Here is a 56,929-nt window from a genome sequence, read left to right as displayed (position 1 = left end):
CTGTCTTTATCAGTGCATGGGCAGCGTATGGCCTTTCCCGGTTTGAGTTTAAAGGAAAAGGATTCTTTTTGGTGCTATGTCTTGGCGGATTGATGCTGACGCCGCAGGTCAGTCTTGTGCCGCTTTATTCTATTATTCAGTCGCTTGGCCTGTACAATACGTATTGGGCGTTAATCCTGCCGTATGCGGCTTATCGGATCCCATTCACCATCATTTTGATCCGCTCTTATTTTCTTTCTATTTCAAAAGAATTGGAGGAGGCGGCCTATTTGGATGGGTGTACAAGTTTTGGAGTATTTTTCAGAATTTTCTTACCAATGAGCGTGCCGATTTTGGTGACATCCGGCATTTTGACGGCTTACCATACATGGAATGAGTTTATGTTTGCGATTATTTTCATAGATGATGAGAATTTGCGGACCATTCCAGCCGGGCTGATGCAGTTCAGAGACGCGCTGCAGACAGACTGGGGCGTCCTGCTGGCGGGGTTAACGATTTCAGCCGCGCCGATTATTATTCTATTTTTATTGATGCAGAAATATTTTGTCCGCGGGATTGCAAGCGGCAGTGTAAAAGGATAAAGGAGGAAGCGCTATGAAATTGATTGCGGTTGGAGATAATGTTGTAGATTATTACCAGGATCAAGAAACATTCTACCCGGGAGGAAATGCCTTAAACGTTGCTGTGCTTGCCAAGCGGCTCGGGCATGAGTCTTCCTATATCGGAATCGTCGGCAATGACGAAGCCGCGGCGCATCTGTTGAACGTTCTCAAGCTGGAGCAGGTCAATGCAGATTATATCCGCCAAGCGCACGGAGAAAACGGGATGGCGATTGTCACCCTTGATGAACAGGGGGACCGCATTTTTGTCAGATCAAATAAAGGCGGCATTCAGTCCCGGCTTCGCCTCGCGTTTCAGGAGAAAGATGTATCTTTTATCAGCGGGCATGATCTGCTGCATACGAGCGTGTACAGCAGGCTTGAGAACGATCTTCCGCAGCTGTGCGGGCTGGTCCCTGTCTCATTTGATTTTTCAACCAATCGGGAGGATGATTATTTGAGGAGGGTCTGTCCTTATGTGACGTATGCGTTTTTTTCAGGAAGCGATTTGAGTGAGTCGGAATGCGGTGAGCTTGCCAAAACAGCTCATGGGTACGGAGCCAAAATGGTTTGTATGACCCGAGGGGGCCAAGGAGCAATCCTATCTGCGGGTGATCGAGTCTATCATCAGCCGATTGTGGAAACTGATATAATAGATACACTTGGAGCGGGAGATTCTTTTATAGCAGGCTTTTTGACTGCCTTTTGCGTGAAGCAGGATATAACGTATGCTTTGCGCCAGGCTGCTGAAAAGGCTGCGAAAACATGCGGTGTGTACGGAGCTTTCGGCTATGGCTATCCTTATCGCTTGGAGGACGGGGGAAGCAGTGAAAAAACGAGAATACTATAAGCAGTGTCTCGTTTTTTATGCCTGTTATGTGTAGGGACTGTTGATGGTAAAAGTGACACGGTTTGTGTGCATCAAAAACAATGAGCAATAGATTGGCTGGTCGTTTGATGTAAAAGCCGTTTTATCAATTTCAAACAGCGCATCCCCGATATCACAATCCAGGTATTTGCTTTCCTCCAGTTGGGCATATACAACGTTTAATAGCTTCGTATTGTGCGTGGGTACAACTTTGTATTGCTGTTTCAAAATATCATGCATGGATACGCCGTCAGCAATAAAGGTATCAATGCCGGGAAACAAATCAAGCGGATAATGCGTCACTTCAAAGGTGAGAGGCTGATCATCATTATATAAAATCCGTTTTAATTCAACCACAGGGCTCTCGGGTTGGATTTGAAGCTTTTCGGCGATGGGTTTTGACGCTGGAATGATGTCATGGGACAGCACATGATGCTTCGGTTTTTTGCCGGTTGATTCCATAAATTCCGAGTAGCCGTTTACAGCGATCAGCTCTCGTTTTAATTTAGGGCTTTTAACGAACGTTCCCTTTCCCTGCTGCCTGATCAGATAGCCTTCTTCGACTAAATCGAGAATGGCTTTCCTGACGGTGATGCGGCTGACGTTATACTTGGTGCAAAGCTCGTTTTCGGTAGGCAGCTTGGCAGTTGGGGAATACACGCCCTTTTTGATGTCATCAGTGATGATTTGTTTTAGCTGAATGTATAAAGGTGTAGAACTTCCGTTGTTTAACAAAGGGTAGCCTCCTTTTAACCTATTATTTATATTATAATGTATTATGACGTTATAATACAAATTTACATTTTTTATTTTAGAAATATAGCAAAAATGGGAATCGATTACTCTAAAAATAACAGAAAGACCAAGTTGTTTCCAGTGACGAAATAACGGGTCAAAAGATAGGGGGACTTTTCTGATGGCTTCATTAACATTTGAACACGTCAAAAAATCATATCACTCACAATTAACCGTGAAGGACTTTGATTTAGATGTAAAGGATAAGGAGCTTTTGGTGCTGGTGGGGCCGTCAGGATGCGGAAAATCAACAACGCTGCGGATGGTGGCTGGATTAGAAAGCATTTCTGAAGGAAATCTTCTTATTGATGGGGAGCGGGTCAATGATCTTCCGCCGAAAGAACGTGATATTGCGATGGTATTCCAGAACTATGCGCTTTATCCGCATATGACGGTTTTTGATAATATGGCGTTTGGATTAAAGCTCAGAAAGATGGCGAAACAGGAAATTGCCGAGCGGGTTCATGCGGCAGCTAGAATTTTAGAAATTGAACATTTGCTGAAGAGAAAACCGAAGGCGCTCTCCGGCGGGCAGCGGCAAAGGGTGGCGCTTGGCAGGTCGATTGTGAGGGAGCCGAAGGTCTTTTTAATGGACGAGCCGCTTTCTAATCTGGATGCAAAACTAAGAGTGACGATGCGGACAGAAATCAGCAAGCTGCACCAGCGATTAGAGGCAACGATCATTTATGTCACGCATGACCAGACCGAAGCAATGACAATGGGAGATCGGATTGTCGTCATGAATGAAGGGGAAATTCAGCAAGTGGCGAAACCTCATGACATTTATCATTACCCGGCCAATTTGTTTGTCGCAGGCTTCATTGGCTCTCCTGGGATGAACTTTTTGAAAGGCATCATAGAACAGCATCATGGCGAGCTGTTTTTCACAAATTCTTCGATCCGGCTTCATATTCCTGAAGAAAAAGCAAAGCGGCTGAAGGAAAAGGGATATGCCGGAGAACAGATGATTGCCGGTGTACGGCCGGAGCACATCACACAAATGACAGGAAATGACCAGTTGTTTGATTCAGTGTTTCAAGCGAACGTGGAAGTGAATGAAAATTTGGGCTCGGAGCTCATAGTGCATGTTATGGCTGGGGACGAGCGGCTCAAGGTCCGCCTGGACGGAAACACGCGAATCGATGCAGGCGATTCAATCCAGCTCTCAGTGAAAATGGACCACGTCGTCTTTTTCGATGCGGAAACGGAAGAGGCTGTGTATTAGAAAAAGGTGCTCCTCAAAAGGAGCACCTTTTTCTTACGGCCAAATCTCATCCGCCCATTCAGGGTGGTCGATAAATGGATTGCGGTTGTGCTGATATTTTTCATAAATGATTTCATTTCTTTTCCGCTCGCGGTCGTCAACCGGATCCTGCTTATTCCATTCGAGCAGGACAGATTGTTTGCCATGATAAGGAGCTGAGCCGTTGCCTGTCTTATCATTAAGCTCAAGATCAGGATAGCCGTCATCACCCTCGTAACGGACAGCCATGTAAAACAGCATGCGGGCAACATCGCCTTTCACATCATCGCGGGGCTCCCATGAATCGCCGTCATAATAATTTCCGGGTGCCTTCGCATATTCAGTACCGCCATTGTCAAAATCCATATTTCCTCTGGCGCTGTTAACTTGAACATCAGCCGGGCGCAAATGATGAATATCAGTACCAGGTCCCTTGCTCGTACCAAAATCGCCATGGGATTTCGCCCAGACATGCTCGCGGTTCCAATCGCCGACATTGCCGCCGTTCAGGTTTTTGGAACGCGATTCATTCGTATAGAGCAGGATGACGTTATTCGGATTTCTTGGGTCTTCATCCGTTTCTTTCAGCGCGTTCCACACTTCGCTGTAGGACAGCATCGTGTGTCCGCTGATAATACGGTGCAGGGTGCTTTTTAGCGAGTCTCCTGTTTTACCTTCAGCCCCTTCATAATAGGTATCTGTGTCAGCATAGGGTGCAGCGGGGGCGGCTAATGAGAGAAGGCTTCCCGTTCCTGAAGGGGAAGACGCCAATCGGTCATTAAGGCTTAATGTGGTTTGCGCGCTTGCTGAAGCTGCTGGCGCAAGCCATCCGGAAATCAGTAATACACAGACGAGCGGCAGAAACCATGCTTTTTTTGTCATCACTTGCCCTCCTTTTATCAGATCATGTCTATTATCTAAAATTGAAATAAAGGATAGAAGTGTCATTTTGTATATTTTTCATTAAAATTGTAAATTAGTCCCTTTGGAGGAGGCGGAAATCTCCTGTTTCCATATCTTTAGGTCCTGTTTTTGCGGGCTGCCGGCATTTCTGTTTTCATCCGTTCCGCGAACATCGCCTCTCCAGCTTAGCTTGTTCATATGAAAGGCATTTTGACCCTCTCTTTCGCTCTTGCTGGCTCTCTTCCTTACCGTGTTTTCTTTTGACCTTTACATCAAAATAGTTGTGACATGTAGGGTGTATCTGGTTGCTGGATGGATACTGTGGCTAAAAAATAAACGTTTTTTTGGTTAATCTGTCAATGAACTATCATGTTGCTCCTTCTATAATGAAGTCACCATAGCGGCCAGAGGGGGGAGTACATGGAAAAGCAGAAGCTTTCAGTAAAAAACAGCATCACAGATTATATTGAATGGCTCGCCCAATACGGTGCGTCTGCGGATGGCGGCGTAACGAGGCTTTTATACACAAAAGAGTGGATGGACGCACAGCTTGCTGTGAAAACGGAAATGTCTTCTTTCGGGCTTGAAACAAGATTCGACGATGTCGGCAATGTGTTTGGAAGGCTTTCGGGCACCCAGTCTCCGGATGAAGTCATTGTAACCGGTTCACATATCGATACTGTCATCAATGGAGGAAAATACGACGGCGCCTATGGCGTTCTGGCGGCAATGCTCGCGTTAAAGCAGCTCAAGGAAACATACGGAGCGCCAAAAAAAACGCTCGAGGCGGTCTCCTTATGTGAGGAGGAAGGCAGCCGTTTTCCAATGACCTATTGGGGGTCGGGGAATATGACGGGTGTTTTTTCAGAACAAGATGCAAAAGAGCCAAGAGACGAGTCGGGAGTCTCCCTCCAAACAGCGATGCATGAGAGCGGTTTTGGCAAAGGTGTGTTTCAGTCAGCATATAGGACAGATATCAGCGCGTTTGTTGAGCTGCATATTGAACAGGGGAAGACGTTGGAAATGTCAGGCCGGGATCTCGGCATCGTGACAAGTATTGCGGGGCAGAGACGATATCTCGTCACGCTCGAAGGAGAATGCAATCACGCAGGAACCACCTCCATGAAATGGCGCAAGGACCCGCTCGCAGCCAGCAGCCGTATCATTCATGAGCTGCTGCTGCGGTCGGATGAGCTGCCGGATGAGCTCCGTCTGACATGCGGAAAAATAACGGCAGAGCCCAATGTAGCCAATGTCATACCGGGCCGCGTCCAGTTTTCAATCGATATTCGCCATCAGCATCAGCATGTGCTGGAACAGTTTCATCAAGACATGGTTGCTTTGATCAACGGCATTTGCCTACAAAAAGGAATTCGCGCTGTGATTGATGAATATATGCGGATAGAGCCTGTGCCGATGGACGAAAGGCTGAAGGCTGCGGCTTTTGAAACAGCATTAGAAAACAGCTTCAACTGTGAGGAAATGGTGAGCGGAGCAGGGCATGACGCGCAAATGATCGGAAGGCGCTATCCTGCTTGTATGCTGTTTGTGCCGAGCCGAGGCGGCATCAGCCACTCACCGAAGGAATATACGTCAGCCAGACAGCTTGAGATCGGCATCCGCGCACTGACTGATTTATTATACAAACTGGCTTACTGATAAAGGAGGAATGGCTGTGTCAGGCAGAAGAGAATTATGCACCCCGTTAAGAACGATTATGACGCCGGGGCCTGTTGAGGTTGATCCGCGTGTATTAAGAGTAATGAGCACCCCGGTTGTCGGCCAATTTGATCCGGCGTTTACAGGTATTATGAATGAAACGATGGAGATGCTTCGGGAGCTGTTCCAAACAAAAAACCGCTGGGCATACCCGATTGACGGCACTTCACGGGCGGGAATTGAAGCAGTGCTGGCTAGTGTGATAGAGCCGGAAGATGATGTGCTCATTCCCATTTACGGCCGTTTCGGTTATTTGCTGACTGAAATCGCCGAGCGATATGGGGCAAATGTTCATATGTTTGAGTGCGAATGGGGAACGGTTTTTGACCCGAAGGACATCATACGGGAGATAAAAAAAGTGAAGCCGAAAATTGTGGCCATGGTGCATGGAGAAACATCGACAGGACGGATTCACCCGCTGAAAGCCATCGGCGAAGCCTGCCGCACCGAGGATGCATTGTTTATCGTCGATGCAGTCGCAACGATTGGGGGCTGCGAGGTTAAAGTCGATGAATGGAAGATTGACGCTGCCATCGGCGGAACGCAAAAATGTTTGTCTGTGCCTTCAGGAATGGCGCCGATTACATATAATGAGCGGGTGGCGGACGTGATTGCAGCTCGCAAAAAGGTGGAACGCGGGATTGCGACACAAGCTGACAGGGCAGCACTTTCGGGAAATCGGCCAATTACAAGCAACTACTTTGATTTGAGCCAGCTTGAGGATTATTGGAGCGAAAGACGGCTCAATCATCATACAGAAGCGACGACGATGCTGTACGCCTTACGTGAGGGAGTCAGACTGGTGCTTGAAGAAGGTCTTGAGACGCGTTTCGAGCGGCATCGGCACCATGAAGCCGCATTAGCAGCAGGGATAAAGGCAATGGGGCTAAGATTGTTTGGAGATGACAGCTGCAAAATGCCTGTTGTCACCTGTGTCGAAATTCCCGGCGGCATTGACGGCGAGTCTGTCCGTGACATGCTGCTGGCACAATTCGGCATTGAAATCGCCAGCTCATTCGGCCCGCTTGCAGGGAAGATCTGGAGGATCGGCACGATGGGGTACAGCTGCAGAAAAGAAAACGTGCTATTCGTGCTTGCCGGGTTAGAGGCTGTGCTTCTCAGACATAACGCAGGAATCGAAGCAGGAAAAGCGCTCCAAGCAGCGCTGGATGTGTATGAAAACGCTGGCCGCCAGGCAGCGGTGTAAAGAAAAGCTTGCGGAACTCCGCAAGCTTTTTAACGATATGATTTCGTGTTTTCTCCAATCTGATTTTCTTCGTTTGACTCTTTTTACAAATCCTCTTTCTATGTGTTTCATTTTCTGACAAATCATGAGTCATTTTTTCTTCCATCGTCTATTCTTTATACAAGTTACCTATAAAATCACGCTGAACTAGTTGTTTCTCACGGCAATTTTCGAGAGGAGGATGCGGCATTGGGGAATTTTCACACGATGTTAGATGCGCTCCTGGAAGACCAGGAGGAGGCTGTACTGGCGACAATTGTTCAAGTTGAAGGCTCCGCGTATCGAAAAGCAGGCGCCTCTATGCTCTTTAAGAAAAAAGGCAGACGGATTGGCTTGCTGAGCGGCGGGTGTGTGGAAGAAGATGTATTCCAAAGAATCAGTGCGCTGGGCGATCAGCTCACATCAACGCTGATTCCCTACGACATGCGGTCGGAGGACGATCTTTCTTGGGGCATGGGAGCCGGGTGCAATGGCATTATTCATGTTCATGCAGAGCGAATCACTCAGGAAAAAAGGCGGCACTATGAGAAAGTGAGGGACTGCCTTCATTCAGGCAAAGCTGTCACTTCCGTTATAAAGATTGAATCCTCCCATTATTTATTTCTGACGGAGAACGGACATTTTGGGAACTGGCCGGACGCGCCTCTGCAAGCTATTCAACGTACTGTTTCAACGCTTCATTTACCGCATTTCGATCAAACCACTAACATGTTTATTCAGCGAATTGAACCGAAGCCGCGTCTCATTCTGTTTGGGGCGGGACCGGATAATGTACCGCTGGCCAATTTGGCGGCTGACACAGGGTTTTCTGTTATCGTGACGGATTGGCGGCCCGCTTATTGTACATCCTCTCTTTTTCCAAAAGCGGATCAGCTGATCACCGCTTTTCCGGAACAAATGCTTAGCGAATTTCAATTTTTTCCGCATGATGCAGCTGTTGTGGCAACCCATCATTATCAGCACGATCAAACGATCATCAACTTCTTATTTTCTCAAAACCTCCATTATATTGGACTGTTGGGTTCGGCAAACCGCACGAAACGGCTGCTGAACGGAAAACATCCCCCATCTCACTTTTACAGTCCGGTCGGGCTGAAAATCGGTGCGGAAGGTCCCGAGGAAATTGCGGTAAGTGTAGTTGCAGAAATTATTCAAACAAGAAAACGGCTGGCGGTTGTATGAGAAACCCCTATCTGATCGGCGTGTTTCTCGCTGCCGGCAAAAGCAGAAGAATGGGTCAAAACAAGCTGGCTTTGCCGCTAAAAGGAGAAAACATAGGCTCACTTTCCTTGAAAACTGCTCTGTCGTCCCGCCTTGATCACGTGCTGGTCGTCGAGCGGACAGAACATGCCTCCCTTGAGTGGATAGGAGCGCCGTATCACGCTCCGCCTTTTCAAAAACGCTGGAGCCTGCACGTTTGCCAAGACGCAGAAAAGGGTCAGGGGCATTCAGTCAGCAGCGGGGTGAGAAAAGCAGAAAGCATGGGGGCGGACGGCGTTGTCATTTTGTTAGCCGACCAGCCTCAGCTTTCCGTCGATCATCTCAATGCCCTTGTGGCTCTGGCTCCTGAGTCATTTGCCGTGTCATCGTTTTTAGGGGCGTTCACCCCGCCAATCTACTTCTCGTCGACATGTTTTCCTTATGTAAAGGGATTAACAGGAGATGAAGGGGCTCGCAGGCTCCTGAAAAGCGGACAGCTTGGAGCAGGAGCGGTTTTGGAGGCAAAGGATAGCGGTGAGTTGGACGATATTGATACACCCGAGGAATATGACATGGTAAGGAGGGCGATGGCTTGAACGGCCAAGTGACAAAAGCAAGGATGAATATTCAATTATGGAGACCGACAGCGCTTGATGAGGCCTATTCGCTTTTAGAGAAGCTTGCTCCGGATGTGTGTGCCGCATCGGGAAGCACGCTGCTTCAGCTTCAGTGGGACAAAGGAACTCTGCCGAAACAGCACCTTGTCAGCCTTGAAGGGATTGACGAGATGCGAGGGATCAGCGCCAGTGACACCCACGTGTCGATCGGGGCGCTCACATCACTGAATGAATGCAGAAAGAACCCTTTGATCAAGAGAGCGCTTGGCTGTTTCAGTGACGCTGCTTCCGCTGTCGCTGCACCGGGGATTCGCAGCCATGCCACGATTGGCGGCAACATAGCGAGTAAAATCGGTGATTTCATTCCGCTTCTGCTTGTGCTTGGTGCTGAGCTTATCGTATATCAAAAGGAGCTAATCAGGCTGCCGCTTGGCGCTTGGCTCAGTGAGGAAGACTTTAGAACGGCTATCGTCACGCGTGTCATCATTCCGCGGGCGGAGGGAGAGCGTGTATTTTATCACAAGCTTGGAAGGCGCCAGGCTTTTACAGGAGCGGTTGCTGTTGCAGCTGGACGTTTTTTGAAAGACGGCGGCATTCGCCTCGCCGCTGGCCATGCCGATATCACTCCTAGGAGATTATTGGACAGCGAAGCGAAATGGATGGCACCAGGAGGGGACTCGCATGATCTGTACAAAACACTTATCCATGAGCTGCCGTTTTCCTCAGATGCTTTTATGTCAGCGGCATACAGAAAAAAAGCCGCTGCCAACGTCATCATGGCAGAGCTGATGGCTGAGGGAGGGGAATAAATGATCATCAACAAACCGTCAAGAGTCAGGCCGGATGGAAGGGGTAAGGTCACAGGGGAATTGAAATATATGACCGATCTCAGCTTTCCAGGAATGCTGTATGGCAAGGTGCTGAGAAGTGCTTATCCTCATGCAGAGATTGTGTCGATTTGCACCATAAAAGCTGAGAAAATGGAAGGCGTACAAGCCGTCGTCACACATAAAGACGTTCCCGGCTTAAACCGATTTGGCATTGTCATCCCTGATCAGCCGGTTTTATGTGAGGACAGGGTGCGGTATGTCGGGGATGCGATCGCCGCAGTTGCTGCGGAAACGGAAGAAATCGCGGAAGCGGCGCTGGAGCTGATTCGAGTTGAGTATAAAGAGCTGGAAGTCATGGATTCACCAGAAAAAGCGCTTCGGCCAAATGCGCAAAGACTGCATGAGGACGGGAATATCCTGCACCGCGCGTTTTTTTCAAACGGCGATGTGGAAGAAGGGTTTCAAGCATCTGACACAGTCCTTGAAGAAACCTATGAGCTGCCGCGGCAGATGCATACGTATATGGAAACGGAGGGAGGCGTAGCCGTTCCAGAAGACGACGGGGGTTTTACGATGTATGCAGGAACCCAGCACGGCTATAAAGACCGTTTCCAGCTTGCCCGTATTTTTGATATTCCTGAAGAGAAGATCAGAATTGTGTCAAGTCCGATGGGCGGCTCGTTCGGAGGGAAGGATGAGCTGAATATTCAGCCGTATGCCGCGCTTTTGTCACTGAAAAGCGGACGTCCTGTCAAAATCCATCAGACACGAAAGGAATCTGTACGTTCTGGCATTAAGCGCCATCCGATGAAGATTACGATAAAAACGGGTGCGGATCATTCGGGAAATCTATTGGCGCATGACGTGAAAATTGTGGCGGACACAGGCGCATATGCTACGCTCGGACCGGCTGTTCTTGATTTTTCTGTCGAGCATGCCGCGGGGCCGTACCGTATTCCGAATATCCGGACTGAAGGAATATCAGTATTTACGAACAACGGGGTGGCGGGAGAATTTCGTGGCTTTGGCGGCAACCAAATCACATTTGCACTCGAAACCCATCTCGATCGTCTCAGCGGCATGCTCGGCATCGACCCGCTCGAGCTGAGAAGAAAAAATATCAGAAAACCGCATGACTTGGGGCCGCTTGAGCATCGAATTGCACCAACTGACGGAGCGGCACAGGTGTTGAATGCCATATCTAAATCTCCCATTCTTACAAGAACCAGCCGGAACTGTGGGTATCTGCAAAGAGGCACGGGAGCGGCAATTACAATGCACGGCGGCGGGCTGGGGTATGGCCGAATGGATGCGGCAGGAGGCCGTTTGTCCCTTTCGAGTGAAGGCAAAATCACAGCATCGTTCGGATTTGAAGAATGCGGACAGGGGATTCTAGCAGCGATTGAACAGATTGTCATGGAGGAGCTAGGTTGTGCCGCAGAAGATATTTCCATTGTTATTGGGGATACCGCAAAAGTGCCGAAGTCAGGCTCCTCCACAGCATCCCGCGGCACAAGCATGGTGTGGCACGCGATCCAGCGTTTGAAGAAGCCGTTTCTAGCTCAGTTGAAAAAACGGGCGGCAGAATGGAGCGGCTGTTCAGCGGAAAATCTTATTCCCGGCGCTGCAGGCTTGCGTGACAAAAACACAAAGGCGCTCGTGGTGACGTATAAGGAGCTGGCTGAAAAAGGCCCTTTGGCAGAGGAAACGGCATTTGACTTTCCAACAACGCCTGATCCTGTGGTGGGCGGCCATTTCCTCTACTCATTTGGAGCGGCTGCCGTTGAGGTGGAGGTAGATCTGTTAACAGGCGATGTCAAATTGATAGATTGTGAGCACGCTATTGCGGCAGGTCCGGTTGTCAGTCCGCAGGGATATCGAGGTCAAATTGAAGGCGGCGCTGCCATGGCACTCGGCTACACACTGATGGAGGAAGCGAAAATGACGGACGGCCGTTATGCCGCAGAAAATCTAGATCACTATTTGATCCCTGGAGTCAAAGACGTTCCTGACATGAAGGTGATCGCAATAGAAGAACTAATGAAGGGTGATGCATATGGACCGCGCGGTGTTGGCGAAATTGGAACGATCGCCATCACTCCGGCGATTGTAAAGGCAGTACATGATGCGGTCGGATGCTGGATAAACAAGCTGCCAATTTCAAGAGAAGAGCTGCTTGAAGCGATAGACAGAAAGGGGCTGAAGCAATGGACGTAAAAGAGGCCGGGCCATTTCCTGTAAAAAAGGAACAGTTCCGGATGACCGTGAATGGGCAGGAGTGGGAGGTTGCTGCCGTTCCTACGACACATCTGAGTGACCTGCTTAGAAAGGAATTTCAGCTGACCGGGACAAAGGTGTCCTGCGGAATCGGCCGCTGCGGAGCCTGCTCTATTTTAATCGACGGAAAACTGGCCAATGCGTGTATGACCATGGCTTACCAAGTGGACGGCCATTCCATTACAACAATCGAGGGCGTACAAAAAGAGGAACTGGATATCTGCCAAACCGCTTTTCTGGAAGAAGGAGGCTTCCAATGCGGCTACTGTACCCCAGGAATGATAATTGCGCTTAAAGCACTGTTTCGGGAAACCCCTCAACCTTCTGACAAAGATATAGAAGAAGGGCTGGCGGGGAATTTGTGCCGGTGTACCGGGTATGGCGGGATTATGCGTTCAGCTTGCAGGATTAGAAGAGAGTTGAACGGGGGTAGTCTGGAGTCCGGCTTTTAAGAGCCGGACTTTTTTAGCCTCAGTCAGACAGCGCGATCAAGACGCAGAAGCGTTGTGGGAAAACATCACGATAAATCTCGTAGAACTTGACAGCTTCTGGATTAGAAAATGATTAGTGAATCCATAGCAAAGACGCCATAAAAACTTCTTATGGCGTCTGTCGGACAGGGAGGTGTTGGATACGGCGGAGGCAAGGAAAGTTAAACTTAATAATTAAAGATAGCTGCTCCAACAATGATCAACAAAATGAATAGCACAACGATCAAAGCGAAGGAGCTCCCGAAACCGTTTGAGTAACCAGAGTTTCCACTGTATCCACCAGAATTGTAGAATCCCATAATGTCACCTCCTTTAGTGGAGATAGTATAAGATATGCCAACGATTATTTTCGACATAGATTTAAGTCTAAAAAAGAAAAAATGAATATTTTGTCTAAAGGTGTAAGAGAGGACGCGTTATCAAAACTATTAAAAACGCAGCAATTGTCTTCAGAGTATTTTTTCGAGAAAAAACGCGGTCTGTTTATAGGATTGGAGAAGGGAGCTCGGCTGCTAAGAGCTGACTTATTAGTTTGAAACCTCGATTTATAAATGAAAGGACTACAGGATATTTTTGTCGTAGGCAATTATCCTGAAAAATATAGGTGAATGTTTATTCTAGCTGTTGTTTCACTAAGCGTGGGATTACTGCAAGTACTGTCCTAGGATCAAAAGTTTATTGAAGTGCAAATAGAAGCCCGCCGGTGAGGCGGGCTTCCTTCTTAACTCCCCCTATACACCTGATAACCAAACGGCGACAGCAAGAGCGGGATATGATAATGTGCATCTGGATCTGCAAGCTGAAAACGGACGGTGACGATGGTTAAAAACGGCTGGTCGATCGTATTCACGTTTTTATTCGCAAAATAGTCTCCTGCATGAAATTCCATCACATACTCTCCGGACACCAGCTCTTCACCAGCCAGCAGAGGGACATTGGCTCTGCCGTCATTGTTAGTGTAAACCTCTTTCATAATACTTTCGCCCAGCCGCTTCAATTCAATTTTTACGTTCGCCGCTGGTTTGCCGCTGGTTAAATCTAAAATATGGGTTGTCAGTTTTCCCATCAGGCTTTCAGGCTCCGACATTTTTCAGCGGCTTTCTGTTTTTCTTTCTCGGCGTCTTCTCTTGTCACGGTAAAATGTTGGAAACCGTATGGCGGGCGCGGTTCGGTGTAGACTTTTCCTTGTGAGCCCGGGATTTCTTCGACAACCGTATCCCACGTGTGATTTTGAGATTGGAAGCTGACATCAGTGAGCTGCGGGAACCTCGCTAATATTCTGCAGCCGATATGATAGATTAGGTTTTGGATTGAAGGGGTTTCGAGCTCGTGAAAAACGGTGCTCGCCAAGTCGCGGACTTGTTCAGCCGCAACGTAGCGTGCTGGATCAGAAGCGTATGCGTCATTGGTATTTTCATATTGCCAGCTGATGTTTAAATAGACAAACAGCGGGCGGTTGCCGTCTTCGGGGAGAGTCGTATATTCGTCCCGAATGAAGCCGACGAAGGAGTTGCCGCTCACCTTGACGAGCTGAAGATCCATGATTTCGCTGTATTGCTCTGTAATCGTTATGGTATTCCCGCTTCGTTCTGCTTTCAGCACAGAGCGGCTTCGTTCATTACGCGATCTTCTGAAGACGAGGCGGCTTGTGCTGAGCTCTTTCTCCTCGTATGCAGGCATTGCTTCAAACGGAATGTCTTCGCCAGTCAGAGTGATCGTGTCCATATGAGAATAGGTATCTAAAAATCGGTGAGCTACATAGTGTAGGAACCCCTCGGTTGTCGTTCCTTCATAGGATGCGAGATGGCGCTGGATAAAGTTTTTCATTGAATCCGTTGCCACGACGAGAGTGTTGTCTCCGTCTGTAAATGATGGCAGGAAGGCTTCTCCGCCAATTTCGCATGTCACATCTACGCCGATAACGGTATTGCTTCTCCCGGCAAAAGATGATTCTGGGATTTGCTTCACTCCAGTGAGCGGTTTTAAATACGTTCGGTATGCAAATACATTTCCTTTGCCATAAGACATGGTTCTTTTCATTTGCGTCTCTCCTTTTTCAGTGATGATGTCAGCCAGACGAAAGCGGGCGATTCGGTAAATTTCTATAAGGGCCTGCTGGAACTCCGTTTCTCGTTCGCTCTCAAGCCTTGCCAGCAGGGCTTGGTGAATGTCCTGTTTCGTCTTTCCCTTCACCGCTAAAATAAAAGGAAAGCCGAAGCGATCATAATAGTGTTCATTCAGCATGAGAAACTCCTCGTATTCCTGCTGTTCTAATTTGCTGAGCCCCGCGTTCTGCTGCTCTCTTACCGAGTCACTGCTCATTGTTTTCTTTGTTCCAAGCCGAGGGTGCTTTTTGATTAAATCAAGCTGTGTCTCGCGGTCCGCGGCTTTTACAATGCCAGTCATTTTGCGGTGAAGATCAGAAAGGGACGAAAACGGCCGTAGTGCTGCGGATCTCTCCGCAATCCATGAAGAGTGTTCAAAAATAGAGCCAAGTGTGTCTGTCAGTGTTTGTGTGTCCATTTGGTTCAGGTCATCCATTGTGAACATTGGCATCTTCCTTTACGTTTTTATGTCTGCGCTATTCGGCTGTTTGGTTTGAAAAAAAGCGTGCAGTGCAATGGCCGTCAAACTGCCGATCACAATTCCGCTTCCTGCCAAGACAGAGGCCGCGCCCGAAAGAGATGAAAACAACGCGGGAACTGTTGTAGCGCCAAGCCCCAAGCTGACGGAAGAGGCGATAATCAGCAGGTTGCCTTGCGAATCAAGGTCAACGCTGGATAGCATTTTGATCCCGTAAGAAATGACCATGCCGAACATGACGATCATTGCGCCGCCGAGAACTGGATTAGGGATTACTGTTGTCAGTGCTGCGGCTTTTGGAACAAGCCCGATCGCCATCAGCATGATTCCTGTAATGGCGATGACGTTGACACTTTTCATCTTTGAGAGCTGAACGATGCCGACATTCTGCGAGAAAGCTGTATAGGGAAACGCGTTAAATAAGCCGCCCAGCAAAATCGCAAGGCCTTCTGCCCGGTAGCCCTTTTCCAGATCCTTCTCCGACAGTCTGCGGTTTGTGATATCCGCAAGCGCAAAGTAAACACCTGTCGATTCAACGAGGCTGACAATCGCAACGAGAAGCATCGTGACAACAGCCGGCAGCTCAAAGGTTGGCGGTCCGAAATAAAACAGAGACGGGACATGAAGCCAAGACGCCTCCAAGACCTCAGAAAAATCGACCTTTCCCATGAAATATGCAGCCGCTGTTCCTGCGATAAGACCGAGTAAAATCGCTATGGAGCGGATAAAGCCGTTAAAAAAATAAAACAGCAATAAGATAAAAGCTGTGACGCCAAACCCGAGGAGCACGTTGTCGAGTGAGCCGAATTCTTTGCTTCCTTCACCTCCGGCCAGGTTATTCATTGCCGTTGGAATCAGGCTGATGCCGATGATCATGACGACTGATCCGGTTACGACAGGCGGAAAAAAACGGACAAGCTTCCCGAAGAAGCCCGCGGCTAAGACGACAATCAGTCCTGCGGCGATAATGGCACCATATATCGCTGGGACACCGTAAGTGCTTCCGATGGAAATCATCGGGCCGACTGCGGTAAACGTGCATCCGAGCACAACGGGCAGGCCGATGCCGAAATATCGGTTTCTCCAGAGCTGCAAAAGAGTTGCCGCCCCGCACATAAACAAATCAATCGCGATTAAATACGTCAGCTGCCCGGCATTCAGCCCGATCGCCGCTCCGACGATCAGCGGAACGAGAATGGCTCCCGCATACATGGCAAGCATGTGCTGAAGCCCCAGCATCATCAGCTGTAAGGCATTGTGCTGTTCCTTCATCTTTTTTACACCTCTTTTTCTAATACGAGTGTATGTTCTAATACCGGAAGTTCTGTTTTCTGAGCTGTTTTGTCTTTTTTGCCGCGCAAGCTGAAAAATAGATTCAAAAAGATAGCGGTCAGGCTGCCAGTGATGGTGCCGTCACTGACCAGAATTCTAATCGGAGCGGGGAATTCAGCAAAAATCCTGGGGGCCGTGCTGGCGCCGATGCCGAGTGCGATTGAGCATGCGATGGTTAGGAGGTGGTATTGATTTTTGAGATCCGCTGTGCTGAGCATTTTGACGCCGGAGGCAATCACCATGCCGAACATGACGACGGTCGCGCCGCCAAGTACAGCAGCAGGAACGGCAGATGCAAGGGCGGCAATCTTCGGAATCAGTCCGAGACAGACAAGGATACAGCCTGCGGTAACGACGATGTTTCTTGTTTTCACTTTGGTCAGCTGCAATAAGCCGGCGTTTTGCGCAAAGGTATTATAAGGAAAGGCATTGAACAGCCCGCCGATGAGAATGGCGATTCCTTCCGCTCGATAGCCTTTGACGAGATCTTTTTCAGTTAAAGGTCTGCCGCATATCTTTCCGATTGCGTAAAAAACGCCGGTTGATTCCACAATAATGACGATTCCGACGATCAGCATCGTTAAGATCGGACCGATTTCAAACGCAGGGGCTCCGAAGTAAAAAGGCTTCGGGGTTTGGAAGAACGGTGCTTCTGTAACAGAAGAAAAGCTGACTTTGCCCATGATCGCTGCTGCCGCTGTTCCGGCGGCGATGCCGATCAGAACGGACAGTGTTCGGGCAAATCCTTTGAGAAAGCGGTTGAGGACTAAGATCAGAACAAGGACACCGACAGAGAGAAGAAGGTTTTCGAGCGAACCGTACTCGGGGTTGGCGTTGCCGTTTATTTTTTCGCCGCCAGCCATATTTTTCACACCTGTCGGAACAAGTGAAAGGCCGATCAAGGTCACAACGGTACCTGTTACGACAGGAGGAAATAACACAGTCAGCTTGCCGAAAAAACGCGCAAACAAAAAGATGAACACACCGGCCGCGATGATGGAACCGTAAATCGCGTGAATGCCGTAATTGCTGCCGATTGCAATCATCGGGGTGACGGCCACAAATGAACTGCCAAGCATGACGGGAAGCCCGATGCCGATGTATGCTCCGCGCAAGGTTTGCAAAAGCGTCGCCACGCCGCATGTTAACAGGTCAATCGCCAATAGGTAGGACAGCTGTTCAGTTGTTACATTCAGCGCCCTGCCGACAAGCAGGGGCACCAAAATCGCACCTGCATACATGGCGAGCACATGCTGCAGGCTAAGTGTAAACACCTTAAACGATCTTTTTTTCACCATAGTCCCTCCCTGTATGTGAACTTTAGTAACATGATATCGTGCCGGCCGAGGGGTGTCATTGGATACAGTAGCTGAAAAAGGCAGGTGTGATTGCTGAAAGTGACGAAAAATGATTCATTTTGTAAGAAAATGTGACAAACTTTAGCTGATCAGCCGCTGCATACGTAAGGCAAGCCGCAAACGCATCGTTGTTTCAGGATCTTTTAAGCTTTTACCCAGAAGCTCTTCGCATTTTTCAAGGCGGTATATGACCGTATTGCGATGAACGTACAGACGCTTTGCCGTCTCTGAAATTTGGCAGTGTGTCTCTAAATAGACGGAAAGCGTATGAAGCAGGCTTTGATCCTCCTGCTGTTTTTCAGCGAGGCTCTGAAGCGTGGAGTTGTAAAATTTCTTCAAATCCTCAACCGGGAGCAAGCGCAGAAGCTCAGGCACATCTTTGGCGTGATACACCTGGATAAATGCGGTGCTTCTCGACAAATGCCCCGATTGCAGAGCATCAGAAGCTTCTGTGAAAGCGTCGGGAACATCAATGAGCTTTTGGCAGATATTGCTGATGCCAAAGGACACGGTTCGTTTAAATTGAGCGCTGACCTGTGTTTGAAACTGTTCTAAAAAGCTGATCACCGAGGCGTGCATTTCACTCCAGCTGTCTGTCGCCTCGATTAGAATAATGCCGACATTTCCTTTCATAAAGAAGTGAGGCGGAAACGGGAAGGCTGATAATTCACCTTCAAGAAATTCGAATACGCTGTCGGAAGCGAGCTGATTTTCTGTAAAGCTGATTGATTCGTCATTGCGATCGAGTTTGCCGGCAATGCACATGTATTTTTGATCCCAGCGCAGCTTGAATTCTTTCGCCCGGTTTTTGATTTCGTCATCTGAAGAAAAGGACCGCTCAATAAAATTGTTGAAAAACTCATTGCGAGCCCGCCGGCTGAACTGCTTCAGCGCATTTTCCTTCAGCAGTTCAAAGGAAATGACGTTGGCCGCTTGTTCAATCGTGAGGATCAATCCTTTATCGCCGGCCTGCACCATGTCCGGTATCAGTAGGTAGCCGCAGTTTTTTTCGTGATTATAAATAGGCAGGACAGAATATGTTTTCTGATCTGAGATTGTAGAGAAACAAGTGAAAAATGGCCCGGATACGGTATTCAGGGTGCCTTTCAGCTTTTCGGTCTCAACTGAAATCTGATGAGACGCAGACAGCATTTTGGCATGCTGGTCAAGCAGCAGCACGGGAAGCTGAAGGAGGTCTGACACCTTTTTGAGGAGGGATTGCAGCCCCTTGCCGCTCATAATGTGGTTTGTGAATTTTTTGTGCGCGTAAATGGCTTGCTGCAGCTCGTTAGAACGCATATCGAGAATGTGGCTGAGTGTGGCATTTACAATATCGCCGAGGCGGATGTGTTCTGGAAGTTCAATGATCGGAAACGCATATGAATCGGCCAGTTCGATGATTTCCTTCGGGATATCTTCCAGATAGCGCTTTGTTTTAATGCCGAGGCCCGCGCAGCCGCGTTTTGCCATTTGCCGAATCAGTTCAGATAATTGATGCGGGTGATCCTTCAGGTGATAGGCGGTGGTGACGAGCAATTCATTCTTATGCAAAAAGTCTGCGATATCCGGAGCGTCCATCATATTGACATGCTGAACCTCTCTTTCCCCTCCTGCTTTTCCAGCGATTAAATTGGCGTTTTCAAAAGCCGGTATTTTCATCACATCAAAAATATTCATAGCGCATTCTCCTTTTCTATAAAAACATTGGTTAAGGTGAATAATTTTCAATAGGAATTCTAGCGGTTTTGCTGATGTAATACGATCATAGTAGCAGTAAACTGTGGAAAATAGAACTGGTTGTGTTACATAAACTGACATGAAAAATCGTCATCCTGACATGGGGGGATCAATATGGCTTACGATATGGTGATAAAAGGTGCGAAGGCAGTTACGCCAGATGGAATTATAGAAGCTGAGATTGCAGTTCAAAACGGTGTCATTGCCGAGATAGGTTCTGACATTGAAGCAAGCGGGACGGAAATCATCCAGGCAGACGGGAAATACGTGTTTCCTGGTGTGATAGATTGCCATGTTCATTTTAATGAACCGGGCAGGGAGGATTGGGAGGGGTTTGAAACAGGTTCTCAAATGATGGCCGCAGGCGGTTGCACTACCTATTTTGATATGCCGCTCAACTGTATTCCATCAACCGTGACGGCAGAGCATCTTCTCGCAAAAGCTGAGCTAGGCAGGCAAAAATCTGCCGTGGATTTTGCGCTATGGGGCGGCCTTGTGCCAGGCCATATCGAGGACATCCGTCCGATGGCTGAAGCGGGAGCGATCGGGTTTAAAGCGTTTTTATCAAAGTCAGGCACTGATGAGTTCCGCTCTGTTGATGAACGGACATTGCTCAAAGGCATGGCAGAAATCGCGGCTGCAGGAAAAATCCTCGCTCTCCACGCGGAAAGCGATGCGATCACAAGCTACTTGCAGATGGTTTTGGCCAATAAAGGAAAGGTGGATGCGGATGCGTACGCCGCCTCCCGCCCGGAGGAAGCAGAAGTTGAAGCGGTGTATCGCACGATTCAGTATGCAAAGGTGACAGGCTGTCCGGTTCATTTTGTCCATATCAGCACGGCGAAAGCGGTCCGGCTGATCAGAGAGGCAAAACAGGAAGGTCTTGATGTTTCGGTTGAAACATGTCCGCATTATGTCTTGTTCAGCCATGACGATTTACGGCAAAGGGGCTCTGTCGCAAAATGCGCGCCTCCGCTCCGGTTACGGCAATCAAAAGAGACGCTGATCGAGATGCTCATTGCCGGGGACATTGACATGGTATCCTCAGACCATTCCCCCTGCCGTCCATCCTTGAAGCGGGAGGATAACATGTTTTTATCATGGGGCGGAATCAGCGGCGGGCAGTTCACTTTATTAGGAATGCTGGAACTGGCGCTTGAGCATCAGATTCCGTTTGAAACCATCGCAGAATGGACAGCGGCGGCCCCTGCAAAACGATTCGGCCTTCAGAAAAAAGGGCGGCTTGAGGCGGGGTGTGATGCAGATTTCGTGCTCGTCAGCATGGAGCCGTACACTGTTACAAGAGAATCGATGTTTGCAAAGCATAAAAAAAGCATTTACGAAGGACATACATTTCCCTGCAGCATTTGGGCCACTTACAGCAAAGGCCGATGCGTGTACAATGATGGGGAAAAGGTCACTGAAATTGACGGAGCTCTGGTCGTTCCTTCGTAAGCCCGGCGGATTTTACCGCCGGGTTTTTTGATTTCCTCCGTTCTAGTTTTTAAAATCTCATCAACGTGGTATCTTTTTTTAAAGGAGGCGGAGGCAATGGAGCATGTCAAATACATACTTAAGCAATCCTGGTCGCGCCATTCGAGCTCTAAATGGACGGAAGAATGCCCGTCATGCGGCCAATGCGGCGTGACGGCATTGGTGATTCAAGACCATTTCGGCGGCACGATTTTCAAAACAAGAGTCGATGAGAGCTGGCATTTTTATAACAGCATCAATGGTGTGGTGTACGATTTTACGAGTGAGCAGTTTCAGGCGCCTATTGAATATCAGCACATTCCTTCCTCAAGAGAAGAGGCGTTTTTAGATACGAATGAGGAACAATATCAGCATTTGCGTGAGGCATTTTCCCGCCATATGAACAGCATTTCCGAGGAAACCTGAAAACACGTGTGATAAACTGGAAGAGAGGTGAATGAGTGTGATTTATATCGGACTGACGGGATGGGGGGATCATGACAGCATCTATCCGCCGAAAACGGCCAGCCAGAAAAAATTGCAGGCCTATTCCTCCCATTTTCCGATCGTGGAATTAGACGCGAGCTTTTACGCGATTCAGCCGGCGCGCAATAATGAAAAGTGGGTGAAGGAAACGCCCGAAACCTTCCAATTTATCGTGAAAGCATATCAGGGCATGACAGGGCATCAGCGCGGCGAAATTCCCTTTGACTCAAAAGAGGAGATGTTTGATGCGTTTAAGGTGTCTTTAACGCCATATTTACATAGCAATAAGCTCGCCATGGTGCTGTTTCAATTTCCGCCGTGGTTTGACTGCAAGAAGGAGAATGTCGCCTATTTGAGATGGTGTAAGCACCAAATGGGAGATATTCCTTGCGCGCTTGAATTCAGAAACCGTTCCTGGTTCTCGCCGCCATTTTATGAGCAGACGCTTTCATTTATGAAAGCGGAAGGCTGGATTCACAGTGTCTGTGATGAACCGCAAATCGGAGAAGGCAGCGTTCCGACCGTGTTGCGCGCGACCGATGAAAACAAAACGCTCGTCAGGTTTCACGGACGCAACAAGCAGGGCTGGATGAAGCCTGATGGCGGGAAAAACTGGCGGGAGGTCAGGTACTTATACCGCTACAACCAACAGGAGCTGGAGGATTGGAAAAAGCACCTGAATGAATTGCAGCAGCAATGTAAGGATGTTTTTGTTCTGTTCAACAACAATTCCGGCGGTGACGCTGCGGATAATGGCAAGCAGATGCTTGAACTGCTTGATATCGAGTACAGCGGACTTGCTCCGAGACAGCTCGATTTATTTTAGAAAAGAGGTTTTTATTGATGTCGTTTGTGATTTTGGTCGTACTGGGATTAATCGCAGGTACGGTAGGAAGTCTGATCGGGCTTGGCGGCGGAATTGTCATTGTGCCGTCTCTGATGTTTTTAAGCACAGTGACGCAGCTGTTTCAGGATGTGACGCCGCAGGTTGCGATTGGAACTTCGCTTTTGGTCATTATTTTTACGGGCCTTTCTTCAACTTTGGCTTATATTAAATATAAAACAGTTGATTATAAGAGCGGACTCATTTTCTTTATCGGTTCGGGTCCCGGCAGCATGATCGGGGCTTACGTGTCAAAGCTGTTCAATTCAAACTCGTTTTCCGTTTGGTTTGGCATTTTTATGATTCTGATTTCATTATCCTTAATGCTGAAAGCGAAAGCCCGGCCAATCAACAAAGCGCACAAAGGAATTATCCGGACATTTCAGGATGATGCCGGTGAGCCTTATACGTACTCATATCAGGCCTCTGTCGGTATTGCCATTGCCTTTGTTGTCGGTTTTTTAGGCGGACTTTTCGGTATAGGCGGCGGATCACTGATGGTTCCGGCGATGATGCTGTTATTTCTGTTTCCGCCGAAGGTTGCGGTGGCAACGTCCATGTTTATTATTTTCCTGTCTTCTATGACAGGGTCTGTTTCACATATGATTTCCGGGCACGTCAATTGGCTGTACGCCCTCGCGCTTGTGCCCGGCGCTTGGTTCGGCGGAAAGCTTGGCGCCGCCATCAACAGAAAAATGCAGACGAAAACGATCGTTATGATCATGCGGATCGTATTGATTTTGATCGGCTGCCAGCTCATTTATGAAGGCATTTTCAGCTGAACGATTAGGGAGAGATATTATGAAGGAGAAGCTCCGCTTATATCATACAAATGATTTGCACAGCCATTTTGAAAACTGGCCGAAAATTGTAGATTATATCGAGCAGAAAAGAAAAGAGCATCAGTCAGACGGCGAAGAGACGCTCGTTTTTGATATTGGCGATCATCTTGATCGTTTTCAATTCGTGACAGAGGCAACATTCGGAAAAGCGAATGTCGATCTCTTAAACCGCCTTCACATTGATGGAGCGGCGATCGGAAATAACGAAGGGATTACGCTTCCGCATGAAGAGCTTGCTGCCTTATATGATCATGCTGAATTTCCTGTCATCGTCTCTAATCTGTTTGATAAAAATGGAAACCGTCCGTCCTGGGCGGTGCCTTACCATATCAAATCATTGAAAAACGATATGTCCATCGCTTTCTTAGGTGTAACTGTGCCGTATTATCCTGTATATGACAAGCTGGGATGGACAGTAACGGATGCCCTTGAAAGCATAAAGGAAACCATTCTGGAAGTGAAAGGGCAGGCTGATATTATCGTTCTGCTGTCACATTTAGGCATTCTTGATGATCAGGCAGTGGCTGAAGCGGTGCCTGAGATTGATGTAATCCTCGAATCACATACCCATCATTTGCTTGAAGATGGACAAGTGGTGAATGGGGTACTGCTGGCCAGCGCCGAGAAATACGGGCATTATGTCGGCTGTGTAGAAATCACGGTGGACAGCGTACAGCGAAGCATCATCAGCAAAACGGCTTCTGTGCAGAACATGGCGGAATGGACAGGAGAATCCGCAGAAACAAAAGCGTTTCTCAATGAAAAAGAACGTGAAGCCGAGGAGAAGCTGTCCGATGCCGTTGCAGAGCTTGCACAAGATGCTGAGGTGAAGTGGTTTGAAGAATCAGAGCTGCCTTTGCTTTTGGCATACGCCTTAAAGGAATGGTGCGAGACGGACATCAGTATGGTCAATTCAGGTGTCATTCTCGGTCCGCTTAAAGCAGGTCCTGTGACAAAGCTGGATCTGCACCGAATCTGTCCGCATCCGATCAACCCGGTGGCTGTCCGCCTGACGGGAGAAGAACTGAAGGAAACCATTGTCCATGCCGCTTCCGAACAAATGGAGCAGCTCCGGATCAAAGGACTCGGCTTCCGCGGAGAAGTGATGGGGAAAATGGTGTATGCCGGCGTTGAGGTAGAAACGAAACGGCTCGATGACGGGATCACCCATGTCACCCGCATCACGCTGAACGGGGAAGATATTGAAAAACATAAACAATACTCTGTTGCGGTGCTTGATATGTTCACGCTCGGCAAACTGTTTCCGTTGATTCGCGACGCTGCAGAAAAAGAATATTTTATGCCGGAATTTTTGCGGGATCTGCTTGCTTGGAAGCTTGCGCAATAAGGCAGTCAGCCCACAACAAGCTGTGCCCTTCATCATAAAGTGATGAATGAAGGGAGTGGTTGACGTGGTAAACCTGACACCGATCATGATAGAAGGACAGCCTTTTACAGCTGTGACAGTGAAACTTCCAAAAACGAATTTTATGGCCGTCGCCAATGATCACGGATACATTATGTGCGGCGCGCTTGATGTGGCGCTGCTGAATGAAAAATTAAAGGAGCGCGGCATCGTGGCGGGGCGGGCAGTTGGTGTCCGCACCATTGACCAGCTGTTAGACGCACCTTTAGAATCCGTCACGTACGCTGCGGAAGATCTTGGCATCAAAGTCGGCATGAGCGGCAGAGAAGCGCTTTTAAAAATGGTGAAATAAAATAAATTGGCCCCGGCTATTACTATGTCCCCTCTTACAAGCATACATTGTGATATGTAAGGGGGGATTTTCTTGCCAAGATATCGCGGCCCTTTTCGCAAGAGAGGACCTTTGCCTTTCCGTTACGTGATGCTCCTGTCAGTTGTCTTTTTTATCCTGTCAACAACGGTCAGCCTTTGGATGATCAATGGCTCGATCAAACCTGTTTTAATGGACATCGGCGAGATGGAAACGAAGCGTATAGCGACAGAGGTGATCCAGGATTCGATTGAGGACTATATGTCTGACAGTGAAAATATGAAAGATATGTTTCAAATGAATTCTGATGAAAACGGAAACTTAACGACAATCGATTTTAATACACAGGTTGTAAACAGTGTGAAAACAAAAGTGACAAAGCAGCTTCAGGCTCATTTGAAAGAGATGGAAACCCATACCGGACACAGCGGCGCCAGTGAAAACATTATGATCAACATTCCGCTGGGACAGGTAACCGGCAACAGCCTTCTTGGAAACCTCGGGCCGAAAATCCCGGTCCGGTTCAATTTAATCGGTGACGCTTTTACAGATGTCAAAACCAAAATCAAGCCGTATGGCATAAATAACGCACTTATTGATATCAGCATCTTTGTCGAAATTAAAGTGAAGGTCATCATTCCATTTGCCAGCAAAACCGCTGTCGTCACAAATAATGTTCCTGTATCGATTAAAGCAGTGCAGGGCGAAGTGCCGCAGTTTTATAATGGAAGCGGCGGCTCGGGTGTCACGCCTTCTGTCCAGCTTCCGAGCAGCAAAGAAAACGGTGCCGATTCAAAAAAAGAAAAAAGCAGCAAATAAGCCGCCTGTTGAAGAGGCGGCTTTTTGTTACTTCTTTTTTTGGTATTCATATCGCTCCCACGCCCTCAAATGCGGGTATGGATCAAATGACCATTCGGTTCTTCCGTTATCTTTGTACATGCCATAGTGCAGATGCGGCGGGAACTTCCCGGCGGTTCCCGGCGGGCCGTATCCGGAGCTGCCGACTGATCCGATCACTTGGCCAGGCTCAACGATTTGTCCTGTTTTAATCCCTTTGGCAAACCCATTGAGATGGGCAAAATAATGATACGTATTGTTAATGTCCCTGATGCCGATTCTCCATCCTCCGAAGCGGTTCCAGCCCTTCATTTCAACTACGCCGTAACATGTGGATTTGACAGGAAGGCCGTAATGGGCAAAGATATCCGTACCTTCATGAATCCGCCTTCCACCGAAGCCGCGGGCATCTCCCCACGTGCTTCGGTAGCTGTAATCGGTTCTGATCGGAAGCGGGAATGCATGCTCGCCCAGATCAATATGGCCGTAGGCTTTAAACAGCTTCATGAATTCAGATATAATCCCCACTGTCTGATCACGCCGGTAATAATTCCAAAGCCCGATCCGGATGTTGTCTTCATCTGTGCCATACGACAGTAAGTATTGGCTGAACGTATACAAGATATCTTCATCGTTGCTGACCTCGGCTTTCCCGTCTCCATCGCCATCCATTCCGATTCCGTCAAACACTTTAATGCTTAACGGCGCATCGTCTTTCGGATTCGGGTTTTCAGGCCCGCTCCAGATATCATCGGGTATATAGATGCTGATGATTCCCGCCTTTTCAGGCAGATCTTTCCGGTTGCTCCGCACGTTTTCTTCGTATTGATCAACAGCGGCGAGCGCATACCAAGGGATCTGCGTCACAGCTTCGATTTTATGATATAATTCCATCCGTTTCGACAGCACTGGATCTGAAAGTTTTTTTCCAGACGCAGAAGGCTCAAATGCAAACAAAAGGAGAAGAAGAGCGGATAACAAAACTTTCACAAAATAATCTCCTTTCATATTGAATACACATAGTTTGCGGCAACCCGGCTTAAAAATGTCAGTAATCATCTTCCCTTGTCGAGAAATTTTTCCTATGTTAAAGTGTCTAAAGAAAAGACTTTCTTTAGTTAGAAAAACATTATTTTTGTTGCAGAACTAAAACCTGCACCTTTCTCGTTTTCAGAATGTTTCGTGTCAGAAATTGAGTATATTGGATATTGGAGATGATGGGAATTGGCAAAGAAAGACGAACACCTCAGAAAGCCCGAATGGCTTAAAATTAAATTAAATACAAATGAAAACTATACAGGGCTCAAAAAACTCATGCGGGAAAACAACCTGCATACCGTATGCGAAGAAGCAAAGTGTCCGAATATTCATGAATGCTGGGCGGTCAGACGTACAGCGACATTTATGATTTTAGGTTCTGTTTGTACAAGAGCATGCCGTTTCTGTGCTGTCAAAACAGGCCTTCCAACTGAGCTTGATCTGCAAGAGCCGGAACGCGTAGCGGATTCAGTCGCGCTTATGAATCTGAAGCACGCGGTTATTACGGCTGTTGCGCGTGACGATCAGAAAGATGGAGGGGCAGGCATTTTCGCGGAAACTGTCCGTGCGATCCGCAGAAAAAGCCCGTTCACAACAATTGAGGTGCTGCCGTCTGATATGGGCGGAAACTACGATAACCTAAAAACCTTAATGGATACACGCCCAGACATCCTGAATCACAATATCGAAACGGTTCGCCGCCTGACGCCAAGAGTCCGTGCGCGTGCGACGTACGACCGTTCATTGGAATTTTTGCGCCGTGCGAAGGAAATGCAGCCTGACATTCCGACAAAATCAAGTATCATGATCGGGCTCGGCGAAACAAAAGAAGAGATTATTGAAGTAATGGACGACCTCTTGGCGAACAACGTGGATATTATGGCAATCGGCCAATATCTGCAGCCGACGAAGAAACACTTGAAAGTCCAAAAATACTACCATCCTGATGAATTTGCAGAATTAAAAGAAATCGCGATGCAAAAAGGCTTCAGCCATTGTGAAGCCGGTCCGCTTGTCCGTTCCTCTTACCATGCGGATGAACAAGTAAACGAAGCATCTAAAAAGCGTCAAGCACAAGCATAATGCCAAAACGCCAGATCATCTGGCGTTTTTGTCATTCCTATCGATTTTCATGTCCTGACGCGTTTCTCCATTGGCATTTTCATTCTCTGAGACAGGGCTTCCTTGCGGGGAGGTTTTCATTTCTTGAATCGTCCCCGACATGATCTCTCTGATATCCCTTGAACCAGAGCCGAGATTGCTGTAATTTTCGACGGACTGCATATGGTTTGGATTATCGGAAATATACACGTGATAGTATCGCGGTATCACGGAAGCCGCTGTTTTTTTCACCTGATCGGCGGTCAGCTCCCGGTTTTTAGAATCGGTTTTGTATACGACAAGCGCTTCTCGGTCAGTCACCAATGTCGCAGCATCTTGAATATGGGGGAGCTGAACCGTTAAACTTGATATCATGTGAGCGGTTTCTTCCCGGTTCATCACCGGCGTTTTCTGCTGGTCTCCGTCAAATTGTTCTTTTTGATAGCGGACATAGCCAAATTGTTCGTTCTCATTATGCCTGTTAAAAGCCTCGTTGCGGTCCGACACATGAATGGGTTTGGTTTGATTCTGCGTCTGATTCCGGACATTTTGGGCATTATCCAATCCTGCGCCTCCGCACCCGGATAAAAGTCCGGTCAGCAGGCAGAGGCTGACAGCGGTTCGTTTCATTTATCAATCCCTCCTCATGTGTAGGGTAGCCAAATCGCATGATTTATTCTTTAGCAATTGATGGGGACGGGGCAATGAATTATGATAGGAATGAGTGAAAAAGAGGTGAGATCATGATTCTTATTCAAAATGCCGAATTTGAATTGGTGCACAATTTCAAAGACGGCTTCAACGAAGAGGCTTTTAAAGCCCGCTACTCCGATATATTAAATAAATACGATTATATTGTGGGAGACTGGGGATACGGTCAGTTAAGGCTCAAGGGCTTCTTTGACGACCAGAATCAAAAGGCAACCTTCGAAACGAAAATCAGCACATTAGATGAATATATTTACGAATACTGCAATTTCGGCTGTGCGTATTTTGTCTTGAAACGGATCAGAAAATAAATATACACAAAGGGGATGCTGTCATGTATTTTGTTGACAGAAGCAAAATCGAGAAAACACTAATGTTCTTCGAGCACCAGCTGGCGCTATTTGACTCACAAACAGACTGGCAGTCTGAAATCGGGGAATTGGCACTTCAGCGTATAGGCCATCTGTTAATCGAATGCATTTTGGATACAGGCAATGACATGATTGACGGCTTTATTATGCGGGACCCGGGCAGCTATGACGACATTATGGATATACTTGTTGATGAGAAAGTTGTCACGGAAAAAGAGGGTGCTGAGCTCAAGGAATTGATCGCTTACCGCAAAACATTGGTTCAACAGTATCTGCTCGCTGACAGCGGCGAGCTTTACAGGCTGATCAAGGCGCATCAAACAGCTCTTCAGGACTTCCCGAAACGGATCAGAAGCTATTTGGAAACAGAGCTAGGACCTGTTTCTGCGTTTAAATAACAACTGGAAAGCCACAGGAGTGTTGGATATGAAAACATATAAAGGATATTTAATTGATTTAGACGGAACGATGTACAATGGCACGGAAAAAATCGAGGAGGCGTGTGAATTTGTCAGAACGCTGAAAGATCGCGGCGTTCCTTATCTTTTCGTGACAAACAACTCTTCGCGCACACCGAAGCAGGTAGCGGACAAGCTCGTGTCTTTTGATATTCCGGCAACAGAAGAGCAGGTCTTCACGACCAGCATGGCAACTGCCCAGCACATTGCACAGCAGAAAAAAGACGCGTCTGTGTATGTGATTGGGGAGGAAGGAATCCGCCAGGCGATTGAAGAAAACGGCCTGACATTTGGCGGAGAAAACGCGGACTTTGTCGTTGTTGGCATCGACCGTTCCATTACATACGAAAAATTTGCTGTCGGCTGCCTGGCAATCAGAAATGGCGCCCGCTTTATTTCCACTAACGGAGATATTGCGATTCCGACTGAAAGAGGGCTTCTGCCGGGAAACGGCTCACTGACATCGGTGTTAACCGTATCTACAGGTGTACAGCCTGTATTTATCGGCAAGCCGGAATCAATTATTATGGAGCAGGCGATGCGCGTTCTCGGCACAGATGTGTCTGAAACACTCATGGTCGGCGACAACTACGCCACTGATATTATGGCCGGCATTAACGCGGGTATGGATACGCTGCTCGTTCACACAGGCGTAACGAAAAGAGAACATATGACAGACGATATGGAAAAACCGACTCACGCCATTGACTCTCTGACTGAATGGATTCCATACATTTGAAAAAAGGGCGCCCTAAAAGGGTGCCCTTATTCTGTATGCCGCGCGCGGTGAGCAAGTCTGCTTGAAGCCGCGGCGGAAATCGCTCCGACGATGTCATCTAAAAAGGTATGGCATTCACCGGTTGATTTATCATTCAATCGTTTAAGGATTCCGGGTTTTTCTTTGTCGATGTAACCGTAGTTCGTAAACCCGATCGATCCGTAAATGTTCACAATGGAAAATGCCAGAACTTCATCTACTCCATATAGGCTTTCATCTATTTCCAGCATCGTTTGCAGCGGTTCAGACAGTTTTTTCTGCTCAGCAAGAACATCCAATTCAATGCCCGTTAAAATCGCGTTTTGCACCTCGCGTTTTGCGAGAACACGATTGACGTTCAGCGTGCATTCATCAATGGTTAAATCCGGATGATATTTTTTCTGCAGAAAAAAGACAAGCTCGGCAATGTCTGATACCTCAACGCCGCGCTCCTTCATCCGTGCTCTTGCTTTAGCTTCCATCTGACTGAATTGTTCGTTTTCTGACATCAGCTTCACCCAATCTTTTTTACTAGTTTATACAAAATGCTTGAGAAGTTTACGACTTTTTCTTGCGCCTTCTTCGGATTAAAATATGTATTCATAATTCCGGCTGTGTATGACTACGATGTGATGAGCCCTAATTCAACAGGCAGGTGATCATGGTGAAAGGTACAATAAAAGAAAAATACGGCATTCACATCAGGCAGCTTTCCATGTACCAGCACACATATCAATGCTTTCAGACGCCTAATTCATACTTTCTGATTGTCCCCGTTTCCCAATTCTCAGAAACAGAGCTGGCGGAGCTTTATTACATGAGTCAGTATTTACAAGAACAAAGTGACCCATACGTTTCGGTTTTTATCTTTACAAAAGAAGGTGAACTGACATTTGAACATGAGGGAAAAACGTACGCTCTGCTGAAGGCGGCCCCCCCTTATTCAAACAGGGCGTTCTCCATTGGAGCGGAGCTTGCGGAATTTCACCGAAAAGGCCGAGGATATCCATATGAGGTGAAGGCGGCCGGAAGAATCGGCCAGTGGAAGGATCTGTGGGGAAAACGAATTGATCAGCTGGAAGCATTTTGGCAGAGAAAGGTTCAGACCCCTCCGCATGAGCCATTCGATAAAAAAATGATCGAATCATTTCCATATTATTTAGGACTGTCAGAAAACGCGATACAATATTTAGTGGACACTGAGCTGGATGACAAGCCCCAAGCCGCTGATTCAGGAACGATATGCCATCAGCGGATGGAAAGGCATACATGGTCACCGGAATCATTGATCAGGATTCCGGCGGATTGGGTGTTTGACCACGCTTCCCGTGATTTGGCTGAATATATGAGGCATACGTTTTTGCATCACAGACAAGATTTTAATCAGCAGGGCTTTCTCTTTTTACAGGAATACGAGCAAGTCACACCGCTGTCTTCATTTTCGAAACGCCTTTTATACAGCCGTCTGCTTTTCCCGCTTCATTATTTTGAAATCGTAGAAAGCTATTACATGTCATCAGAATCAGAAAAGCATTATTTTGAAGAACAGCTTAACTTCATTCTTAATGACTGTGGGCGTTATGAACAATTTCTCAATACAGCGCAGGAATTCATGAATATGCGGGCGCAGAAGCTGTTTGTTCCACGCGTCAGCTGGCTCGGCAAAGGCAGCTCAGGGTGAGGAGAAAATCTGACAAAAATAATTAGAAAATAAAGAATCTTGTCATATCAATGCGTTAAGCGTTTACATTCGCAAAATTCAGCCTAATGCTGTCTTGTCAAAACAGGAGCGGGCTTATATAATGTTTGTAACTTATATGTCTGTGTTGAGTTAACAATTGTCTTTTTCAAGAGGACAATCAAAAGAAAGGTGGAGTTTTTTTGAAAGCGATTCGTGTAGGGCTTTTAGGTTTAGGTACCGTCGGAAGCGGTGTCGTTAAAATTATTCAAGACCATCAGGATAAGCTTATGCATCAGGTCGGCTGTCCGGTTACGATAAAAAAAGTGCTTGTAAAAGATTTAGAGAAAAAGAGAGAAGTAGATTTGCCGAAGGAAGTGCTCACGACAGAAGTGTATGATGTCATTGATGATCCAGATGTTGATGTCGTCATCGAGGTGATCGGCGGCGTTGAACAGACAAAACAATATTTGGTCGACGCGCTGAGATCGAAAAAGCATGTTGTCACAGCAAACAAGGACTTAATGGCTGTGTACGGCTCCGAGCTGCTTGCCGAAGCGAAGGAAAATGGATGCGATATCTACTTTGAAGCCAGTGTTGCCGGCGGGATTCCGATTCTGCGCACGTTAGAGGAAGGCCTCTCATCAGATCGAATTACAAAAATGATGGGAATTGTGAACGGCACAACAAACTTTATCTTAACCAAAATGATCAAAGAGAAAAGCCCATACGAGGAAGTGCTCAAGGAAGCGCAGGATCTCGGTTTTGCCGAAGCTGATCCGACTTCTGACGTGGAAGGGCTTGACGCCGCACGGAAAATGGCGATATTGGCGCGCCTCGGCTTCTCGATGAACGTGGATCTGGAAGACGTCAAAGTAAAGGGGATCTCCCAAATTACAGACGAGGACATCAGCTTCAGCAAACGCCTCGGCTATACAATGAAGCTGATCGGGATTGCTCAGCGTGACGGCAGCAAAATCGAGGTCAGCGTACAGCCGACACTGCTTCCTGACCATCATCCGCTTTCTGCTGTTCATAATGAGTTTAACGCTGTTTATGTATACGGCGAGGCTGTCGGTGAGACGATGTTCTACGGGCCGGGAGCCGGAAGCATGCCGACAGCGACATCCGTTGTTTCTGACCTCGTCGCTGTCATGAAAAATATGCGCCTAGGTGTAACCGGCAACAGCTTTGTCGGACCGCAATATGAGAAAAACATGAAATCGCCGTCTGACATTTATGCACAGCAGTTTTTAAGAATTCATGTAAAAGATGAGGTTGGTTCATTCTCGAAAATTACATCTGTGTTCTCAGAGCGGGGCGTGAGCTTTGAAAAAATCCTTCAGCTGCCAATTAAAGGCCATGATGAGTTAGCTGAAATCGTAATTGTCACACATCATACATCAGAAGCTGATTTCAGTGATATCCTGCAAAACCTAAATGATTTGGAAGTCGTTCAAGAAGTCAAAAGCACATATCGTGTAGAAGGGAACGGTTGGAGCTAATGTGGAAAGGACTTATCCATCAATATAAAGAATTTTTACCTGTAACAGATCAAACACCGGCGCTAACTTTACATGAAGGAAACACACCTCTTATTCACCTGCCGAAGCTGTCTGAGCAGCTCGGAATTGAGCTTCATGTCAAAACGGAAGGCGTCAATCCTACGGGATCATTTAAAGATCGCGGAATGGTTATGGCTGTGGCAAAGGCAAAAGAAGAAGGCAATGACACGATTATGTGCGCGTCAACAGGTAACACTTCCGCTGCTGCGGCAGCATATGCAGCCCGTGCTAACATGAAATGCATTGTCATCATCCCGAACGGAAAAATTGCATTTGGAAAACTCGCTCAAGCTGTCATGTACGGAGCCGAGATTATCGCAATTGACGGAAACTTTGACGATGCGCTTAAAATTGTCCGTTCCATCTGTGAGAAATCACCGATTGCCCTTGTCAACTCAGTCAACCCTTACCGCATTGAAGGCCAAAAAACTGCTGCCTTCGAAGTGTGCGAACAGCTGGGGGAAGCGCCTGATGTTTTAGCGATCCCGGTCGGAAACGCGGGAAACATCACTGCGTACTGGAAGGGCTTCAAGGAATATCATGAGAAAAACGGCACAGGCCTTCCGAAAATGCGTGGCTTTGAAGCTGAGGGTGCGGCGGCAATCGTGCGCAATGAAGTGATTGAAAATCCTGAAACAATAGCGACAGCCATTCGTATCGGAAACCCGGCAAGCTGGGACAAAGCTGTAAAGGCAGCCGAGGAATCCAATGGGAAAATTGACGAAGTCACTGATGATGAAATCCTTCACGCATATCAGCTGATCGCCCGTGTAGAAGGCGTGTTTGCAGAACCAGGTTCTTGCGCGTCTATCGCAGGAGTGCTGAAACAGGTGAAATCCGGAGAAATTCCGAAAGGCAGCAAGGTCGTAGCTGTGTTAACAGGAAACGGACTGAAAGATCCGAACACAGCGGTCGACATTTCAGAAATCAAGCCTGTCACATTGCCGACTGATGAAGACAGCATCCTTGAATATGTAAAAGGAGCGGCCCGTGTATGAACGAAGCCGACATGCTGTTCTCTGTCACTGTTCCCGGAAGCACAGCTAACCTAGGCCCCGGCTTTGATTCAGTCGGAATGGCGCTCAGCAGATATTTGAAGCTGACCGTCTTTGAAAGCGACAAATGGTCTTTTGAGGCTGAAACAGAAACAGTCGCCGGAATTCCGGCGGGTACAGATAACCTGATCTATCAAGTGGCTAAACGGACCGCAGATTTGTACGGAAAAGAAATACCTCCTGTCCATGTGAAGGTGTGGAGCGACATCCCGCTTGCACGCGGCCTTGGCAGCAGCGCCGCGGCGATTGTAGCGGCCATTGAACTGGCTGATGAATTATGCGGCTTAAAGCTGTCTGAAGCGGACAAGCTGCATTTAGCGAGTCTAGAAGAAGGACACCCGGACAATGCTGGCGCTTCTCTCGTCGGCGGACTTGTGATCGGCCTGCATGAGGATGACGCGACCCAAATGATCCGCGTCCCGAATGCTGACATTGACGTAGTCGTTGTCATTCCTTTTTATGAAGTGCTGACAAGAGACGCGAGAGACGTGCTTCCGAAGGAGTTTCCATATGCCGATGCCGTAAAAGCAAGTGCTGTCAGCAATATCCTCATTGCTGCGATCATGTCCAAGGATTGGCCGCTCGTCGGGAAAATCATGAAGAAGGATATGTTCCATCAGCCGTACCGGGCGATGCTTGTGCCTGAGCTGTCAAAAGTAGAGCACGTCGCCGAGATGAAGGGCGCATATGGAACGGCTCTCAGCGGAGCAGGCCCAACGATTCTAGTCATGACTGAAAAAGGAAAGGGAGAAGAGCTAAAAGAACAGCTCGCGCTTCATTTCCCTCATTGTGAAGTAGACGCTTTGACCGTTCCGAAAGAGGGAAGTATAATAGAGCGAAATCCTTTATATCAAGTAAAAAGTGTATAGATCATGCCAAGCGTTCCTCAGCGTCAGCGGAGGGCGCTTTTTTTTGCTGGAGATAAAGGAGTTTTTATTTAGAAAAACGAAATACATGTAAAAAGGAGGAGATGAATATGAAAAAGCTGATAACCGCAGACGACATCACAGCGATTGTCTCTGTGACCGATCCTCAATACGCCCCAGACGGCACCCGTGCCGCATATGTAAAATCACAAGTAAATCAAGAGAAAGATTCGTATACATCAAATATATGGATCTATGAAACGAAAACGGGCGGGTCTGTTCCTTGGACACATGGAGAAAAGCGAAGCACCGACCCAAGATGGTCTCCGGACGGGCGTACGCTAGCCTTTATTTCTGATCGAGAAGGCGATGCGGCACAGCTTTATATCATGAGCACTGAAGGCGGAGAAGCAAGAAAACTGACTGATATCCCATATGGCGTGTCAAAGCCAATATGGTCCCCGGACGGTGAATCGATTCTGGTCACTGTCAGTTTGGGAGAGGGAGAAAGCATTGATGACCGAGAAAAAACAGAGCAGGACAGCTATGAACCTGTTGAGGTGCAAAGCCTCTCCTACAAACGGGACGGCAAAGGGCTGACGAGAGGCGCGTATGCCCAGCTTGTGCTTGTCAGCGTAAAGTCGGGTGAGATGAAGGAGCTGACAAGTCACAAAGCTGATCATGGTGATCCTGCTTTTTCTCCTGACGGCAAATGGCTTGTTTTCTCAGCTAATTTAACTGAAACAGATGATGCCAGCAAGCCTCATGATGTTTACATAATGTCATTGGAGTCTGGAGATCTTAAGCAGGTTACACCTCATCGCGGCTCATTCGGATCTAGTTCATTTTCACCAGACGGAAGGTATCTTGCTTTGCTTGGAAATGAAAAGGAATATAAGAATGCAACGCTCTCAAAGGCGTGGCTCTATGATATCGAACAAGGCTGCCTCACATGTCTGACTGAGATGCTGGACGTTCATTTAGCGGATGCGCTGATTGGAGATTCATTGATCGGTGGTGCTGAACAGCGCCCGATTTGGACAAAGGACAGCCAAGGGTTTTATGTCATCGGCACAGATCAAGGCAGTACGGGCATCTATTATATTTCGATTGAAGGCCTTGTGTATCCAGTTCGTCTGGAAAAAGAGTACATCAATAGTTTTTCTCTTTCACCTGATGAACACCACTTTATTGCCAGTGTGACAAAGCCGGACAGACCGAGTGAGCTTTACAGTATCCCGCTTGGACAGGAAGAGAAACAGCTGACTGGCGCGAATGACAAGTTTGTCAGTGAGCATATGATATCAATACCTGAAGAGATTCAATATGCTACAGAAGACGGCGTGATGGTGAACGGCTGGCTGATGAAGCCTGCACAAATGGAAGGTGAGACAACATATCCACTTATTCTCAACATACACGGTGGTCCGCATATGATGTACGGACATACATATTTTCATGAGTTTCAGGTGCTGGCGGCGAAAGGATACGCGGTCGTTTATATCAATCCGAGAGGAAGCCACGGCTACGGGCAGGAATTTGTGAATGCGGTCAGAGGAGATTATGGGGGAAAGGATTATGACGATGTGATGCAGGCTGTGGATGAGGCTATCAAACGAGATCCGCATATTGATCCTAAGCGGCTCGGTGTCACGGGCGGAAGCTACGGAGGTTTTATGACCAACTGGATCGTCGGGCAGACGAACCGCTTTAAAGCTGCCGTTACCCAGCGCTCGATATCAAATTGGATCAGCTTTCACGGCGTCAGTGATATCGGCTATTTCTTTACAGACTGGCAGCTTGAGCATGACATGTTTGAGGACACAGAAAAGCTCTGGGACCGGTCTCCTTTAAAATACGCAGCAAACGTGGAGACACCGCTTTTGATACTGCATGGCGAGCGGGATGACCGATGTCCGATCGAGCAGGCGGAGCAGCTGTTTATCGCTCTGAAAAAAATGGGCAAGGAAACCAAGCTTGTCCGTTTTCCGAATGCATCGCACAATTTGTCACGCACCGGACACCCAAGACAGCGGATCAAGCGCCTGAATTATATCAGCTCATGGTTTGACCAATATCTCTAATAAAAAAAGCCAGGCTGATCAAATATCAGCCTGGCTGCTTTATTAAAAGACTTGTTCTACTTCAACGACACCCGGCACTTCTTCTAGAAGAGCGCGCTCAATTCCGGCTTTCAGCGTAATTGTTGAACTTGGGCAGCTGCCGCATGCGCCTAGAAGACGAAGCTTAACGATACCTTCATCTACGTCTACAAGCTCACAGTCACCGCCGTCACGAAGTAAAAACGGACGAAGTTTGTCCAGTACTTCCTGCACCTGTTCTTTCATTTCAACTTCAGTCATGACATTCGCTCCTTTCGTCGTCATAAAACCATTATATTCAGTGTAACAATAAAAATCTATTGTTTGGTTTGCAAAGTTGCTTTCCCTATTATAGCACATTCAGACTTCAACACAAAAACGGTTTTTTTCTATAAAAACGCCCTTTGGCTCTGTATACTTAAAAGAAAGGACTTACATAGGAGAAGGGGGCGTCTACAAGTGATGAAACCAGTCATTCTAAGCGTGTACGGGGCAGAAACCGTTTGTGCGAGCTGTGTCAATATGCCGACAGCCAAGGATACATACGAGTGGCTTGAGGCTGCGCTGAAAAGAAAATATCCAAATCAGCCTTTTGAGATGCAGTACATCGATATTCATGAGCCGCCTGACAATGAACATGCGAAAGAGCTTGCGGAAAAAATCAGAAATGACGAGTATTTTTATCCGCTTGTGCTCGTAGAAGACAAAATTGTCGGTGAAGGCAATCCAAAATTAAAAGACGTTTATGAGGAAATGGAGAAGCATGGGTATACAGAAAACCGCTGACTTGATCAGCGGTTCTTCTCTATCATTAACCGTTATGGTGTTTATACATCCACAGCAAGCCGGATTTCAGCATACGCGGAACACGGCCGATCAGCGGACGGTCAGCAACAAGCCCGAAGCCGGCTTTTTTTCCGAGTGAACCGAGGACGCCTTTCAGCTTAAACTGCGGCATTGATTCAGGCAGGGCTTCTCCATTCCAGCGTTTTTGCAAGATTTGGACAATCTGCTCTGCTTGAGCCTCTGCCAGCTGGGCGCTCGGTGCATGAGGAAGGCTGGCGCAATCGCCGACAACGTACAGATGTTCATCACCTGGAAGATTATGATGAGGCGTTAATACAATACGCCCTTGTGCGTCCTTCTCCACATCTAAGTCTCTGACGACTTTGTTTGGCTGGATGCCGGCTGTCCACACGATGGCGTCTGCAGAAATCGGATCATCGTGGTTATACACAACGCCTTCTTCTACTTTTGTGATATTTGCCCTGTTAATAATGCGGACACCGTGCTCTTCGAACCATTTTTGCACATATTTGCTTAAACGCTCGGGAAAGCTTGATAAAATGAGATTACCGCGGTCGAACAAAATAATGTTCAGGTCATCACGGCTTTCTCTCAATTCACTTGCAAGCTCAACGCCGCTTAAGCCCGCTCCGACAATGGCGACGGTGGCATTAGCGCTCAGATTATTCAGCTTTTGGTAGGTTTCGCGGGACTGATCGATGGTTTGAATACTGTAGGTGAATTCAGGCGCTCCCGGCACGTTGTGATATTTATCCTCACAGCCGAGCCCGATTACGGCGTCATCGTAAGAAATCGGTTCACGATCTTGGAACAGCACTTGTTTTTGTACAATATCAATTGATGTGATATCACCGTATTGGACATCCAGGCGAGGGTGCTCTGGGAATGACACTCTGATATGATGGTCAGAAATTGTGCCTGCGGCAAGGGCATAATATTCTGTTTTCAAGCAGTGATAAGGATTTCTGTCAATTAACGTGATTGAAACATCATCAGGCAGCTGGTTTGGCAATAAGCGATGAAGAACGCGCATGTTCCCGTAACCTCCGCCGATCAAGACCAATTTTTTCATTTGAATTCCCCTTTAATCCGAAGAGTATGATAGATACATTGAAGAAAATACGAACTATGTAAAATAACATCTAGAATTATATCGAATTTGATCTAAAATCACAATAATAGTTTCAAAATAACCTACAATTTAGCCTGAAAACACAAATTAGTAAAACGTTATTTGAGAAATAATATGTTACGATAATAAATTTTGAATCATCCGTTGTCTTTGACGAATAGTGAAAAATTCGCGATAATGGACATATGTGAGGTGAAACCGCATGAATCCAATGATTGAATTTTGTGTCAGCAATCTGGCTCACGGCTCTCAGGAAGCCCGGGCGATTTTGGAGAAGGATCCCAACCTTGATGTCCTTGAATATGGCTGCTTAAGCTACTGCGGGACATGCATGGAATCGCTTTTCGCTCTGGTAAACGGAGAAGTCGTCATGGGTGAAACGCCTGCTGAGCTTGTTGAGAATATATATACCTTTATTGAAGAAAATCCAATGTTTTAAAGAAAAGGGCCTGGACAGGCCCTTTTTTATTTTGCCGTACAAAAGAACTAAAAAAATGTGTAGACATCAAAAAATATTATTGTTATCGTATAAAAGATATTTTTTTAAATAAAATTTAAGAGGTGTACGAGTATTCATGAATGTTCTGTGGGGGCTGCTGGGCGCAGTTGCGATCATTGCTATCGCGTTTTTATTTTCAGAAAAGAAAAGCAATATTAAGATAAGAACCGTCATCGTTGGTTTATGCACACAGGTGGCGTTTGGATACATCGTGTTGAAATGGGAAGCGGGACGCGCTGTTTTTTTATGGTTTTCAAGCCGTGTACAGCTTCTGATTGACTATGCGAATGAAGGCATCAGTTTTATTTTTGGACCGCTTCTAAAGGTCGGAGACAGTCCGGCATTTGCATTAAGTGTACTGCCCGTTATCATTTTCTTCTCAGCACTGATTGCAGTTTTATATCATTTGAAAATCATGCAGCTCGTTTTCCGTGTCATTGGCGGCGGATTGTCGAAGCTCCTTGGAACAAGCAAAACGGAATCTCTGGCGGCTGCTGCCAATATTTTTGTAGGACAATCAGAATCTCCGTTAGTGATCAAACCCCTGATTGCCGGGCTGACGCGCTCTGAGTTGTTTACGATTATGACGAGCGGTCTATCGGCAGTTGCGGGATCTACCTTGTTTGGGTACGCGCTTCTCGGTATTCCGATTGAGTACTTGCTGGCGGCCAGCTTTATGGCTGCTCCAGCTGGACTAGTCTTTGGTAAATTGATTATACCCGAAACGGAAAAAACGCAAACCGTAAAAAGCGATTTCAAAATGGATGAAGGCGAAGGCGCAGCCAATGTCATTGACGCAGCTGCAAAGGGAGCGTCAACAGGACTGCAAATTGCGTTAAATGTTGGGGCGATGCTGCTTGCGTTTGTTGCGTTAATCGCTGTAGTAAACGGTATTCTCGGCGGGGCTTTCGGCTTGTTCGGTTTAAAAGGCGTAACATTAGAATCCATTCTCGGCTATGTGTTTTCTCCTATCGCCTTTTTGATTGGCGTGCCTTGGCATGAAGCATTGCAGGCGGGAAGCTATATCGGCCAGAAATTGGTGCTGAATGAGTTTGTCGCTTATTCTAACTTCGGTCCGCACATCGGCGAGTTTTCTAAGAAAACTGCTACCATTATCAGTTTCGCGTTATGCGGATTCGCCAATTTTTCATCAATTGCGATTATGCTTGGTACGCTTGGCGGTTTAGCGCCCAGCCGCCGTTCAGATATCGCACGTCTCGGCCTGAAGGCTGTTCTTGCAGGAACATTAGCCAATCTGCTCAGCGCAGCCATTGCCGGCATGTTTATATAAACGATAAAAGCTCCTTGCGTCAGTGCAAGGAGCTTTTATGTATGAAAAACGGGGGATAATTGTATTGTGTCCGCTTATAATAGCTTTTATACTAAGAAAAAGAAAAAAAGTTGGAGGCACCTATGAACTCATTTCGATTTACCAAAATGCACGGCCTGGGAAACAGTTATATTTATGTGAATCAATTTGAAGAACAGCTTCCAGAAGAAAAACTGTCAGAGATTGCAATTCAGGTTTCTTCTGTTTATACAGGGATCGGATCCGACGGAATGATCCTGATATGCCCATCAGACCAAGCGCCTGTTAAAATGCGGATTTTTAATAATGACGGGTCTGAAGGGAAAAACTGCGGCAACGGCCTGCGCTGCGTCGCAAAATACGCATATGAGCATAAGCTGGTTGAGGAAACATCTTTTCTGATTGAAACTCTCTCCGGGCTTGTGAAAGCGGAGGTTCAAGTCGAAAACGGAAAAGTGAATGTGGTCACTGTCGATATGGGCGAACCGCGCTTGACAAAATCCGAGCTTCCTATGCTTGACGGCGGGGAAGAGCACACAATCAATGAAACGATGGCATTTGGTGAAGTAGAACTAACAGGCACTGCCGTTTCAATGGGAAATCCGCATATCGTTTTTCCGATCGCAGACATTGAACAGGCACCCTTAACGACACTGGGGCCGGTGATTGAGAAAGATCCGAGATTTCCGGAAGGCATCAATGTGGAATTCGTTGAAACCGTGAATGAACAAGAATTGCATTTCCGCGTCTGGGAACGGGGATCAGGGATTACTCAGGCATGCGGGACAGGAGCATGTGCAGCGGCAGTCGCATCTGTATTAAACGGCGTATCAAAGCGAAATCAAGACATCACGGTGCATTTAGCAGGCGGGGATTTGGTGATAAACTGGAAAGATAACGGCCATGTAATGATGACAGGGCCGGCTGAAACCGTTTGTGAGGGTGTCTATTTCTTGTAAAACACCTTGTTTGAGAATTGGAACGATCATGTTTATAATAAAAGACAGCAACCGGTTTTTAAAAGGAGGTTCACAATGATGAGCAACCCGGTAACAATTACAGAAGCAGCAGCTTTGCATATAAAAGATATGATGAAAGAGCATGAAGAAGAAAACGCGTTTCTGCGTGTAGGCGTCAAAGGCGGCGGCTGTAGCGGACTTTCTTACGGCATGGGCTTTGAGCATGAAAAGAGTGAATCAGACAGTGTGTTTGATCAGCACGGCATCACTGTTCTAGTTGACAAAGAAAGCCTTGACATCATGAACGGCACCGTGATTGATTATAAACAATCCATGCTCGGCGGCGGCTTCACCATCGACAATCCAAACGCCATCGCTTCATGCGGCTGCGGTTCTTCGTTCAGAACAGCAACGAATGCAGGCAAGCCTGAAGAGTGCTAAGCACTAAAAACGGATAGCAACTATTACTGACGCTTTTCTTAGCGATAAATCATCGTTAAGGGAGGCGTTTTTATTATGGGGAAATGATGCAGAGAGTTCCGGGGACTTCGGCAAGAGAAACGCTGCTTTGTTGTTTGATTTTTGTTGTAAATACAGCAAAGTTACGCTATATTTAATGCGGGGTATGTTTTATTGCATTTGCAACAAAATCACGATAGGGAGTTGGTGATGAAGAAGATTTTTGGAATGGTAACAAGGTCAGTATCTGTTCCGTGTTTAAATATATTAAAAAGGGACACAAGACAATTGAATTTTAAATAAAGGGGCTGAATCCGAACAATGAGTGTAAAAATGAAAAAATGCAGCCGGGAAGATTTACAAACACTTCAACAATTGAGTATTGAAACATTCAATGACACTTTTAAAGAACAGAACTCACCTGAAAATATGAAAGCCTATTTAGAAAGCGCATTTAACACTGAGCAGCTGGAAAAAGAGTTATCCAATATGTCTTCGCAATTCTTTTTTATTTACTTTGATCATGAAATCGCTGGATATGTAAAGGTCAATATCGATGATGCTCAGTCTGAAGAAATGGGTGCTGAATCACTTGAAATCGAGAGAATTTATATAAAGAACAGCTTTCAAAAACATGGGCTTGGCAAACATCTGTTGAATAAAGCGATAGAAATTGCGCTGGAACGTAATAAAACGAACATTTGGCTAGGTGTGTGGGAAAAAAATGAAAATGCCATTGCCTTTTATAAGAAAATGGGGTTTGTTCAGACCGGCGCCCACTCTTTTTATATGGGTGATGAAGAACAAACGGATTTAATCATGGCTAAAACACTCATATAATATTTTTCGAAGGGTGGATGATGATGTATATTCCAAAATATTTTAAAGTCACAAATGCTGAAGAAATTTGGAATTTTGTACAAGAAAACTCCTTTGGTACGGTTGTCACAACAGAACAAGGAAAACCAATTGCCACACATTTGCCGTTAGGATTCAATAAAAAAGATGATCATTACTATATTACGGGGCATTTCGCTTATGGAAATCCTCAGTGGAGAACGTTTGAAGCCTGTGAAGATGTGCTTGTGATGTTTCAGGGACCGCACGCTTATATTTCTTCTTCCTGGTATTCGCGCGAAAATGTTCCGACGTGGAATTATCAGGCTGTCCACATGTATGGAAAAGCAAGTATGTTAGAGAAAGATGAATTAGCAGAAGAATTAACAATCATGCTGGAGAAATACGAAAAACATCGTGACAATCCTGTTTTATGGGATAAGCTTTCTCCAAAACTCTTAGAACGTGAATTGAAAGGTATCGTTGGATTTAAGATTAAGGTGGAAGACATTCAAGCGGCATATAAATTAAGCCAGAACCGAAATGAAACGGATTATATGAACATCATTGAACAGTTGCAAAATGAAGAAAATCCAAATGCAAAACAAATGGCAGAACTGATGGAAGATAAATTCAAAAAGCAAATATAAGCTTACTTTGCTGAAGAAGTAGCAGAAAACGCCAACTCAAGCGGAGAACCGCTGACTTGGCGTTTTTTTATGATTAATATTTATCCCCATTAAAAATGGAATTCTTCACAATCACATAATCCACATTGCGGATGGCGTCAAGTTTTGTTCCGCCTGCATAAGAAATAGAAGATTGAAGATCCTGCTCCATTTCAATCAGTGTATCCTTGATCGAGCCTTTATGCGCCACGTGCATTTTTTTGCCTTCGACATTTTTCTTTTCGCCTTTTTGGAATTCAGAGGCTGAGCCGAAGTACTCCTTGTAAAGCTTTCCGTCTTTTTCGATCGTTTGGCCTGGCGATTCTTCGTGTCCGGCAAATAGTGAACCGATCATGACCATCGTTGCGCCGAATCGGATTGATTTTGCGATGTCGCCATGGGTGCGGATGCCGCCATCCGCGATAATCGGTTTGCTGGCAGCCTTGGCACACCAGCGCAGCGCCGCTAATTGCCAGCCGCCTGTGCCGAAGCCGGTTTTGATTTTCGTAATACATACTTTTCCCGGTCCGATGCCGACTTTAGTGGCATCCGCTCCCGCATTTTCAAGCTCTCTGACCGCTTCCGGCGTTCCGACATTGCCAGCAATAACAAAGCTGTCCGGCAAATGTTTTTTAAGGTGCTGGATCATTTCAATGACAGCATTTGAGTGCCCGTGAGCAATGTCAATTGTCACGTATTCAGGCGTCAGATTTTCTTCTGCCAGCTGGCGGACAAATTCATACTCCTCATCTTTGACGCCCACGCTGATAGAAGAGAATAACCCGCGTGCGTTCATATCTTTAATAAAATCAATTCGTGTCTCAGGCTCAAATCGGTGCATGACATAAAAGTAGCCATTTTCGGCTAATTGAATCGCTAGCTTTTCATCTATAATCGTCTGCATATTGGCAGGGACGACGGGTAATTTAAATGTACGTCCGCCTAAACGTACGGATGTATCACATTCTGAACGGCTATTTACAATGCATTTTGCAGGAATTAGCTGAATATCTTCGTAATCAAATACGTTTTCCATGGTTTTCACTCCTAAAAACGAATATTTAAAAGTATAATATATGAAATGTTCGCCTTCTATAATGTACTCTGTTTTATTTAGGATGTCAAACATTATGATTTGCTGGCAGGTGTGGTGCAAGTGCCGAAGCTTGTCATGCAGGGTGAGTTTAGGTATCATAGTTTTAACGAATGGTCTTAGAGAGCGGATCAAAACGCGAATGATATACGTTCAGCAAAGCTTGGTCGTTCAGCACCAGGCTTTCTTTATGGCATGGACATGGGAAAGGAGCGAATAAGATGGTCCAAAACGAAGAAAAAACACCGAAGTCCCAAAAGATTCAGGACCGCATTATTATGGCAATGATCTGGGTAGTCGCAGCCCTTGTGATTGCGCTGGTTGTAGGAACTGCATTGAATTATATAAATATCTTCAAATAAAAAAGGAGCTGTGTCGCAGACACAAGCTCTCTTTTTTTATTATTTATTTTCAAAAAGACTTGTTGAGTGAAGAGGCTGTACGCGGGCTTTCGGGTCCATGTAAGCCTTGGCGTTGTTCACTGCTGTCGGTGCCTCACCGAAGCCGCTGGCAATCAGGTTGACTTTTCCTTCGTATGTACAAATGTCACCTGCTGCAAAGAAGCCTTCGATATTTGTTTCCATTGTTGATTTCACGACAATGGAATTTTTCTCGATGTCCAGGCCCCAGTTTTTGATCGGTCCAAGAGATGAAACGAAACCGTAGTTGACGATTAAGTCATCAATTTCTAAAATCTCTTTGCGGTCGCCTTTCACTTCTTCAAGCACTAGCTGTTCGATTTTGTCTTCGCCGATCAGCTCCGCAGGGACGAATGGTGTCAGGACATTAACCTTCGACGCATGAAGGTTTTCCACACTGTGCTCGTGCGCACGGAACTTGTCGCGGCGGTGAATGATCGATACTTCTTTTGCGATTGGCTCAAGCATAAGCGCCCAGTCAACCGCGGAATCTCCACCGCCAAGGATCGCAACGCGTCTGCCGGCGAATTTTTGCAGATCATCAACGAAGTAATGGAGGTTTTTGCCTTCATACTGCTCGGCATTTTCAAGTTCCAGCTTTCTCGGTTTGAATGCGCCGTTTCCTGCAGTTATGATGACCGTTTTAGAGTAGTGGGTTTCTTCATTTGTTACAAGCTTAAACACGCCGTCCGCTTGTTTCTCAACAGATTCAACCGCTTGCTCCAGACAAATGGTTTGGTCGAATTTCGCCATTTGCTCTTTTAGGTTATTGATAAGCTCTTGCGCGCGGATTTTCGGGAATCCCGCTACATCATATATATACTTCTCAGGGTATAGGGCGCTAAGCTGTCCGCCGAGCTGAGGCAGGCTTTCGATAATTTTGACGCTTGCCTGTCTCATCCCGCCGTAAAAAGCGGTGAATAAGCCGACCGGTCCCCCGCCTATAATTGTAATATCATAAACCTTTGTATCCTCTCGCATACGAAAATTGCCTCCTAAATGAAAATTGTTATTAATTATACCATATTGCCGTTCAAATTGACGAGTCAGCAGAAAAAATCGTAAGGATCTAACGTGCCCATCCGTTCTTGAAAATATTTCCGCAGGCCGCTACGATAATAACCAAATGAAATGATCTTTTTCTGAATGTTTCTTGGGCCAGCCGGATAAACATGATAATAGTGCTACGGGTAAGGACTTCACAAAAAACTTTTCAATATATTTCATAAAATCCCGCCAATAAGCTGAAGCTAACACAAATGATGATTTTATTATGGGTCTAACAAAAGCAAAAAAAGAGAAGGTGGATGTGATGGCATTGAATAAGCCCAAAATCGTGATTTTAGGTGCAGGATATGGCGGATTGATGACGGTGACAAGGCTGACGAAGTATGTCGGGCCGAATGATGCTGACATTACGCTTGTAAATAAACACAATTATCATTATGAAACGACATGGATGCATGAAGCGAGCGCGGGTACGCTCCATCATGACCGCTGCCGTTATCAGATAAAAGATGTAATCAACCAGTCACGGGTGAATTTTGTACAGGATACCGTAAAGGCAATCAAAATTGATGAGAAAAAAGTTGTGCTTGCGAATGGAGAATTGCAGTACGATTATTTAGTCATCGGGCTCGGCGCCGTGCCTGAAACGTTCGGCATTAAAGGCTTAAAAGAATATGCGTTTCCGATTGCCAACATCAACACGTCGCGCCTGCTGCGGGAACATATTGAGCTGCAGTTTGCGACTTACAATACGGAAGCGGAAAAACGGCCGGACAGGTTAACGATCGTTGTTGGCGGTGCCGGATTTACGGGAATTGAATTTCTTGGCGAACTGGCTGCTCGCGTGCCGGAGCTCTGTAAGGAATATGACGTTGACAGAAGCCTTGTCCGCATCATTTGTGTGGAAGCAGCGCCGACCGTTTTGCCGGGCTTTGATCCGGAACTTGTTGATTACGCCGTACATTATCTTGAGGAAAACGGAGTTGAGTTCAAGATCGGAACGGCTGTACAAGAATGTACACCAGAAGGAGTCAGAGTCGGCAAAAAAGATGAAGAACCAGAGCAGATCAAATCGCAAACCGTTGTATGGGCGGCAGGTGTCCGCGGCCATCCGATTGTGGAGGAAGCCGGTTTTGAGAATATGCGCGGCCGAGTCAAAGTCAACCCTGATCTCCGCGCCCCGGGACATGACAATGTCTTTATTCTCGGCGACAGCTCGCTGTTTATGAATGAAGATACAGAGCGCCCGTATCCGCCGACTGCGCAAATTGCAATGCAGCAGGGCATAACGGTCGCTAAAAACCTTGGCAGGCTTATTAAAGGCAGAGAGCTTGAGGAATTCAAGCCGGACATTAAGGGAACAGTGGCTTCTCTTGGCGAGCATAACGCGGTTGGGGTTGTTTATGGCAGAAAGCTGAAAGGCACGCCCGCTTCGTTTATGAAAAAAGTCATCGATAACCGCTCACTGTTTATGATTGGCGGACTCGGACTGACATTGAAAAAAGGCAAGTTCAAGTTTTTCTAAAAACCCGCGGAAGCGGGTTTTCTTTATTAAAAAACGCCAAAATAAAAAGAGAACGAGAGGAAAACAAGTATGTTTCCGCTTACATCAAAAGATTTGTCACATGATCTGACTTTATTGTTGACAGCTTGATATGGTATATTATCAGAAAATTAAGAAAAAGGGTGATGATTAGATGAAAACTGCAACGACAACCGCTTCACATGCATGCCCATTTTGTTCAGGGAAAGGATATTTTCAATTGATTCTCGGCGGTTCAGAGACTTGTCCGTCTTGCCAGGGGACAGGAAAAGACAGTCATTCTTTTTCCAGCCGTTGACTTTATTTCAGCCCCCGCGTTACACTAAAAACAACGCAGGGGGGTGGAATAGGTTGATTAGTCTGCCAGTCGTAATCATCTCAATTGTTTTGTTTTTTGTCTTGTTTTTTGGAATCGGTTTCTTATTAAACATGCTGCTGAGAATGTCTTGGATTATGGCTGTGATTTATCCAATTGTATGCCTTTTCATTATCAGCAAAGAAAAGCTGATCAGCTATGTCCAGTCGCCGGGAGAATCCTTTGCCAGCCTGTTTCATCGTGTCTTATCATTAGCGGCTGCTGATGTGCTGATTTTAGTCAGCGGTTTGGCCGGCGCCATCGTGTCCGGTATAGCGATCAACATGCTTAGAAAAAGAGGATATCAAATGTTTTAAATGCCGCTTTCTTCTAAAGAAAGCTTTTTTTATGCGTTCAGCTCATTCACCATTTTGAATAATGCTCTCTCCACTTGGGAACAATGATTCGGAGGAGAGGTGAATGATGTTGAATATGATCAGACGTTTGCTGATGACCTGTTTATTTCTGCTTGCATTTGGCACGACATTTTTATCAGTGTCAGGAATTGAAGCGAAGGACTTGTCAAAATGGGTGCAGGAACATCAGGAAAAGCACTTGAAGCATGCAGGACTGACATTAAAAGCATTGCAGCAGAAACAAACACAAACCACGTCCGCGGCTGAGGATAAAACAAAACCGTTAGAAGAGGCATTTGATTGGAATGAATATCCAGTCCAAAGAGTAACAGCAACAGGCTACACAGCAGGAGCTGAGTCGACGGGCAAAAATCCTGGTGATCCATTATACGGGCTTACATATTCAGGTGTGAAAGTGAAACGGGATTTATATTCCACGGTTGCTGCTGACCCGTCCGTATTTCCGATTGGCACGATCTTATTCATTCCGAACTACGGTCTCGGCGTTGTAGCTGACACAGGATCGGCAATTAAGGGAAACCGCCTTGATCTGTACTTTGAAACCGTCAAAGATGTATACAATGAATGGGGCAAAAAAACCCTTGATGTATATGTGATTAAAAAGGGAACGGGAAAGATTACCGAGGATGAGCTTGAGAAGCTCAATGAAACAAAATCTTTGCAAGTGTTCAGAAATCAATATAAAACTGTGAAAGAATAAAACGCTCCAGCGAAAGCAGGAGCGTTTTTTTACATGAAAAAGTAAGCGAGTACCAATGTCAGTAAAATACCTGTTAGTCCTCCGAAAAAGACTTCGATCGGCTGATGTCCGAGAAGCTCTTTCAGCTTTTTTTGCTTTTCTTTCTCTGCTGCCTTAGGGAAGTCCTTCGCTTCATTTACGAAACGGTTAAAATCAATGACAAGCTTATTAATGACTGTTGCCTGCTCACCGGCGTGACGTCTGACGCCAGTTGCGTCAAACATGGTTATGACGGCGAAAATGGCGGAAACCGCAAAGAGTGAGGAGTCTAATCCATGCTCCAAGGCTACGCCTGTTGAAAGTGCAGTGACCGCTGCGGAGTGAGAGCTGGGCATGCCGCCTGTGCTTGTGACCAGCGACCAGTCCAGTTTTCTGGACACGATAAACTGTATGGGCACTTTGATGACCTGAGCAAAAATAATTGCGGCCAGGCTTGATAATAAAGGAAAATTCGTTAAAAGTTCCATCGGCGACATCCTTTCTATTTGAAAAATCCTTCGTGTTTCAAAAGAAAAAAGCAAGTCTTAGACTGTTGTTTGTTAAAATAAGTATAGTGGAAAGAATGTTTTTCCTATTATACCATTGTTCATTACAAATACCCATTACGTTAGGAGTGTAAGCCTCATGTTTTATGCTGTTCAACAATCAGAGCATACAGAAACCCTTGTGGTCGGGCTTTTTCAAAAAAGCCAGCTGACAGGAAAAGCGTTGGAAATTGATGAAATGCTCGAAGGCCATCTGACACAGCTTTTAAAAGAGGGCGATGTCTCTGCGAAACCGAATCAAGTATCAAAAGTATTCCCTCCATCTTCTGCGGGTATGAAACGGATTTATTTCGTTGGTCTGGGGAGAGAAGCAAATTATTCGTTTGAACAGGCGAAGGAACGTTTTGCTCATGTTTTTCAAGCCATTCATAAAGATCGAAAACAAGAAACTGCTGTTCTGCTTGATACGTTTATTTCGGAAGACGTGCCTCCAGCCGATGCCGCGCATGCTTTAGCTGAGAGCTGCCTGCTTGCTTCCTATGAGGTGCAGGATTATAAGCACAAATCAAATGAGCCTGACAAACAAATTGAAGCCGTGTATGTTGTAACAGATGAAGATACACAGGAAGTGCAGGCGGGGCTTCGCGTCGGCCAGGCATACGGACAAGGGACAAATTCGGCTAGAACGCTTGTGAATATGCCGGGAAACATGCTGACAGCGACTGACCTCGCTTCGTATGCTGAAGAGCTTGCGGCGAAATATGATTTTGAGTGTGAGATATTGGAGAAATCAGAGATGGAAGAGCTCGGTATGGGCGGAATACTTGCGGTAAACCAAGGCTCCACCGAACCGCCGAAAATGATTGTGTTGAAATATCAGGGCAAAAAGGAATGGGAGGACGTCGTCGGACTAGTCGGGAAAGGAATTACCTTTGACACAGGCGGCTACTCCATTAAAACGAAATCTGGAATTGTCGGCATGAAATCAGATATGGGAGGAGCAGCTGCGGTTCTCGGTGCTATGGAAACGATCGGAGAGCTTCGTCCTGAGCAAAACGTGCTGTGCGTTATTCCATCAACCGATAATATGATTTCCGGCGGGGCCATGAAGCCGGATGACGTGATCGTATCTTTAAGCGGAAAAACAATAGAAATCCTTAATACGGATGCTGAAGGAAGGCTAGTGCTTGCAGATGGCATTACATACGCGAAACAGCATGGCGCATCAGTTCTTGTCGATGTAGCTACGCTTACCGGCGGCGTCGTTGTGGCATTAGGAACAGAAACAACCGGTGCAATGACAAATGATCAAAGCTTTTACCAGCAGGTAGCTGATGCTGCACAAGAGTGCGGCGAGGCAATCTGGCAGCTGCCGATAACAGAGAAGGATAAAAAACGCGTGAAAAGCAGCCAAATGGCGGATCTCAACAATTCACCGGGACGCGAGGGACATGCGATTATGGCAGGAACGTTTCTTGGTGAATTCGCTGAGTCAACACCTTGGGTTCACCTTGATATTGCAGGAACAGCGACTGCCAATAAAGCAACCTGCTTCGGGCCGGCCGGGGCTACTGGCGTTATGGCAAGAACACTGGCTACACTTGCGGAGCGATTTACATTGGAAGAAGATAAAAACGAGTAATGAAAAATCCCTGCTGTATGATGCGGCAGGGATTTTTTCTTCCGAAATCTTTAGTTGACTAAAGTGGATCGGTTATGATACGATACGTTCGTACTTTATTTATCTACTACATTAGCAAACTAAAGGATTTTTGGAGGGGTATCATCATGAATGCAGTCGTCATCGCAGTCCTGCTTATGCTTGTATTAAGCCTGCTGCGTGTCAATATTGTTATCGCATTAATTATAGGCGCCTTGGCCGGCGGGTTAACAGGCGGGCTCGGTCTTGGCGAAACGGTTAAAGCTTTTACAGACGGTCTCGGCGGAAATGCCACCGTTGCAGTCAGCTATGCCATGCTTGGCGCGTTTGCCGCCGCTTTGACGAAAACAGGTCTTCCGGACGCAATGGTGGAAGCCTCCGTTAAATTAATCGGAAATAAAGAAGATTCTCGAAAAAAAGCACTGTCTAAGGTGCTGATTGTGCTGATTATTTTAATTGTATCTTGTTTTTCGCAAAACGTCGTTCCGGTTCACATCGCGTTTATCCCGGTGCTGATTCCGCCGCTTTTGAAAATCTTTAATGAACTTGAAATGGACCGCCGTCTGATCGCGTGTGTAATTACATTTGGCTTAACGGCTCCTTATATTTTGCTTCCGGTCGGTTTCGGCCAAATCTTCCAAGGCATGCTGAAGGACAATATGGCGGATGCCGGGTTAAACGTTCCGCTTGCTGATATTCCGTACGCACTGATTATTCCAGTTGCAGGTATGGTTGTCGGCCTTATTTTATCAGTGATCGTATACCGTAAACCGAAACAATATGAAACAAAAGACATTTCAGGTGCAGAAGCATCGCCATATACGAGAAAAAGTATTGGTATCGCGGTTCTAGCCATTGTTGTGTCACTCGGCGTCCAGCTTTACTTATCTCAGACTTTGGGAGTAGAAGGAATGATTATGGGGGCGCTCGCTGGTCTGATTGTTCTGTTTGTCAGCGGTGTGATGAAGCGTGATGAAGCGGACTCACTGATTACTGATGGAATGGTTTTAATGGCCTTTATCGGCTTTGTCATGCTTGTTGCAGCCGGGTTTTCAAACGTATTGACGAAAACCGGGGATGTCGAGTCACTGGTCAAAACGTCAGCTGGTTTTATCGGACACAGTCAGTCCTTGGGCGCATTGCTGATGCTCATTGTCGGCTTATTAATTACAATGGGAATCGGATCTTCTTTTGCGACGATTCCTGTTATCACAACCATCTTTGTGCCTCTATGCATGCAGCTAGGATTCAGCCCGATGGCAACGATTGCGATTATCGGAGCTGCTGCTGCCCTCGGCGATGCCGGTTCACCTGCCAGTGACAGTACGCTTGGGCCGACTTCAGGTTTGAGTGCGGACGGCCAGCATCACCACATTTGGGATACTTGTGTGCCGACATTTATATTTTATAATATTCCGCTTGTCATCTTTGGCTGGATTGCAGCGCTTGTTTTATAGGAAAAAGGCTCCCCTTTACTGGGGAGCCTTTTCTCGTTATGATAAAAAAACCGTCCAATAGAACGGTTTTACATGGACGATATGTGATTTCTGTTAAAGCCGGTTGCTTTATGAATAGAGCGGTAGATTGCTGGTGCGATAAACGACAGTATCACAGCCAGCGCTGTATCTTTTACCATAAACCAAATCATAAAGCCCCAAGCCGTGCCGTAGCTCACTGGCGTATGAATCCACAGCTTCAGTGCAAGATACATATAGGTAGTGCCGATGAGATACATGATCGCCGTTCCGATAAGTGAAGCAATGAGAAATCGAATTTTACTTGGCTGAATGTTTCGTTCTAAAAACCATCCCGCTGCAAATGCTGCCGGGATGTATGAGATAATAAACCCGCCGCTTTTCCCTGCAAACGGTGCGAAGCCTGCTGAAAATTGAGCAAACACAGGCGCTCCGGCCAATCCGACAAGTGCATATACAATCATGGCAATCGCTGCTCGTTTGCTGCCAAGAAGCAAAGCAGCCAAGAGACAGAAAAACGGCTGCATCGAAAGCGGAATGCCGGCTACTTGTAAAAAGGGTGCTACTGATGTAATGTTGGCCCCGACAGCCATAAGTGCGGAGAACATGCCAATCAGCGCCATATCTCCCGCACGAAGTTTACGTTGTTTCATCGTTGTTCCCCCTTAGGTTGACATACACAATCATAGAGTAATAAAGAACAAAAAGATTGTCAACATGATTTTAATTTAGGTTAACAAAAAGGAGACCCATATGTATTTCGGAAAAACAAGACAGTCCGATCAATCTGGAAGAGTGCCGCCAAATCAAAACGTCACCACTTCATTTCCTGTGCTTCATACCGGAGATGTCCCATATTACGAAGATATGACGAAATGGAATCTTCAAGTATACGGTTTGGTTGACCATCCGATGCTGCTAAGCTTTGAAGATGTCAAAGCCTTTCCACGGTATGAATCGAAAAATGACATTCATTGTGTCACGGGATGGTCAAGGCTTGATAATGTGTGGCAAGGCGTGCGGGCTTGTGATATAGCGGAAAAAGCGGGTGTAAAAGAAGAAGCGGGCTACGTCATTTTACATGCTGAAGAGGGCTGGACGACCAATCTGCCGCTTGATGATTTCTTAGCGGAAACTTCCCTTCTGGCTTATGCGCATAATGGCGAACCTTTAACCCCTGAACACGGCTTTCCGCTGCGGGGTGTATTTCCGCATCTGTATTTTTGGAAAAGCGCCAAGTGGCTGCGCGGCATCCAATTTACGAAAGAAAATCACCCTGGCTTTTGGGAGCGGAATGGCTATCACATGAGAGGCGATCCTTGGCAAAATCAAAGGTTTACATGGGATTAAGGTTCTATTTCAAATAGGACAATCCGCATCTTTATTGGGTTTTTACTTCCATATTGATAGTCTGCAGGTACCTTATTTGATCAAGGTGCCTTTTTTATTCGGGAAAAAGTTGACTTTCTTTGGAAGAAAACCTATTATTTGAGGTGTCTAGTTGATAGTGAAAATCATTATCATACATTGCGGTTTAGTTTAAGGAGAGGAATGTCGTACTGCATGAAAGAGCAAACAACAGACCGGACAAATGGCGGGACATCGAACGCATTTACGATTCCTGGTACGGAAGTGCGTATGATGTCTTCACGCAATGAAAACCGTCCCTATCACATTTTTATCTCGAAACCTAGTACGCCGCCGCCACCCGCTGGTTATCCTGTGATTTATCTGCTGGATGCCAATTCTGTCTTCGGAACGATGACGGAAGCCGTTCGAATACAGGGACGCCGACCCGAAAAAACCGGGGTGATCCCTGCAGTGATCGTCGGCATTGGCTATGAGACAGCGGAGCCGTTCTCCTCAGCACGCCACAGGGATTTTACAATGCCAACAGCCCAATCGAAGCTGCCGGAAAGGCCCGACGGCAGAGAATGGCCGGAGCATGGCGGAGCGGAGGGCTTTTTCAGATTTATTGAAGAGGATTTAAAACCGGAGATAGAACGAGATTACCAGATTGATAAAAATAGACAAACAATCTTTGGCCATTCGCTCGGAGGGCTTTTCGTGCTGCAGGTGCTGCTAACAAAGCCTGATGCGTTTCAAACGTATATCGCAGGAAGTCCGTCCATTCATTGGAATAAACCGTTTATTCTCGAGAAAACGGACCATTTCGTCTCTCTCACCAAGAAAAACAATCAGCCTATCAATATCCTGCTTGCCGCAGGAGAATTAGAGCAGCATCATAAAAGCCGGATGAATGATAATGCAAGGGAGCTTTATGAGCGGCTGGCCGTTTTATCTGAACAAGGCATACGGGCAGAATTTTGCGAGTTTTCAGGAGAAGGACATATTTCAGTTCTTCCTGTTTTGGTCAGCAGGGCGCTGCGTTTTGCGCTTCACCCTGACGGACCGCATCTATCAATGGGCTGAGACATACTCAGCCTTGCCTTTAAAAAAATATTTGTCACTGAAATTATATTTGACTGTCACATGACATTTGGATATGATTATTTTTATAATTGATAATGATAATCATTATCAATAGATTGCGTTTTTCAAGGCGCAGCAGTCTTTTTCGCTGGATGTCTGTTTGGCATTTAGAGCGAAGAAAGGAATTGATGATATGAATGCAAAGGGTATAGAGGGAAAAATTGCTTTTATAACAGGGGCTGCCCAAGGAATAGGCGAAGCTGTTGCGCGGACGCTTGCCAGTCAAGGCGCACATATTGCGGCAGTTGATTATAATCCTGAAAAGCTGGAAAAGGTTGTGAGCAGCCTCAAAGCAGAAGGCCGCCATGCAGAAGCTTTTCCTGCGGATGTGAGAGACAGCGCGGCGATTGACGAGATCACGGCGCGCATCGAACGTGAAATGGGGCCGATTGATATTTTAGTGAATGTAGCGGGTGTCCTTCGCCCGGGACTGATCCATTCGCTTAGCGATGAGGAATGGGAGGCGACGTTCTCAGTGAATTCGACTGGCGTATTTAACGCCTCGCGTTCAGTCAGCAAATATATGATGGACCGAAGATCGGGTTCGATTGTAACAGTCGGATCGAATGCTGCCGGTGTACCAAGAACATCTATGGCGGCATATGCGTCTTCAAAGGCTGCGGCTGTGATGTTTACGAAATGCCTTGGCCTTGAGCTTGCAGAATACAATATTCGCTGCAACATTGTATCTCCCGGATCAACGGAAACTGACATGCAGTGGTCATTATGGGTCGACGAGAATGGAGCGGAGCAAGTCATAAAAGGATCACTTGAGACATTTAAAACAGGGATCCCGCTCAAAAAACTAGCCAAGCCTTCGGATATTGCGGATGCGGTGCTCTTTTTGGTTTCTGGCCA

At 46.6% G+C, this 56,929-nt stretch carries 61 protein-coding genes (2 of these 61 only partly in view); 43 read left to right on the top strand and 18 right to left on the bottom strand.

Annotation, left to right across the window (positions count from 1 at the left end):
• Both MKY50_RS16715 and frlD read left to right on the top strand, forming a co-directional pair.
• Positions 1-581 carry the 3' portion of a carbohydrate ABC transporter permease gene (locus MKY50_RS16715; protein WP_003228625.1) on the top strand. It extends 322 nt beyond the left edge of the window, so 581 of the gene's 903 nt are visible here — the last part of the coding sequence; its start codon lies off the left edge, out of view; it ends in the stop codon at positions 579-581.
• A 13-nt stretch (positions 582-594) separates the two neighbouring features.
• A complete protein-coding gene (gene frlD / locus MKY50_RS16710; RefSeq protein ID WP_341116966.1) occupies positions 595-1,449 on the top strand; it encodes a fructosamine kinase FrlD in 855 nt (284 codons plus the stop codon).
• Positions 1,450-1,473: 24 nt separating this feature from the next.
• On the opposite strand, the gene frlR is transcribed toward frlD, so the two are convergent.
• Positions 1,474-2,202: a transcriptional regulator FrlR gene (frlR, locus tag MKY50_RS16705; RefSeq protein ID WP_015251281.1), complete on the bottom strand. Its 729-nt coding sequence runs from the start codon at positions 2,200-2,202 to the stop codon at positions 1,474-1,476.
• 181 nt (positions 2,203-2,383) lie between these two features.
• Between frlR and MKY50_RS16700 the strand changes: the two genes are divergently transcribed.
• Positions 2,384-3,487: an ABC transporter ATP-binding protein gene (locus MKY50_RS16700; RefSeq protein WP_341116964.1), complete on the top strand. Its 1,104-nt coding sequence runs from the start codon at positions 2,384-2,386 to the stop codon at positions 3,485-3,487.
• Between the two features lie 33 nt (positions 3,488-3,520).
• Here the strand turns inward: MKY50_RS16700 and MKY50_RS16695 are convergent, their stop codons facing one another.
• Both MKY50_RS16695 and MKY50_RS16690 read right to left on the bottom strand, forming a co-directional pair.
• Positions 3,521-4,387, bottom strand: coding sequence for an endonuclease I family protein (locus MKY50_RS16695; protein WP_009968119.1), 867 nt, complete (start codon positions 4,385-4,387; stop codon positions 3,521-3,523).
• An 81-nt stretch (positions 4,388-4,468) separates the two neighbouring features.
• Positions 4,469-4,606: a hypothetical protein gene (locus MKY50_RS16690; protein WP_003228634.1), complete on the bottom strand. Its 138-nt coding sequence runs from the start codon at positions 4,604-4,606 to the stop codon at positions 4,469-4,471.
• Positions 4,607-4,828: 222 nt separating this feature from the next.
• Between MKY50_RS16690 and allC the strand changes: the two genes are divergently transcribed.
• The 7 genes from allC to pucE all read left to right on the top strand — a co-directional run bounded on the left by allC (position 4,829) and on the right by pucE (position 12,749).
• Positions 4,829-6,067 (top strand): allantoate deiminase, encoded by a 1,239-nt coding sequence (gene allC / locus MKY50_RS16685; RefSeq protein WP_341116963.1) that lies wholly within the window; start codon positions 4,829-4,831, stop codon positions 6,065-6,067.
• A gap of 16 nt (positions 6,068-6,083) precedes the next feature.
• Positions 6,084-7,334, top strand: a complete 1,251-nt coding sequence (gene pucG, locus MKY50_RS16680) for a (S)-ureidoglycine--glyoxylate transaminase (protein ID WP_341116962.1) — start codon at positions 6,084-6,086, stop codon at positions 7,332-7,334.
• 228 nt (positions 7,335-7,562) lie between these two features.
• Entirely contained in the window at positions 7,563-8,555 is a 993-nt protein-coding gene (locus tag MKY50_RS16675) for an XdhC family protein (protein WP_015251285.1), read from the top strand.
• Positions 8,552-9,169, top strand: coding sequence for a xanthine dehydrogenase accessory protein PucB (gene pucB, locus MKY50_RS16670; protein WP_015251286.1), 618 nt, complete (start codon positions 8,552-8,554; stop codon positions 9,167-9,169). The genes MKY50_RS16675 and pucB overlap by 4 nt, the downstream gene beginning before the upstream one ends.
• Positions 9,166-9,999, top strand: coding sequence for a xanthine dehydrogenase subunit C (pucC, locus tag MKY50_RS16665; RefSeq protein ID WP_015251287.1), 834 nt, complete (start codon positions 9,166-9,168; stop codon positions 9,997-9,999). Before pucB ends, pucC begins: the two co-directional genes overlap by 4 nt.
• On the top strand, positions 10,000-12,237 hold the full coding sequence (pucD, locus tag MKY50_RS16660; RefSeq protein WP_341116959.1) for a xanthine dehydrogenase subunit D: 2,238 nt from the start codon (positions 10,000-10,002) through the stop codon (positions 12,235-12,237).
• Positions 12,228-12,749: a xanthine dehydrogenase subunit E gene (gene pucE, locus MKY50_RS16655; protein ID WP_003228648.1), complete on the top strand. Its 522-nt coding sequence runs from the start codon at positions 12,228-12,230 to the stop codon at positions 12,747-12,749. Before pucD ends, pucE begins: the two co-directional genes overlap by 10 nt.
• A gap of 206 nt (positions 12,750-12,955) precedes the next feature.
• Here the strand turns inward: pucE and yuzJ are convergent, their stop codons facing one another.
• The 6 genes from yuzJ to pucR all read right to left on the bottom strand — a co-directional run bounded on the left by yuzJ (position 12,956) and on the right by pucR (position 19,738).
• Complete coding sequence (gene yuzJ / locus MKY50_RS16650) at positions 12,956-13,087, bottom strand: YhzE/YjcZ family sporulation protein YuzJ (protein ID WP_009968115.1); 132 nt, start codon at positions 13,085-13,087, stop codon at positions 12,956-12,958.
• 422 nt (positions 13,088-13,509) lie between these two features.
• Positions 13,510-13,854, bottom strand: a complete 345-nt coding sequence (uraH, locus tag MKY50_RS16645; protein WP_031315332.1) for a hydroxyisourate hydrolase — start codon at positions 13,852-13,854, stop codon at positions 13,510-13,512.
• Entirely contained in the window at positions 13,854-15,338 is a 1,485-nt protein-coding gene (gene pucL, locus MKY50_RS16640) for a factor-independent urate hydroxylase (protein WP_341116957.1), read from the bottom strand. The genes uraH and pucL overlap by 1 nt, the downstream gene beginning before the upstream one ends.
• 12 nt (positions 15,339-15,350) lie before the next feature.
• On the bottom strand, positions 15,351-16,643 hold the full coding sequence (gene pucK / locus MKY50_RS16635) for a uric acid permease PucK (RefSeq protein ID WP_326131794.1): 1,293 nt from the start codon (positions 16,641-16,643) through the stop codon (positions 15,351-15,353).
• A 5-nt stretch (positions 16,644-16,648) separates the two neighbouring features.
• Positions 16,649-17,998 carry a uric acid permease PucJ gene (pucJ, locus tag MKY50_RS16630; protein WP_341116956.1) on the bottom strand — a complete coding sequence of 450 codons (1,350 nt, stop codon included), beginning with the start codon at positions 17,996-17,998 and terminating at the stop codon, positions 16,649-16,651.
• A 144-nt stretch (positions 17,999-18,142) separates the two neighbouring features.
• A complete protein-coding gene (gene pucR, locus MKY50_RS16625; protein ID WP_014477890.1) occupies positions 18,143-19,738 on the bottom strand; it encodes a purine catabolism transcriptional regulator PucR in 1,596 nt (531 codons plus the stop codon).
• 174 nt (positions 19,739-19,912) lie between these two features.
• Here pucR and MKY50_RS16620 point away from each other — a divergent pair, with 174 nt between their 5' ends.
• The 7 genes from MKY50_RS16620 to yunB all read left to right on the top strand — a co-directional run bounded on the left by MKY50_RS16620 (position 19,913) and on the right by yunB (position 26,037).
• Complete coding sequence (locus tag MKY50_RS16620; RefSeq protein WP_341116955.1) at positions 19,913-21,253, top strand: allantoinase; 1,341 nt, start codon at positions 19,913-19,915, stop codon at positions 21,251-21,253.
• A 96-nt stretch (positions 21,254-21,349) separates the two neighbouring features.
• On the top strand, positions 21,350-21,697 hold the full coding sequence (locus MKY50_RS16615; RefSeq protein WP_003242865.1) for a YunG family protein: 348 nt from the start codon (positions 21,350-21,352) through the stop codon (positions 21,695-21,697).
• A 37-nt stretch (positions 21,698-21,734) separates the two neighbouring features.
• Positions 21,735-22,583: a DUF72 domain-containing protein gene (locus tag MKY50_RS16610; RefSeq protein ID WP_003243895.1), complete on the top strand. Its 849-nt coding sequence runs from the start codon at positions 21,735-21,737 to the stop codon at positions 22,581-22,583.
• A 17-nt stretch (positions 22,584-22,600) separates the two neighbouring features.
• Complete coding sequence (locus MKY50_RS16605; protein ID WP_003228670.1) at positions 22,601-23,422, top strand: sulfite exporter TauE/SafE family protein; 822 nt, start codon at positions 22,601-22,603, stop codon at positions 23,420-23,422.
• Between the two features lie 19 nt (positions 23,423-23,441).
• Positions 23,442-24,830: a bifunctional metallophosphatase/5'-nucleotidase gene (locus MKY50_RS16600; protein WP_151262412.1), complete on the top strand. Its 1,389-nt coding sequence runs from the start codon at positions 23,442-23,444 to the stop codon at positions 24,828-24,830.
• 64 nt (positions 24,831-24,894) lie between these two features.
• A complete protein-coding gene (locus tag MKY50_RS16595) occupies positions 24,895-25,200 on the top strand; it encodes a YunC family protein (protein ID WP_019712942.1) in 306 nt (101 codons plus the stop codon).
• Between the two features lie 72 nt (positions 25,201-25,272).
• Positions 25,273-26,037, top strand: coding sequence for a sporulation protein YunB (gene yunB, locus MKY50_RS16590; RefSeq protein WP_009968113.1), 765 nt, complete (start codon positions 25,273-25,275; stop codon positions 26,035-26,037).
• A gap of 27 nt (positions 26,038-26,064) precedes the next feature.
• Here yunB and lytH read toward each other — a convergent pair whose 3' ends face one another.
• On the bottom strand, positions 26,065-27,045 hold the full coding sequence (gene lytH, locus MKY50_RS16585) for an L-Ala--D-Glu endopeptidase (protein WP_003243462.1): 981 nt from the start codon (positions 27,043-27,045) through the stop codon (positions 26,065-26,067).
• A 234-nt stretch (positions 27,046-27,279) separates the two neighbouring features.
• On the opposite strand from lytH, the gene lipA reads away from it, so the two are divergent.
• Positions 27,280-28,176 carry a lipoyl synthase gene (gene lipA, locus MKY50_RS16580; RefSeq protein WP_003222888.1) on the top strand — a complete coding sequence of 299 codons (897 nt, stop codon included), beginning with the start codon at positions 27,280-27,282 and terminating at the stop codon, positions 28,174-28,176.
• Positions 28,177-28,191: 15 nt separating this feature from the next.
• On the opposite strand, the gene MKY50_RS16575 is transcribed toward lipA, so the two are convergent.
• Positions 28,192-28,824 (bottom strand): YhcN/YlaJ family sporulation lipoprotein, encoded by a 633-nt coding sequence (locus tag MKY50_RS16575; protein WP_021480537.1) that lies wholly within the window; start codon positions 28,822-28,824, stop codon positions 28,192-28,194.
• A 113-nt stretch (positions 28,825-28,937) separates the two neighbouring features.
• Here MKY50_RS16575 and MKY50_RS16570 point away from each other — a divergent pair, with 113 nt between their 5' ends.
• Genes MKY50_RS16570 through nucF form a run of 3 tightly spaced genes read left to right on the top strand, consistent with a single transcriptional unit; the run spans position 28,938 to position 30,470 of the window.
• Positions 28,938-29,213 carry a YutD family protein gene (locus MKY50_RS16570; RefSeq protein WP_003228682.1) on the top strand — a complete coding sequence of 92 codons (276 nt, stop codon included), beginning with the start codon at positions 28,938-28,940 and terminating at the stop codon, positions 29,211-29,213.
• A gap of 23 nt (positions 29,214-29,236) precedes the next feature.
• On the top strand, positions 29,237-29,671 hold the full coding sequence (locus tag MKY50_RS16565; protein ID WP_014477881.1) for a DUF86 domain-containing protein: 435 nt from the start codon (positions 29,237-29,239) through the stop codon (positions 29,669-29,671).
• A gap of 28 nt (positions 29,672-29,699) precedes the next feature.
• On the top strand, positions 29,700-30,470 hold the full coding sequence (gene nucF / locus MKY50_RS16560) for a 5' nucleotidase NucF (protein ID WP_003243196.1): 771 nt from the start codon (positions 29,700-29,702) through the stop codon (positions 30,468-30,470).
• Positions 30,471-30,496: 26 nt separating this feature from the next.
• Here the strand turns inward: nucF and MKY50_RS16555 are convergent, their stop codons facing one another.
• Complete coding sequence (locus MKY50_RS16555) at positions 30,497-30,997, bottom strand: phosphatidylglycerophosphatase A family protein (protein ID WP_003243814.1); 501 nt, start codon at positions 30,995-30,997, stop codon at positions 30,497-30,499.
• A 152-nt stretch (positions 30,998-31,149) separates the two neighbouring features.
• On the opposite strand from MKY50_RS16555, the gene cotNH reads away from it, so the two are divergent.
• From cotNH to MKY50_RS16530, 5 genes are all read left to right on the top strand, one after another.
• Positions 31,150-32,169: a spore coat-associated protein CotNH gene (cotNH, locus tag MKY50_RS16550; protein ID WP_014480751.1), complete on the top strand. Its 1,020-nt coding sequence runs from the start codon at positions 31,150-31,152 to the stop codon at positions 32,167-32,169.
• Positions 32,170-32,369: 200 nt separating this feature from the next.
• A complete protein-coding gene (locus tag MKY50_RS16545; protein WP_003228694.1) occupies positions 32,370-33,671 on the top strand; it encodes a homoserine dehydrogenase in 1,302 nt (433 codons plus the stop codon).
• Positions 33,671-34,729 carry a threonine synthase gene (gene thrC, locus MKY50_RS16540; protein WP_003228697.1) on the top strand — a complete coding sequence of 353 codons (1,059 nt, stop codon included), beginning with the start codon at positions 33,671-33,673 and terminating at the stop codon, positions 34,727-34,729. Before MKY50_RS16545 ends, thrC begins: the two co-directional genes overlap by 1 nt.
• Positions 34,726-35,655, top strand: coding sequence for a homoserine kinase (gene thrB, locus MKY50_RS16535; RefSeq protein WP_033883904.1), 930 nt, complete (start codon positions 34,726-34,728; stop codon positions 35,653-35,655). Before thrC ends, thrB begins: the two co-directional genes overlap by 4 nt.
• 107 nt (positions 35,656-35,762) lie before the next feature.
• On the top strand, positions 35,763-37,736 hold the full coding sequence (locus tag MKY50_RS16530) for a S9 family peptidase (protein WP_341116953.1): 1,974 nt from the start codon (positions 35,763-35,765) through the stop codon (positions 37,734-37,736).
• 42 nt (positions 37,737-37,778) lie between these two features.
• On the opposite strand, the gene MKY50_RS16525 is transcribed toward MKY50_RS16530, so the two are convergent.
• Positions 37,779-38,114: a NifU family protein gene (locus MKY50_RS16525; RefSeq protein ID WP_010886606.1), complete on the bottom strand. Its 336-nt coding sequence runs from the start codon at positions 38,112-38,114 to the stop codon at positions 37,779-37,781.
• Between the two features lie 99 nt (positions 38,115-38,213).
• Here MKY50_RS16525 and MKY50_RS16520 point away from each other — a divergent pair, with 99 nt between their 5' ends.
• On the top strand, positions 38,214-38,540 hold the full coding sequence (locus tag MKY50_RS16520) for a YuzD family protein (RefSeq protein WP_015714646.1): 327 nt from the start codon (positions 38,214-38,216) through the stop codon (positions 38,538-38,540).
• 25 nt (positions 38,541-38,565) lie between these two features.
• On the opposite strand, the gene MKY50_RS16515 is transcribed toward MKY50_RS16520, so the two are convergent.
• The gene (locus tag MKY50_RS16515) at positions 38,566-39,633 is read right to left on the bottom strand and encodes an NAD(P)/FAD-dependent oxidoreductase (RefSeq protein WP_003228707.1); all 1,068 of its coding nucleotides are present in this window, start codon (positions 39,631-39,633) and stop codon (positions 38,566-38,568) included.
• 262 nt (positions 39,634-39,895) lie between these two features.
• Here MKY50_RS16515 and MKY50_RS16510 point away from each other — a divergent pair, with 262 nt between their 5' ends.
• The 6 genes from MKY50_RS16510 to paiB all read left to right on the top strand — a co-directional run bounded on the left by MKY50_RS16510 (position 39,896) and on the right by paiB (position 44,406).
• The gene (locus MKY50_RS16510; RefSeq protein WP_003222913.1) at positions 39,896-40,132 is read left to right on the top strand and encodes a YuzB family protein; all 237 of its coding nucleotides are present in this window, start codon (positions 39,896-39,898) and stop codon (positions 40,130-40,132) included.
• A 136-nt stretch (positions 40,133-40,268) separates the two neighbouring features.
• Positions 40,269-41,483, top strand: coding sequence for a NupC/NupG family nucleoside CNT transporter (locus MKY50_RS16505; RefSeq protein WP_003228710.1), 1,215 nt, complete (start codon positions 40,269-40,271; stop codon positions 41,481-41,483).
• 122 nt (positions 41,484-41,605) lie between these two features.
• Complete coding sequence (dapF, locus tag MKY50_RS16500; RefSeq protein ID WP_003243745.1) at positions 41,606-42,460, top strand: diaminopimelate epimerase; 855 nt, start codon at positions 41,606-41,608, stop codon at positions 42,458-42,460.
• A 78-nt stretch (positions 42,461-42,538) separates the two neighbouring features.
• Positions 42,539-42,901: a HesB/IscA family protein gene (locus MKY50_RS16495; RefSeq protein WP_003244166.1), complete on the top strand. Its 363-nt coding sequence runs from the start codon at positions 42,539-42,541 to the stop codon at positions 42,899-42,901.
• A 339-nt stretch (positions 42,902-43,240) separates the two neighbouring features.
• Positions 43,241-43,759: a spermidine/spermine N(1)-acetyltransferase gene (paiA, locus tag MKY50_RS16490; protein WP_029318471.1), complete on the top strand. Its 519-nt coding sequence runs from the start codon at positions 43,241-43,243 to the stop codon at positions 43,757-43,759.
• Positions 43,760-43,782: 23 nt separating this feature from the next.
• Positions 43,783-44,406, top strand: a complete 624-nt coding sequence (gene paiB, locus MKY50_RS16485; RefSeq protein ID WP_032726806.1) for a protease synthase/sporulation negative transcriptional regulator PaiB — start codon at positions 43,783-43,785, stop codon at positions 44,404-44,406.
• Between the two features lie 73 nt (positions 44,407-44,479).
• Here paiB and guaC read toward each other — a convergent pair whose 3' ends face one another.
• Complete coding sequence (gene guaC / locus MKY50_RS16480) at positions 44,480-45,460, bottom strand: GMP reductase (RefSeq protein ID WP_029725886.1); 981 nt, start codon at positions 45,458-45,460, stop codon at positions 44,480-44,482.
• A 278-nt stretch (positions 45,461-45,738) separates the two neighbouring features.
• Between guaC and MKY50_RS16475 the strand changes: the two genes are divergently transcribed.
• Positions 45,739-45,879 carry a hypothetical protein gene (locus MKY50_RS16475; protein ID WP_061891019.1) on the top strand — a complete coding sequence of 47 codons (141 nt, stop codon included), beginning with the start codon at positions 45,739-45,741 and terminating at the stop codon, positions 45,877-45,879.
• Between the two features lie 39 nt (positions 45,880-45,918).
• Here MKY50_RS16475 and yumC read toward each other — a convergent pair whose 3' ends face one another.
• Positions 45,919-46,917, bottom strand: coding sequence for a ferredoxin--NADP reductase 2 (yumC, locus tag MKY50_RS16470; protein WP_003220618.1), 999 nt, complete (start codon positions 46,915-46,917; stop codon positions 45,919-45,921).
• A gap of 331 nt (positions 46,918-47,248) precedes the next feature.
• Between yumC and MKY50_RS16465 the strand changes: the two genes are divergently transcribed.
• The 4 genes from MKY50_RS16465 (at position 47,249) to spsC (ending at position 49,919) form a co-directional block, all read left to right on the top strand.
• Positions 47,249-48,469 carry an NAD(P)/FAD-dependent oxidoreductase gene (locus tag MKY50_RS16465; RefSeq protein ID WP_341116952.1) on the top strand — a complete coding sequence of 407 codons (1,221 nt, stop codon included), beginning with the start codon at positions 47,249-47,251 and terminating at the stop codon, positions 48,467-48,469.
• A 172-nt stretch (positions 48,470-48,641) separates the two neighbouring features.
• Complete coding sequence (locus MKY50_RS16460; RefSeq protein ID WP_003243733.1) at positions 48,642-48,785, top strand: YuiA family protein; 144 nt, start codon at positions 48,642-48,644, stop codon at positions 48,783-48,785.
• A gap of 53 nt (positions 48,786-48,838) precedes the next feature.
• Entirely contained in the window at positions 48,839-49,159 is a 321-nt protein-coding gene (locus MKY50_RS16455) for a YuiB family protein (protein WP_003243877.1), read from the top strand.
• A 103-nt stretch (positions 49,160-49,262) separates the two neighbouring features.
• Positions 49,263-49,919 carry a stationary phase survival protein SpsC gene (gene spsC, locus MKY50_RS16450; protein WP_015251313.1) on the top strand — a complete coding sequence of 219 codons (657 nt, stop codon included), beginning with the start codon at positions 49,263-49,265 and terminating at the stop codon, positions 49,917-49,919.
• A gap of 29 nt (positions 49,920-49,948) precedes the next feature.
• Here the strand turns inward: spsC and MKY50_RS16445 are convergent, their stop codons facing one another.
• Positions 49,949-50,425, bottom strand: a complete 477-nt coding sequence (locus tag MKY50_RS16445; RefSeq protein WP_003244337.1) for a divergent PAP2 family protein — start codon at positions 50,423-50,425, stop codon at positions 49,949-49,951.
• Positions 50,426-50,582: 157 nt separating this feature from the next.
• Between MKY50_RS16445 and MKY50_RS16440 the strand changes: the two genes are divergently transcribed.
• Together MKY50_RS16440 and MKY50_RS16435 are read left to right on the top strand one after the other, a co-directional pair.
• Positions 50,583-52,085 (top strand): leucyl aminopeptidase, encoded by a 1,503-nt coding sequence (locus MKY50_RS16440; RefSeq protein ID WP_015251314.1) that lies wholly within the window; start codon positions 50,583-50,585, stop codon positions 52,083-52,085.
• Positions 52,086-52,231: 146 nt separating this feature from the next.
• Positions 52,232-53,560, top strand: coding sequence for a Na+/H+ antiporter family protein (locus tag MKY50_RS16435; RefSeq protein ID WP_003228736.1), 1,329 nt, complete (start codon positions 52,232-52,234; stop codon positions 53,558-53,560).
• A 68-nt stretch (positions 53,561-53,628) separates the two neighbouring features.
• Here MKY50_RS16435 and MKY50_RS16430 read toward each other — a convergent pair whose 3' ends face one another.
• Positions 53,629-54,231 carry a biotin transporter BioY gene (locus tag MKY50_RS16430; protein ID WP_124059024.1) on the bottom strand — a complete coding sequence of 201 codons (603 nt, stop codon included), beginning with the start codon at positions 54,229-54,231 and terminating at the stop codon, positions 53,629-53,631.
• A gap of 100 nt (positions 54,232-54,331) precedes the next feature.
• Here MKY50_RS16430 and MKY50_RS16425 point away from each other — a divergent pair, with 100 nt between their 5' ends.
• From MKY50_RS16425 to MKY50_RS16415, 3 genes are all read left to right on the top strand, one after another.
• On the top strand, positions 54,332-54,928 hold the full coding sequence (locus MKY50_RS16425) for a sulfite oxidase-like oxidoreductase (RefSeq protein WP_003228739.1): 597 nt from the start codon (positions 54,332-54,334) through the stop codon (positions 54,926-54,928).
• 213 nt (positions 54,929-55,141) lie between these two features.
• Positions 55,142-56,011 carry a ferri-bacillibactin esterase BesA gene (besA, locus tag MKY50_RS16420; protein WP_029318476.1) on the top strand — a complete coding sequence of 290 codons (870 nt, stop codon included), beginning with the start codon at positions 55,142-55,144 and terminating at the stop codon, positions 56,009-56,011.
• A 193-nt stretch (positions 56,012-56,204) separates the two neighbouring features.
• Positions 56,205-56,929, top strand: the 5' portion of a protein-coding gene (locus MKY50_RS16415; RefSeq protein ID WP_029318477.1) for a 2,3-dihydro-2,3-dihydroxybenzoate dehydrogenase. It continues 61 nt past the right edge of the window; only the first 725 of its 786 coding nucleotides appear in the window; it begins with the start codon at positions 56,205-56,207; the stop codon falls past the right edge of the window.

This window comes from Bacillus sp. FSL R7-0685 (assembly GCF_038002425.1).
GTDB classification, from domain to species: domain Bacteria; phylum Bacillota; class Bacilli; order Bacillales; family Bacillaceae; genus Bacillus; species Bacillus subtilis.
Note: the sequence above shows the minus strand (reverse complement) of the source record. Positions and strands in the feature narration are given on the sequence as shown.

Excerpts from the sequence above, each read along its gene's own strand:
- frlD (WP_341116966.1), top strand. The coding sequence starts at position 595 with ATGAAATTGATTGCGGTTGGAGATAATGTTGTAGATTATTACCAGGAT.
- MKY50_RS16700 (WP_341116964.1), top strand. The coding sequence starts at position 2,384 with ATGGCTTCATTAACATTTGAACACGTCAAAAAATCATATCACTCACAA.
- MKY50_RS16695 (WP_009968119.1), bottom strand. The coding sequence starts at position 4,387 with ATGACAAAAAAAGCATGGTTTCTGCCGCTCGTCTGTGTATTACTGATT.
- MKY50_RS16690 (WP_003228634.1), bottom strand. The coding sequence starts at position 4,606 with ATGAACAAGCTAAGCTGGAGAGGCGATGTTCGCGGAACGGATGAAAAC.
- allC (WP_341116963.1), top strand. The coding sequence starts at position 4,829 with ATGGAAAAGCAGAAGCTTTCAGTAAAAAACAGCATCACAGATTATATT.
- pucB (WP_015251286.1), top strand. The coding sequence starts at position 8,552 with ATGAGAAACCCCTATCTGATCGGCGTGTTTCTCGCTGCCGGCAAAAGC.
- pucD (WP_341116959.1), top strand. The coding sequence starts at position 10,000 with ATGATCATCAACAAACCGTCAAGAGTCAGGCCGGATGGAAGGGGTAAG.
- pucE (WP_003228648.1), top strand. The coding sequence starts at position 12,228 with ATGGACGTAAAAGAGGCCGGGCCATTTCCTGTAAAAAAGGAACAGTTC.
- yuzJ (WP_009968115.1), bottom strand. The coding sequence starts at position 13,087 with ATGGGATTCTACAATTCTGGTGGATACAGTGGAAACTCTGGTTACTCA.
- uraH (WP_031315332.1), bottom strand. The coding sequence starts at position 13,854 with ATGGGAAAACTGACAACCCATATTTTAGATTTAACCAGCGGCAAACCA.
- pucL (WP_341116957.1), bottom strand. The coding sequence starts at position 15,338 with ATGTTCACAATGGATGACCTGAACCAAATGGACACACAAACACTGACA.
- pucK (WP_326131794.1), bottom strand. The coding sequence starts at position 16,643 with ATGAAGGAACAGCACAATGCCTTACAGCTGATGATGCTGGGGCTTCAG.
- pucR (WP_014477890.1), bottom strand. The coding sequence starts at position 19,738 with ATGAATATTTTTGATGTGATGAAAATACCGGCTTTTGAAAACGCCAAT.
- MKY50_RS16620 (WP_341116955.1), top strand. The coding sequence starts at position 19,913 with ATGGCTTACGATATGGTGATAAAAGGTGCGAAGGCAGTTACGCCAGAT.
- MKY50_RS16615 (WP_003242865.1), top strand. The coding sequence starts at position 21,350 with ATGGAGCATGTCAAATACATACTTAAGCAATCCTGGTCGCGCCATTCG.
- MKY50_RS16605 (WP_003228670.1), top strand. The coding sequence starts at position 22,601 with ATGTCGTTTGTGATTTTGGTCGTACTGGGATTAATCGCAGGTACGGTA.
- MKY50_RS16600 (WP_151262412.1), top strand. The coding sequence starts at position 23,442 with ATGAAGGAGAAGCTCCGCTTATATCATACAAATGATTTGCACAGCCAT.
- MKY50_RS16575 (WP_021480537.1), bottom strand. The coding sequence starts at position 28,824 with ATGAAACGAACCGCTGTCAGCCTCTGCCTGCTGACCGGACTTTTATCC.
- MKY50_RS16570 (WP_003228682.1), top strand. The coding sequence starts at position 28,938 with ATGATTCTTATTCAAAATGCCGAATTTGAATTGGTGCACAATTTCAAA.
- MKY50_RS16565 (WP_014477881.1), top strand. The coding sequence starts at position 29,237 with ATGTATTTTGTTGACAGAAGCAAAATCGAGAAAACACTAATGTTCTTC.
- nucF (WP_003243196.1), top strand. The coding sequence starts at position 29,700 with ATGAAAACATATAAAGGATATTTAATTGATTTAGACGGAACGATGTAC.
- MKY50_RS16555 (WP_003243814.1), bottom strand. The coding sequence starts at position 30,997 with ATGTCAGAAAACGAACAATTCAGTCAGATGGAAGCTAAAGCAAGAGCA.
- cotNH (WP_014480751.1), top strand. The coding sequence starts at position 31,150 with ATGGTGAAAGGTACAATAAAAGAAAAATACGGCATTCACATCAGGCAG.
- thrC (WP_003228697.1), top strand. The coding sequence starts at position 33,671 with ATGTGGAAAGGACTTATCCATCAATATAAAGAATTTTTACCTGTAACA.
- thrB (WP_033883904.1), top strand. The coding sequence starts at position 34,726 with ATGAACGAAGCCGACATGCTGTTCTCTGTCACTGTTCCCGGAAGCACA.
- MKY50_RS16530 (WP_341116953.1), top strand. The coding sequence starts at position 35,763 with ATGAAAAAGCTGATAACCGCAGACGACATCACAGCGATTGTCTCTGTG.
- MKY50_RS16525 (WP_010886606.1), bottom strand. The coding sequence starts at position 38,114 with ATGTGCTATAATAGGGAAAGCAACTTTGCAAACCAAACAATAGATTTT.
- MKY50_RS16515 (WP_003228707.1), bottom strand. The coding sequence starts at position 39,633 with ATGAAAAAATTGGTCTTGATCGGCGGAGGTTACGGGAACATGCGCGTT.
- MKY50_RS16510 (WP_003222913.1), top strand. The coding sequence starts at position 39,896 with ATGAATCCAATGATTGAATTTTGTGTCAGCAATCTGGCTCACGGCTCT.
- MKY50_RS16505 (WP_003228710.1), top strand. The coding sequence starts at position 40,269 with ATGAATGTTCTGTGGGGGCTGCTGGGCGCAGTTGCGATCATTGCTATC.
- dapF (WP_003243745.1), top strand. The coding sequence starts at position 41,606 with ATGAACTCATTTCGATTTACCAAAATGCACGGCCTGGGAAACAGTTAT.
- MKY50_RS16495 (WP_003244166.1), top strand. The coding sequence starts at position 42,539 with ATGAGCAACCCGGTAACAATTACAGAAGCAGCAGCTTTGCATATAAAA.
- paiA (WP_029318471.1), top strand. The coding sequence starts at position 43,241 with ATGAGTGTAAAAATGAAAAAATGCAGCCGGGAAGATTTACAAACACTT.
- paiB (WP_032726806.1), top strand. The coding sequence starts at position 43,783 with ATGTATATTCCAAAATATTTTAAAGTCACAAATGCTGAAGAAATTTGG.
- guaC (WP_029725886.1), bottom strand. The coding sequence starts at position 45,460 with ATGGAAAACGTATTTGATTACGAAGATATTCAGCTAATTCCTGCAAAA.
- MKY50_RS16475 (WP_061891019.1), top strand. The coding sequence starts at position 45,739 with ATGGTCCAAAACGAAGAAAAAACACCGAAGTCCCAAAAGATTCAGGAC.
- yumC (WP_003220618.1), bottom strand. The coding sequence starts at position 46,917 with ATGCGAGAGGATACAAAGGTTTATGATATTACAATTATAGGCGGGGGA.
- MKY50_RS16465 (WP_341116952.1), top strand. The coding sequence starts at position 47,249 with ATGGCATTGAATAAGCCCAAAATCGTGATTTTAGGTGCAGGATATGGC.
- MKY50_RS16460 (WP_003243733.1), top strand. The coding sequence starts at position 48,642 with ATGAAAACTGCAACGACAACCGCTTCACATGCATGCCCATTTTGTTCA.
- spsC (WP_015251313.1), top strand. The coding sequence starts at position 49,263 with ATGATGTTGAATATGATCAGACGTTTGCTGATGACCTGTTTATTTCTG.
- MKY50_RS16445 (WP_003244337.1), bottom strand. The coding sequence starts at position 50,425 with ATGGAACTTTTAACGAATTTTCCTTTATTATCAAGCCTGGCCGCAATT.
- MKY50_RS16440 (WP_015251314.1), top strand. The coding sequence starts at position 50,583 with ATGTTTTATGCTGTTCAACAATCAGAGCATACAGAAACCCTTGTGGTC.
- MKY50_RS16435 (WP_003228736.1), top strand. The coding sequence starts at position 52,232 with ATGAATGCAGTCGTCATCGCAGTCCTGCTTATGCTTGTATTAAGCCTG.
- MKY50_RS16430 (WP_124059024.1), bottom strand. The coding sequence starts at position 54,231 with ATGAAACAACGTAAACTTCGTGCGGGAGATATGGCGCTGATTGGCATG.
- MKY50_RS16425 (WP_003228739.1), top strand. The coding sequence starts at position 54,332 with ATGTATTTCGGAAAAACAAGACAGTCCGATCAATCTGGAAGAGTGCCG.
- besA (WP_029318476.1), top strand. The coding sequence starts at position 55,142 with ATGAAAGAGCAAACAACAGACCGGACAAATGGCGGGACATCGAACGCA.